The 57,671-nt window shown below is 40.4% G+C and carries 59 protein-coding genes, 1 other RNA gene and 1 riboswitch (1 of these 61 running past the window's edge); of the genes, 26 read left to right on the top strand and 34 right to left on the bottom strand.

Features of this window, described 5'->3' with window-relative positions:
* A protein-coding gene (secF, locus tag DPV97_RS05950; protein WP_070712888.1) for a protein translocase subunit SecF crosses the window boundary here: on the top strand, window positions 1-335 show its 3' end. 640 nt of this gene lie to the left of the window's left edge; only the last 335 of its 975 coding nucleotides appear in the window; its start codon lies off the left edge, out of view; it ends in the stop codon at window positions 333-335.
* Between the two features lie 81 nt (window positions 336-416).
* Here secF and DPV97_RS05945 read toward each other — a convergent pair whose 3' ends face one another.
* The 7 genes from DPV97_RS05945 to DPV97_RS05915 all read right to left on the bottom strand — a co-directional run bounded on the left by DPV97_RS05945 (window position 417) and on the right by DPV97_RS05915 (window position 6,882).
* Window positions 417-1,457, bottom strand: coding sequence for an AI-2E family transporter (locus DPV97_RS05945; RefSeq protein ID WP_070712889.1), 1,041 nt, complete (start codon window positions 1,455-1,457; stop codon window positions 417-419).
* Window positions 1,457-1,795 (bottom strand): nitrogen regulatory protein P-II, encoded by a 339-nt coding sequence (gene glnB / locus DPV97_RS05940; protein WP_070712891.1) that lies wholly within the window; start codon window positions 1,793-1,795, stop codon window positions 1,457-1,459. Before glnB ends, DPV97_RS05945 begins: the two co-directional genes overlap by 1 nt.
* A gap of 1 nt (window position 1,796) precedes the next feature.
* Window positions 1,797-2,390, bottom strand: a complete 594-nt coding sequence (gene mog, locus DPV97_RS05935) for a molybdopterin adenylyltransferase (RefSeq protein ID WP_070712892.1) — start codon at window positions 2,388-2,390, stop codon at window positions 1,797-1,799.
* Window positions 2,391-2,502: 112 nt separating this feature from the next.
* A complete protein-coding gene (clpB, locus tag DPV97_RS05930) occupies window positions 2,503-5,073 on the bottom strand; it encodes an ATP-dependent chaperone ClpB (RefSeq protein WP_070712894.1) in 2,571 nt (856 codons plus the stop codon).
* Window positions 5,074-5,203: 130 nt separating this feature from the next.
* The gene (locus tag DPV97_RS05925) at window positions 5,204-5,776 is read right to left on the bottom strand and encodes a 5-formyltetrahydrofolate cyclo-ligase (protein ID WP_070712918.1); all 573 of its coding nucleotides are present in this window, start codon (window positions 5,774-5,776) and stop codon (window positions 5,204-5,206) included.
* 26 nt (window positions 5,777-5,802) lie between these two features.
* Window positions 5,803-6,000, bottom strand: a non-coding RNA gene (gene ssrS / locus DPV97_RS05920) — 6S RNA.
* A gap of 90 nt (window positions 6,001-6,090) precedes the next feature.
* The gene (locus DPV97_RS05915) at window positions 6,091-6,882 is read right to left on the bottom strand and encodes an outer membrane protein assembly factor BamD (protein WP_111382924.1); all 792 of its coding nucleotides are present in this window, start codon (window positions 6,880-6,882) and stop codon (window positions 6,091-6,093) included.
* Between the two features lie 109 nt (window positions 6,883-6,991).
* Between DPV97_RS05915 and rluD the strand changes: the two genes are divergently transcribed.
* Both rluD and pgeF read left to right on the top strand, forming a co-directional pair.
* Window positions 6,992-7,966, top strand: a complete 975-nt coding sequence (gene rluD / locus DPV97_RS05910) for a 23S rRNA pseudouridine(1911/1915/1917) synthase RluD (protein ID WP_049384559.1) — start codon at window positions 6,992-6,994, stop codon at window positions 7,964-7,966.
* Between the two features lies 1 nt (window position 7,967).
* On the top strand, window positions 7,968-8,705 hold the full coding sequence (gene pgeF / locus DPV97_RS05905) for a peptidoglycan editing factor PgeF (protein WP_070712897.1): 738 nt from the start codon (window positions 7,968-7,970) through the stop codon (window positions 8,703-8,705).
* A 48-nt stretch (window positions 8,706-8,753) separates the two neighbouring features.
* Here the strand turns inward: pgeF and ruvX are convergent, their stop codons facing one another.
* The 4 genes from ruvX to fadR all read right to left on the bottom strand — a co-directional run bounded on the left by ruvX (window position 8,754) and on the right by fadR (window position 11,256).
* Complete coding sequence (gene ruvX / locus DPV97_RS05900) at window positions 8,754-9,173, bottom strand: Holliday junction resolvase RuvX (RefSeq protein WP_049369530.1); 420 nt, start codon at window positions 9,171-9,173, stop codon at window positions 8,754-8,756.
* Window positions 9,173-9,733: a YqgE/AlgH family protein gene (locus DPV97_RS05895; protein ID WP_070712899.1), complete on the bottom strand. Its 561-nt coding sequence runs from the start codon at window positions 9,731-9,733 to the stop codon at window positions 9,173-9,175. The genes ruvX and DPV97_RS05895 overlap by 1 nt, the downstream gene beginning before the upstream one ends.
* A complete protein-coding gene (gene rsmE, locus DPV97_RS05890) occupies window positions 9,733-10,467 on the bottom strand; it encodes a 16S rRNA (uracil(1498)-N(3))-methyltransferase (RefSeq protein ID WP_049362330.1) in 735 nt (244 codons plus the stop codon). Before rsmE ends, DPV97_RS05895 begins: the two co-directional genes overlap by 1 nt.
* A 69-nt stretch (window positions 10,468-10,536) precedes the next feature.
* Window positions 10,537-11,256 (bottom strand): fatty acid metabolism transcriptional regulator FadR, encoded by a 720-nt coding sequence (fadR, locus tag DPV97_RS05885; protein WP_070712901.1) that lies wholly within the window; start codon window positions 11,254-11,256, stop codon window positions 10,537-10,539.
* Between the two features lie 133 nt (window positions 11,257-11,389).
* Between fadR and nhaB the strand changes: the two genes are divergently transcribed.
* Window positions 11,390-12,928 (top strand): Na(+)/H(+) antiporter NhaB, encoded by a 1,539-nt coding sequence (nhaB, locus tag DPV97_RS05880; protein ID WP_070712902.1) that lies wholly within the window; start codon window positions 11,390-11,392, stop codon window positions 12,926-12,928.
* 19 nt (window positions 12,929-12,947) lie between these two features.
* Window positions 12,948-13,481, top strand: a complete 534-nt coding sequence (dsbB, locus tag DPV97_RS05875) for a disulfide bond formation protein DsbB (protein WP_070712904.1) — start codon at window positions 12,948-12,950, stop codon at window positions 13,479-13,481.
* A gap of 74 nt (window positions 13,482-13,555) precedes the next feature.
* Here dsbB and DPV97_RS05870 read toward each other — a convergent pair whose 3' ends face one another.
* From DPV97_RS05870 to DPV97_RS05835, 8 genes are all read right to left on the bottom strand, one after another.
* On the bottom strand, window positions 13,556-13,831 hold the full coding sequence (locus DPV97_RS05870) for a DUF1294 domain-containing protein (RefSeq protein ID WP_070712905.1): 276 nt from the start codon (window positions 13,829-13,831) through the stop codon (window positions 13,556-13,558).
* On the bottom strand, window positions 13,831-15,093 hold the full coding sequence (gene glyA / locus DPV97_RS05865; RefSeq protein ID WP_070712907.1) for a serine hydroxymethyltransferase: 1,263 nt from the start codon (window positions 15,091-15,093) through the stop codon (window positions 13,831-13,833). Before glyA ends, DPV97_RS05870 begins: the two co-directional genes overlap by 1 nt.
* A 115-nt stretch (window positions 15,094-15,208) precedes the next feature.
* On the bottom strand, window positions 15,209-15,778 hold the full coding sequence (locus tag DPV97_RS05860; protein ID WP_070712909.1) for a hypothetical protein: 570 nt from the start codon (window positions 15,776-15,778) through the stop codon (window positions 15,209-15,211).
* 63 nt (window positions 15,779-15,841) lie between these two features.
* On the bottom strand, window positions 15,842-17,065 hold the full coding sequence (locus tag DPV97_RS05855) for a DUF711 family protein (protein ID WP_070712910.1): 1,224 nt from the start codon (window positions 17,063-17,065) through the stop codon (window positions 15,842-15,844).
* Window positions 17,066-17,089: 24 nt separating this feature from the next.
* Window positions 17,090-18,379: a phosphoribosylamine--glycine ligase gene (gene purD, locus DPV97_RS05850; RefSeq protein WP_070712912.1), complete on the bottom strand. Its 1,290-nt coding sequence runs from the start codon at window positions 18,377-18,379 to the stop codon at window positions 17,090-17,092.
* A gap of 180 nt (window positions 18,380-18,559) precedes the next feature.
* Window positions 18,560-20,158: a bifunctional phosphoribosylaminoimidazolecarboxamide formyltransferase/IMP cyclohydrolase gene (gene purH, locus DPV97_RS05845; RefSeq protein WP_049362345.1), complete on the bottom strand. Its 1,599-nt coding sequence runs from the start codon at window positions 20,156-20,158 to the stop codon at window positions 18,560-18,562.
* 178 nt (window positions 20,159-20,336) lie between these two features.
* Entirely contained in the window at window positions 20,337-20,735 is a 399-nt protein-coding gene (locus DPV97_RS05840; RefSeq protein WP_049362347.1) for a DoxX family protein, read from the bottom strand.
* 110 nt (window positions 20,736-20,845) lie between these two features.
* Window positions 20,846-22,612: a protein-disulfide reductase DsbD gene (locus DPV97_RS05835; RefSeq protein ID WP_070712913.1), complete on the bottom strand. Its 1,767-nt coding sequence runs from the start codon at window positions 22,610-22,612 to the stop codon at window positions 20,846-20,848.
* 179 nt (window positions 22,613-22,791) lie between these two features.
* On the opposite strand from DPV97_RS05835, the gene arcA reads away from it, so the two are divergent.
* From arcA to ykgO, 4 genes are all read left to right on the top strand, one after another.
* Window positions 22,792-23,505, top strand: a complete 714-nt coding sequence (arcA, locus tag DPV97_RS05830; RefSeq protein ID WP_065243792.1) for a two-component system response regulator ArcA — start codon at window positions 22,792-22,794, stop codon at window positions 23,503-23,505.
* Between the two features lie 112 nt (window positions 23,506-23,617).
* Window positions 23,618-24,100 carry an SsrA-binding protein SmpB gene (gene smpB / locus DPV97_RS05825; protein WP_070712915.1) on the top strand — a complete coding sequence of 161 codons (483 nt, stop codon included), beginning with the start codon at window positions 23,618-23,620 and terminating at the stop codon, window positions 24,098-24,100.
* Window positions 24,101-24,260: 160 nt separating this feature from the next.
* Window positions 24,261-24,527, top strand: coding sequence for a type B 50S ribosomal protein L31 (locus DPV97_RS05820; protein WP_014064115.1), 267 nt, complete (start codon window positions 24,261-24,263; stop codon window positions 24,525-24,527).
* 9 nt (window positions 24,528-24,536) lie between these two features.
* Window positions 24,537-24,674 carry a type B 50S ribosomal protein L36 gene (ykgO, locus tag DPV97_RS05815; protein ID WP_005695435.1) on the top strand — a complete coding sequence of 46 codons (138 nt, stop codon included), beginning with the start codon at window positions 24,537-24,539 and terminating at the stop codon, window positions 24,672-24,674.
* Window positions 24,675-24,726: 52 nt separating this feature from the next.
* Here the strand turns inward: ykgO and DPV97_RS05810 are convergent, their stop codons facing one another.
* The 6 genes from DPV97_RS05810 to rplU all read right to left on the bottom strand — a co-directional run bounded on the left by DPV97_RS05810 (window position 24,727) and on the right by rplU (window position 28,871).
* The gene (locus DPV97_RS05810; RefSeq protein WP_243585070.1) at window positions 24,727-25,545 is read right to left on the bottom strand and encodes an IS3 family transposase; all 819 of its coding nucleotides are present in this window, start codon (window positions 25,543-25,545) and stop codon (window positions 24,727-24,729) included.
* Window positions 25,533-25,886, bottom strand: a complete 354-nt coding sequence (locus tag DPV97_RS05805) for a helix-turn-helix domain-containing protein (protein WP_075876080.1) — start codon at window positions 25,884-25,886, stop codon at window positions 25,533-25,535. Before DPV97_RS05805 ends, DPV97_RS05810 begins: the two co-directional genes overlap by 13 nt.
* A gap of 85 nt (window positions 25,887-25,971) precedes the next feature.
* A complete protein-coding gene (cgtA, locus tag DPV97_RS05800) occupies window positions 25,972-27,150 on the bottom strand; it encodes an Obg family GTPase CgtA (protein ID WP_070713018.1) in 1,179 nt (392 codons plus the stop codon).
* 27 nt (window positions 27,151-27,177) lie between these two features.
* Entirely contained in the window at window positions 27,178-28,095 is a 918-nt protein-coding gene (locus tag DPV97_RS05795; protein WP_070713017.1) for a DMT family transporter, read from the bottom strand.
* A gap of 186 nt (window positions 28,096-28,281) precedes the next feature.
* A complete protein-coding gene (gene rpmA, locus DPV97_RS05790) occupies window positions 28,282-28,539 on the bottom strand; it encodes a 50S ribosomal protein L27 (protein WP_005539872.1) in 258 nt (85 codons plus the stop codon).
* Between the two features lie 20 nt (window positions 28,540-28,559).
* Window positions 28,560-28,871: a 50S ribosomal protein L21 gene (gene rplU / locus DPV97_RS05785; protein ID WP_049362355.1), complete on the bottom strand. Its 312-nt coding sequence runs from the start codon at window positions 28,869-28,871 to the stop codon at window positions 28,560-28,562.
* Window positions 28,872-29,099: 228 nt separating this feature from the next.
* On the opposite strand from rplU, the gene ispB reads away from it, so the two are divergent.
* Together ispB and DPV97_RS05775 are read left to right on the top strand one after the other, a co-directional pair.
* Window positions 29,100-30,089, top strand: coding sequence for an octaprenyl diphosphate synthase (gene ispB / locus DPV97_RS05780; RefSeq protein ID WP_070713015.1), 990 nt, complete (start codon window positions 29,100-29,102; stop codon window positions 30,087-30,089).
* A 1-nt stretch (window position 30,090) separates the two neighbouring features.
* Window positions 30,091-30,831 (top strand): epoxyqueuosine reductase QueH, encoded by a 741-nt coding sequence (locus DPV97_RS05775; protein ID WP_049362358.1) that lies wholly within the window; start codon window positions 30,091-30,093, stop codon window positions 30,829-30,831.
* A 48-nt stretch (window positions 30,832-30,879) separates the two neighbouring features.
* Here DPV97_RS05775 and DPV97_RS05770 read toward each other — a convergent pair whose 3' ends face one another.
* On the bottom strand, window positions 30,880-31,185 hold the full coding sequence (locus DPV97_RS05770) for a cell division protein ZapA (protein ID WP_049362360.1): 306 nt from the start codon (window positions 31,183-31,185) through the stop codon (window positions 30,880-30,882).
* Window positions 31,186-31,345: 160 nt separating this feature from the next.
* On the opposite strand from DPV97_RS05770, the gene polA reads away from it, so the two are divergent.
* The 7 genes from polA to DPV97_RS05735 all read left to right on the top strand — a co-directional run bounded on the left by polA (window position 31,346) and on the right by DPV97_RS05735 (window position 39,739).
* Window positions 31,346-34,144, top strand: a complete 2,799-nt coding sequence (gene polA / locus DPV97_RS05765) for a DNA polymerase I (protein ID WP_070713014.1) — start codon at window positions 31,346-31,348, stop codon at window positions 34,142-34,144.
* 11 nt (window positions 34,145-34,155) lie between these two features.
* Window positions 34,156-34,470 carry a cupin domain-containing protein gene (locus tag DPV97_RS05760; RefSeq protein WP_070713012.1) on the top strand — a complete coding sequence of 105 codons (315 nt, stop codon included), beginning with the start codon at window positions 34,156-34,158 and terminating at the stop codon, window positions 34,468-34,470.
* Between the two features lie 18 nt (window positions 34,471-34,488).
* Window positions 34,489-35,793 carry an L-cysteine desulfidase family protein gene (locus DPV97_RS05755; RefSeq protein WP_070713011.1) on the top strand — a complete coding sequence of 435 codons (1,305 nt, stop codon included), beginning with the start codon at window positions 34,489-34,491 and terminating at the stop codon, window positions 35,791-35,793.
* A 127-nt stretch (window positions 35,794-35,920) separates the two neighbouring features.
* Window positions 35,921-36,907 (top strand): YeeE/YedE family protein, encoded by a 987-nt coding sequence (locus DPV97_RS05750; protein WP_070713009.1) that lies wholly within the window; start codon window positions 35,921-35,923, stop codon window positions 36,905-36,907.
* 14 nt (window positions 36,908-36,921) lie between these two features.
* Complete coding sequence (locus tag DPV97_RS05745; RefSeq protein WP_070713008.1) at window positions 36,922-38,298, top strand: rhodanese-like domain-containing protein; 1,377 nt, start codon at window positions 36,922-36,924, stop codon at window positions 38,296-38,298.
* 166 nt (window positions 38,299-38,464) lie between these two features.
* Window positions 38,465-39,508 carry a YeeE/YedE family protein gene (locus tag DPV97_RS05740; protein ID WP_070713006.1) on the top strand — a complete coding sequence of 348 codons (1,044 nt, stop codon included), beginning with the start codon at window positions 38,465-38,467 and terminating at the stop codon, window positions 39,506-39,508.
* A gap of 9 nt (window positions 39,509-39,517) precedes the next feature.
* A complete protein-coding gene (locus DPV97_RS05735) occupies window positions 39,518-39,739 on the top strand; it encodes a sulfurtransferase TusA family protein (RefSeq protein ID WP_005631077.1) in 222 nt (73 codons plus the stop codon).
* A gap of 67 nt (window positions 39,740-39,806) precedes the next feature.
* Here the strand turns inward: DPV97_RS05735 and nanQ are convergent, their stop codons facing one another.
* Complete coding sequence (nanQ, locus tag DPV97_RS05730; protein WP_014064125.1) at window positions 39,807-40,274, bottom strand: N-acetylneuraminate anomerase; 468 nt, start codon at window positions 40,272-40,274, stop codon at window positions 39,807-39,809.
* Between the two features lie 241 nt (window positions 40,275-40,515).
* On the opposite strand from nanQ, the gene pnp reads away from it, so the two are divergent.
* The 5 genes from pnp to DPV97_RS09580 all read left to right on the top strand — a co-directional run bounded on the left by pnp (window position 40,516) and on the right by DPV97_RS09580 (window position 47,276).
* Entirely contained in the window at window positions 40,516-42,654 is a 2,139-nt protein-coding gene (gene pnp, locus DPV97_RS05725) for a polyribonucleotide nucleotidyltransferase (protein WP_070713004.1), read from the top strand.
* 64 nt (window positions 42,655-42,718) lie between these two features.
* Entirely contained in the window at window positions 42,719-43,660 is a 942-nt protein-coding gene (gene nlpI / locus DPV97_RS05720; RefSeq protein ID WP_049362394.1) for a lipoprotein NlpI, read from the top strand.
* Between the two features lie 75 nt (window positions 43,661-43,735).
* Window positions 43,736-45,586: a DEAD/DEAH box helicase gene (locus DPV97_RS05715; protein WP_070713001.1), complete on the top strand. Its 1,851-nt coding sequence runs from the start codon at window positions 43,736-43,738 to the stop codon at window positions 45,584-45,586.
* A 95-nt stretch (window positions 45,587-45,681) separates the two neighbouring features.
* Window positions 45,682-47,076 carry a membrane-bound lytic murein transglycosylase MltF gene (gene mltF / locus DPV97_RS05710; protein ID WP_070712999.1) on the top strand — a complete coding sequence of 465 codons (1,395 nt, stop codon included), beginning with the start codon at window positions 45,682-45,684 and terminating at the stop codon, window positions 47,074-47,076.
* A 56-nt stretch (window positions 47,077-47,132) separates the two neighbouring features.
* On the top strand, window positions 47,133-47,276 hold the full coding sequence (locus DPV97_RS09580; protein WP_005697833.1) for a hypothetical protein: 144 nt from the start codon (window positions 47,133-47,135) through the stop codon (window positions 47,274-47,276).
* A 45-nt stretch (window positions 47,277-47,321) separates the two neighbouring features.
* Here DPV97_RS09580 and hpf read toward each other — a convergent pair whose 3' ends face one another.
* The 5 genes from hpf to DPV97_RS05685 form a co-directional block, all read right to left on the bottom strand.
* Complete coding sequence (gene hpf, locus DPV97_RS05705; protein WP_070712997.1) at window positions 47,322-47,645, bottom strand: ribosome hibernation-promoting factor, HPF/YfiA family; 324 nt, start codon at window positions 47,643-47,645, stop codon at window positions 47,322-47,324.
* Between the two features lie 241 nt (window positions 47,646-47,886).
* Window positions 47,887-49,257 (bottom strand): alanine/glycine:cation symporter family protein, encoded by a 1,371-nt coding sequence (locus DPV97_RS05700; RefSeq protein WP_070712996.1) that lies wholly within the window; start codon window positions 49,255-49,257, stop codon window positions 47,887-47,889.
* 88 nt (window positions 49,258-49,345) lie between these two features.
* Window positions 49,346-49,467, bottom strand: a riboswitch (glycine riboswitch).
* A gap of 268 nt (window positions 49,468-49,735) precedes the next feature.
* Window positions 49,736-50,218 carry a pyridoxamine 5'-phosphate oxidase family protein gene (locus DPV97_RS05695; protein ID WP_070712993.1) on the bottom strand — a complete coding sequence of 161 codons (483 nt, stop codon included), beginning with the start codon at window positions 50,216-50,218 and terminating at the stop codon, window positions 49,736-49,738.
* 63 nt (window positions 50,219-50,281) lie between these two features.
* On the bottom strand, window positions 50,282-52,279 hold the full coding sequence (gene tkt / locus DPV97_RS05690) for a transketolase (RefSeq protein ID WP_070712992.1): 1,998 nt from the start codon (window positions 52,277-52,279) through the stop codon (window positions 50,282-50,284).
* An 85-nt stretch (window positions 52,280-52,364) separates the two neighbouring features.
* Window positions 52,365-53,042, bottom strand: a complete 678-nt coding sequence (locus DPV97_RS05685) for a YtjB family periplasmic protein (protein WP_075875828.1) — start codon at window positions 53,040-53,042, stop codon at window positions 52,365-52,367.
* 67 nt (window positions 53,043-53,109) lie between these two features.
* Between DPV97_RS05685 and serB the strand changes: the two genes are divergently transcribed.
* Together serB and DPV97_RS05675 are read left to right on the top strand one after the other, a co-directional pair.
* A complete protein-coding gene (gene serB / locus DPV97_RS05680; RefSeq protein WP_070712988.1) occupies window positions 53,110-54,054 on the top strand; it encodes a phosphoserine phosphatase in 945 nt (314 codons plus the stop codon).
* Window positions 54,055-54,074: 20 nt separating this feature from the next.
* Window positions 54,075-54,566, top strand: a complete 492-nt coding sequence (locus DPV97_RS05675) for a YajQ family cyclic di-GMP-binding protein (RefSeq protein ID WP_005695407.1) — start codon at window positions 54,075-54,077, stop codon at window positions 54,564-54,566.
* 74 nt (window positions 54,567-54,640) lie between these two features.
* On the opposite strand, the gene argH is transcribed toward DPV97_RS05675, so the two are convergent.
* Window positions 54,641-56,014: an argininosuccinate lyase gene (gene argH / locus DPV97_RS05670; RefSeq protein WP_070712986.1), complete on the bottom strand. Its 1,374-nt coding sequence runs from the start codon at window positions 56,012-56,014 to the stop codon at window positions 54,641-54,643.
* A gap of 230 nt (window positions 56,015-56,244) precedes the next feature.
* Between argH and rho the strand changes: the two genes are divergently transcribed.
* Window positions 56,245-57,507 carry a transcription termination factor Rho gene (gene rho / locus DPV97_RS05665; protein WP_005695393.1) on the top strand — a complete coding sequence of 421 codons (1,263 nt, stop codon included), beginning with the start codon at window positions 56,245-56,247 and terminating at the stop codon, window positions 57,505-57,507.
* 59 nt (window positions 57,508-57,566) lie between these two features.
* Here the strand turns inward: rho and DPV97_RS05660 are convergent.
* Window positions 57,567-57,671: 50S ribosomal protein L19 (locus tag DPV97_RS05660; RefSeq protein ID WP_114989575.1), on the bottom strand; the 105-nt coding region annotated here is incomplete at its 5' end.

Below are 57,671 nucleotides of genomic sequence, written 5' to 3'. Positions count from 1 at the left end.
ATTCCATCAACGATAGTATCGTGGTATTCGACCGTGTGCGTGAAAACTTCCGCAAAATTCGCCGTGTAGAAACTATTGATATTATTGATATTTCCCTAACACAAACCTTATCGAGAACCATCATGACATCTCTCACAACGCTTCTTGTTGTGATTGCCTTGTTCTTCTTTGGTGGTCCATCAATTCATAACTTCTCATTAGCGTTATTAATTGGTATCGGTTTTGGTACTTACTCATCAATCTTTATCGCGATTGCGATTGCTTATGATATCGGCCTACGCCGTGAACATATGATTCCACCAAAAGTGGATAAAGAAATCGATGATTTACCTTAACCTATCGAACACAAGATAAAAAGAAAGCCACCATAGCGGTGGCTTTTTATTTCTAAAATAATGTCATTTTATGACCGTACTTTATTCGTTTACATCACCTAATAAAGCCGCATATTTCTTCGTTGATTCTGAGCTTTCCAATGTAATTTTAAACACCATTGTCAGTGGCACAGAAAGTAACATACCTACCGTACCAAGTAACCATCCCCAGAAAAGTAATGAAAAGAATACGACCAAGGTAGAAAGCCCTAAGGTTTTACCCATCATTTTCGGTTCAATAATATTACCGATCACAATATTTAATGCAATGATACCGACGGTTACGCCTATGCCCACACCAAATCCATTCAGCAATAATGCTTGCACCACAATAGGCACTGCAGCAATAATCGAACCAATATTCGGGATGTAATTTAATAAGAAGCTTAAGGTTGCCCATAAAATGGCATATTGGACATCCATCACATCCAACAAAATCCACGTCGAGATACCGGTAAGCAAACTAATCACTGTTTTCACGCCAAGATAACTAATCACACCGTCTAAGATACGATCAATATGATGTTCTTCCGCGACAACATCATGTTCATTATCACTTAACACTAAAGCAAGTTTATGCTTCATCGTCGGTGCTTCAAGTAGCATAAAAATCACCGCTAAGATCAACACAAAAACATTCGTCACGACACCAGAAAAGTTTAATAATAAACGGCTCACAAAGTTCATAATCACACTCGGATCAAAATGCTCCATAATGGCTTCGCGAGAAATCACAATCGGCAATTTCAGTTTTTGAGCTAACGCCATGACGTCATTTATACGCTCCGAAAGCAGCACTTTATATTGCGGAATAGAGCGTGTAAATTCTTGCACACTGCTGTTAATTAATCCCGCCAGGAAAAAGAATACAATTAAAATCAAAATAAACAACAAGGCAATCGCAATACCATGCGGCACTTTGCGTTGTGTCATTGCTTTAATCACTGGCGAACAAATAATGGCGATAAATAATGCCAATAAAAAAGGCACGACAATTTCTGCCGCCAGTTTAATTCCCGCAAACACAATCACTAAAGCTGCCATAGCGACTACAGTGCGGTTAAAATTTAAGTTTTTTTCCACTAAATAGCTTCCTCATTTTCTTCGCCTGTACGAACACGAATCACGCGTTCTACATCATAAACAAAGATCTTACCATCACCGATTTTGCCAGTTTGGCAAGTTTCAACAATGGTTTCAAGGCATTGCTCAAGCAAATCATCTGGCACGACAATTTCAATTTTCACTTTAGGCAGAAAATCCACCATATATTCTGCACCACGATAAAGCTCTGTATGCCCTTTTTGGCGACCAAAACCTCGAACTTCAGTCACCGTCATTCCGCTGATACCGACATCGGATAAATTTTCACGCACATCATCTAATTTAAATGGTTTAATAATGGCTTCAATTTTTTTCATCTTATTTCTCCAAATTTTCGCGTCGTGCGGCTTTCGGGCGGAAGCTTGTAATCACTTCAGGCTTGGTATCAATATAAATACCATCGATTAATTGCAAGCAGTAAGGCACCGCACTAAAAATCCCTTTCACTAAGACCTTGCCTTGCTCATCTTTCACGCCTTCTAAAATCTCTTTAATGGCTTTTGGTTGCCCAGGCAAGTTCAAAATTAGGCTGTTTTTACGAATCACACCAACTTGACGAGATAAAATCGCTGTCGGCACAAAATGTAAACTCACTTGGCGCATTTGCTCGCCAAATCCAGGCATTTCACGATCGGCTACCGCTAACGTTGCGTCAGGTGTCACATCACGTTTTGCTGGCCCGGTACCACCTGTTGTAAGCACTAAATGACAATGGTGCTCATCCACTAATTCTTTCAGTGTTTGTTCAATTAATGGCTGCTCATCTGGAATTAATCGAGTTTCCACTTCAAAAGGATCCACCAACGCTTGTTCTAACCATTGTTGTAATTCGGGAATCCCTTGATCTTGATACACACCACTTGATGCACGGTCTGATACTGAAACCAAACCAATTTTTAAAAGTGCGGTCATTTTTTTCCTCATTTTTATACGCTATAAACAGCGTCATTCTACCCTATTTTATCTTTTACCAAAGCATAAAAAAGCCATTTAGCTTTCACTAAATGGCTTTTCATTTTACAAATTATTGTCTGGCTTGAACTTTACCATCCACATAATCCATGGTGACCACTTTACCTGGTAATAATTGACCAGATAGAACTTGTTGAGCCAAGCTGTTTTCGATCTCTTGTTGGATTGCACGTTTTAATGGACGCGCCCCATAAATTGGATCGTAACCCACTTCACCAATGAAATCTAATAACGCTTCGGTAAACACTAATTCGTAGCCACGAGTTTCCATACGTTTTGCTAGACGTTCTAATTGAATGCTTGCAATCGCACGGATATTGTCTTTGCCAAGTGGATGGAAGACCACCGTTTCGTCAATACGGTTGATGAATTCTGGACGGAAATGTTGGCTCACCACTGACATCACTAAGGCCTTCATTTCGCCATAGCTTTCGTCTTTGCTGCCTTGGATTAAATCAGAGCCCAAGTTAGAGGTCATAATAACAACGGTGTTACGGAAGTCTACTGTACGACCTTGACCATCCGTTAAACGACCATCATCCAACACTTGTAATAAAATGTTGAATACATCCGCATGTGCTTTTTCCACTTCATCAAGCAAAATTACCGAATATGGACGACGACGTACAGCTTCAGTTAAGTAACCACCTTCTTCATAGCCAACATAGCCTGGAGGTGCCCCCACTAAACGAGATACGCTGTGTTTTTCCATAAACTCTGACATATCAATACGCACCATCGCATCTTCACTGTCAAAGAGGAATTTCGCCAAAGTTTTGCAAAGCTCGGTTTTACCTACACCAGTTGGACCTAAGAATAAGAAAGAACCAATTGGACGGTTAGGATCAGAAAGCCCTGCACGACTACGACGAATTGCGTTAGCTACGGCATTGACTGCTTCCTCTTGGCCGATCACACGTCTGTGCAATTCTTCTTCCATGCGTAAGAGTTTTTCTTTCTCACCTTCCATCATTTTAGAAACTGGAATGCCGGTTGCTTTAGAAAGTACTTCCGCAATTTCTTCATCAGTCACACGATAACGTAATAGGCTCATTTCTTTGCCTTCACCGGTTTCAGCGGCAGCAAGTTGTTTTTCCAATTCTGGAATACGACCGTATTGAAGCTCAGACATTTTACTTAAATCGCCAGCACGACGCGCTTGCTCCATTTCAGTTTTCGCTGCATCTAACTCTTGTTTGATGTGTTGAGAACCAGAGAGTGCTGCTTTTTCTGACTTCCATACTTCTTCAAGTTCGGCATATTCACGTTCTTTATCAGAAAGTTCTTTTTCTAACATCTCTAAACGTTTACGGCTGGCTTCGTCCTCTTCTTTTTGTAATGCCTGTTGTTCCAATTTTAATTGGATGATACGGCGCTCAAGACGATCGAGCGGCTCTGGTTTAGAGTCAATTTCCATACGAATGCTAGAAGCTGCTTCATCGATTAAGTCGATGGCTTTATCCGGCAATTGACGATCGGAAATATAACGATGTGAAAGTGTTGCCGCTGCTACGATTGCTGGGTCAGTAATATCTACATGGTGATGGATCTCATAACGCTCTTTCAAACCACGTAAGATCGCAATGGTATCTTCGACACTTGGCTCATCCACAAAGACTTTTTGGAAACGACGCTCAAGTGCGGCATCTTTCTCGATATATTGACGATATTCGTCTAGTGTTGTTGCACCCACACAGTGTAATTCACCACGTGCTAAACTTGGTTTTAATAAGTTACCGGCATCCATCGCACCATCAGTTTTACCTGCACCAACCATGGTATGGATTTCATCAATAAAGAGGATCACGCGACCTTCTTCTTTTGATAACTCATTTAAAACAGCTTTTAAGCGCTCTTCAAACTCACCGCGATATTTCGCACCGGCAATCAGTGCACCCATATCTAAAGAAAGTACACGTTTGTTTTTTAAGCCTTCAGGCACTTCACCATTAACAATACGTTGTGCCAAACCTTCCACGATAGCAGTTTTACCTACACCAGGCTCACCGATTAATACTGGGTTGTTTTTGGTACGACGTTGCAATACTTGAATCGCTCGACGAATCTCTTCATCACGACCAATAACGGGGTCAAGTTTGCCACTTTCAGCACGAGCTGTTAAATCAATAGTATATTTTTCAAGAGCTTGTCTGCTTTCTTCTGCATTTTGATCGTTCACGCTTTGTCCTCCACGAATATGTTGGATCGCTTGTAGAATTTGTTCTTTTTTCGCACCACATTTTTTCAAAATGTCATTTAATGCGCCTCGCTCTTCAAGCGCTGCTAATAAGAACAATTCACTAGAAATAAATTTATCTTGTTTTTGTTGAGCTAATTTGTCACATAAATTCAATAAGTTAAGTAATTGACGAGAAATTTGCACATCACCGCCATTACCCGACACTTGGGGCAATTTATTCAATTCGGCATTTAATTCATTACGCAGTAACGCCACATTCACACCACTGGTCGTTAAAATTGGTGCAATTGAACCATCTTGTTGATTTAAAAGTGCGGTCAATAAATGCACTGGTTCGATAAACTGATTATCTTTACCTAGCGCCAATGACTGTGCTTCACTGAGTGCTTGTTGGAATTTAGTGGTAAATTTTTCAATATTCATATCTTCTCCTGCATCAAATACTCGGGGTCATCCCCTTTATGAGTAATTAGATAAGACCCTTTTTTGGTATTTCAAGAGAAAAAATCGACAATTTTTAATTTTTTCTATCAAATTTTACTTCTTGATAGGTTTAAGCAACTAAGATTTGATGAAGTGGCACGTCCCATACTTCTGTTGGAAGTTGTTCGACTTGCTGACATTGATGAGCTAATCCTACGGGGATAAAAGAAGAATTTCGCCAATTTTGTAAAGTGCGGTCATAAAAACCACCGCCCATGCCTAGACGATTTCCTTGTTTATCAAACGCGACGAGTGGCGTAAAAAGAATATCTAGCTCTTTCAAAGGCAATACGTTTTGTACATTAAGTTTGGGCTCCCAAATACCAAACTTATTTTTCAGCATCGGTGTCTCAGGCAAATATCGTAAGAACAAAAGATGATTAGGATTGAAAGGGTGCAATACCGGCAAATAAACGTATTTATCTTGTGCCCAAAGGGTTTTGATAAGTTTATCCGTGGAGATTTCACCATCAAAGGAAACATACAAGGCAATATGCTGCGCATTTCGTTCTTCAATTAATGCAAGCGATTGTTGAGTGATGGAATCTTCCGCCTGTTGCTGCTGAAGTGCGGTCAAATTTGCTCGTGTTTTACGAATTTGTTGACGAAGTTGAGTGCGAAGCGCTTGCTGTGTTGATTTCATTCGATTGGAAAGAATGGATTTTAAAGGAAGGTCCCAGAGTGCCGCTACGAGTAGTAGTCCTTGAACCCGACGGTCCAAGGAAACCGGTAAGGCCATTTTTAGGTTTCTTTAGTCCAATGACAAAGTCAAAGGTCAAGCCTACACACCAATGGCGGGAAACCGATTTATAAAGTTCTAAGTATCGGCTCAGGGACATAACCCATCCACGAACACCCCAGGAAATCTTTTAGATTTATACTAGCTCAATTTGACTAGTTTGACTAGCCTTTATTTGAATAATTTGCTTATTCAAGCACGTCCCACAAGGGACGGGATTATTTTTTAACCGGTTGAATTAAATCAGACTCTTCCGGTTTTTTCACATCTGCAAACTGTTTATCTTTATTCGCATCGATGACTTGTTGAGTTTGACTTGCTAATTGTTGTAAACCCATTTTCTCGTATGCTTCTTTCATTAAGAATAAACCTTCGTAAGTCGCTTTAGCATCCGGATATTGTTGCAACATACCCACTACACGGTTTGATACCGCAACCCACGCATCACGTTTTGCATAGAATTTCGCAATTTCTAATTCATGACGTGCTAATGAGTCTTTAATATATGCCATACGTGCTACTGCATCTTGTGAATATGGGCTATTTGGGAACGCACTCACTAAGCTTTGGAAGTTAGAAAACGCCGTTTTCATTGAAGTTGTTTCATGCGTTGCACGATCAATACCAAAGAAATCTTGAATCATATTATCGGCCGTTGCTAAGTTTGTTAAACCCGCCATATACACTGCATAGTCACGGTTTGGACTTTGTGGGAATTGGTGTAAGTAGTTATCTACGGTTACCAAAGTGGCTGTGTAATCTTGCGTTTTATAGTTTGCATAAATTAAATCAAGCATTGCTTGTTCTTGGTAAGTACTACCAGGAAAACGCTCTGTCGCTGCTTTTAAATAACGAATCGAGTCAGAATAGCTTCCTTCTTGCAATGCTGCAGCCCCTTTTGCATAAAGATCATCAACAGAAGCTTGCTCTACTTCTTTATTACCACTGCTACAAGCTGCAATAGCGAATGAGGTCAATGCAATAAGCGCGAGAGATTTTATTTTACGCATTCTTTTTTCCTTAATTTTTACGAAAATCAATAAATAAGTTACAATTAGCGAATATTGTATAGAACATTACACAATAAGCCAACTTTTTAAATTTTTAGATGGATTTTTTATGCCACAAATGACCTTAACGGCTGAAATTCAGCCCGAACAAATGGGACAGCGTTTAGACCAAACCCTCGCAGAGTTGTTCCCAGAATATTCCCGTTCGCGTTTAAAAACCTGGATTGAAGCAAAACAGGTAAAAATGAACGGTGAAATTGCCGATATTCCCCGTGCAAAAGTTTATGGCGGAGAGCAAATTGAAATTTCGGTAGAAGTGGAAGATGAAAACCGTTTTGAGCCACAAAATATTCCGCTCAATATCGTTTATGAAGATGACGATATTATCGTGATTAACAAACCTAAAGATCTTGTGGTTCACCCTGGTGCAGGCAATCCAAATGGCACGGTACTTAACGCGCTACTCTATCACTATCCACCTATTGCCGAAGTACCGCGCGCAGGGATTGTGCATCGTTTAGATAAAGACACAACGGGTCTCATGGTTGTCGCTAAAACGATTCCTGCACAAACGAAACTTGTGCGTGATTTACAAAAACGTAAGATCACTCGTGAATACGAAGCCGTTGCGAGTGGCATTATGACCAAAGGTGGCACCGTAGATCAGCCAATGGCTCGTCATGCCACAAAACGCACATTGATGGCGGTTCACCCAATGGGTAAACCAGCTGTGACGCACTATCGCATTATGGAGAATTTCCGTAATTACACCCGCTTACGCTTACGTTTAGAAACGGGCCGTACTCACCAAATTCGTGTTCACATGGCACATATTGCACATCCACTATTGGGTGATCAAACTTACGGAGGCCGCCCTCGCCCACCTAAAAATGCAAGCGAAGCCTTCACTGAGGTGCTACGCAATTTTAAACGCCAAGCCTTACATGCGGTTATGTTGCGTTTAGCTCATCCTATCACAGGTGAAATGATGGAATGGTATGCCCCATTGCCAGATGACTTTGTCGAATTACTGCATGCCTTAAAAGCGGATTACCTCGAACACAAAGACGAGTTGGATTACTAAGATGAAAACCATTGTTCCAAACTGGAATGTTCCACCACATATCCAAGCTTTTACAACCACAAGAGAAGGTGGCGTAAGCCTGTCGCCTTTCGATAGTTTCAATTTGGGTGCTCATGTCGAAGATGATAAAAGTGCGGTCAAAACTAACCGCACTTTATTAGTCGAAAAATTTAATCTGCCACATTTCCCGTTGTTTTTAACTCAAACGCACAGTACTCGTGTGATTACTATACCTTATGAGGGCAATAATTTCGAAGCTGATTCGGTTTACACCAATCAACCTAACCAAGTATGTTTAGTGATGACGGCTGATTGCTTGCCGGTTTTATTCACCAATAAGCAAGGGACTGAAGTAGCTGCGGCACATGCGGGCTGGCGCGGACTCTGTGATGGTGTATTAGAAGAAACCGTGAAATGTTTCCAATCTGCCTCCGAAGAGATTATTGCGTGGTTTGGGCCTGCTATCGGCCCCAATGCATTCCAAGTTGGCAAAGAAGTGATTGAGCAATTTATGGCTTTTGATCCGATTGCAGAAACGGCTTTTCGACCAGTTCCGAATGAATCTGGAAAATACCTCGGCAATCTTTATCAAATCGCCACACAACGCCTCAACAAATTAGGTATTACCCAAATTTACGGTGGTGACCATTGTACATTCACTGAAAAAGAGAGCTTCTTTTCCTATCGTCGAGATGGCCAAACAGGTCGAATGGCGAGTCTGATTTGGATAAAAAAATAACCCTATCAATACAACAAACCGCACCTTAAAGTGCGGTTTATTTTTGGCTTATTCTGAACAGTTTTCGAACCAACTTTCTAAAATCAAGCAAGCAGAAATCCCATCTACTTTACCTTTATTAAGAGCACGATAACCACCACGCTGAAAAATTTCATCTCGAGCAGAAACCGTCGTTAAGCGCTCATCTTGCAGTTCGACTTTGATACCGAAACGACCATTTAAGCGATTAGCAAATTTTTTCGCACGAAGTGTTAAATCTTGCTCGGTGCCATCCATATTTAAAGGTAATCCCACCACAATAACATCAGGTTTCCAGTCTTTTAAGCATTTTTCAATAGCATCCCAATTTGGAATCCCATCTTGTGCTTTAAATGCAGGTAAGGCTTGCGCCGTCCCCGTGATACTTTGCCCGACGGCACAACCAATGCTTTTTGTGCCAAAATCAAACGCGATTGCCGTGATGCCCATTAACTATGCCCTACTTGTGAAAAGACAAAATTATGAGGATTAATCCCCAATAATTGATTCGCGGCGGGATAACGATCTTCATAAATGGTTTCAAATAAAATAGTGTCTGACGCTGGCGCAACTAGCCATGCATTATCTGCAATCTCTTGTTCTAGCTGTCCCGCTGTCCAACTTGCACAACCGAGCGCAACAAGATATTTTTCGGGCGCATCCTCTGAACCAAAGGTTTCCACAATATCTGCCGAAGTGGTCAGAAACATCTCATCAGTAATTTTATAACTATGCTCAAATTCTTTCACAGTTTTCTTATGCAGAATAAAACCACGCTCAGAATGCACTGGACCACCCGCAAGCACAAGTTCATTGCTAAAAGTGCGGTCATTTTTCATCATAAAATTCATTTTTGAATACAACTCAGCAATGCTTAAATCGGTGGGTTGATTAATCACTAAACCCATCGAACCTTGCTCATTATGCTCACACATATACACCACGGTATTTTGAAAATAATCCTCCAACTGTGGCATCGCAATTAAAAATTGCCCTTGTAAATCCATCATTATCCCAAATCTCCAAAACAAATTTGCAACGCACTAATCGCCGCTAAAGAGGCTGTTTCTGTACGTAACACACGCTTTCCTAATAAAATTTCAGTAAATCCTTGTTGTTCAGTTTGAGCGATTTCTTGAGGTGATAAACCACCTTCTGAACCAATAAGTAAACGAACCCCTTCTTTTGGAATGGAAGGTAAGGTTTTAATAGAATATTGGGCTCTTGGATGTAAATTCAATTTCAACGCGCCATCATTTTCTGCACACCAATCTTGTAATTTCATTAACGGACGAATTTCTGGTACTACATTACGGCCACATTGTTCACAAGCTGCAATGGCAATTTTTTGCCATTGTTGGATTTTCTTATCCATGCGTTCGCCATCCAACTTCACGCCACAGCGTTCTGACCATAATGGTGTAATCACATTCACGCCCAACTCTACGGATTTTTGAATGGTAAATTCCATTCGATCACCGCGTGAAATAACCTGCCCTAAATGAATCGATAAATTCGACTCTTTATCACTTAATTCACAACCAAGAATGTCTACTTTAACGGCTTTTTTGCTCGCTTCAATAATTTTCGCTGGATAAATATGATTACTTCCATCAAATAATTCAATTTGCTCACCTTCAGTCATACGAAGCACACGTCCTACGTGATTAGCCGCATCCTCTGAAAGTTGGCAAGTAGATTGATTTTTAAGGGATTCGGGATGATAAATTCTTGGAATACGCATAATATTGAGTCTTTGATATAAGGAAAAAGTGCGGTCATTTTCAACCGCACTTTTAATATTATTCTGCTGCTATAAATCTTTTGGCAAACTTTCTAAAATGGCTCGCCAGTAAGCGGAAGTAACGTGCTTGTGTTTACGAATACAGTCCACCACCAAATCTGACTGGCCTTTTTCGCAAATCTCACGCAATTCAACATAGAAATCATGTGTCACTTGGCGATGTTTTTCGTCACTAAAGAATAGCAAACCAATTTTATGATAAACCCCACGTAAGCTATTGAAAATTAAACGATAGAAAGGTTTATTAGCCATTACGGTAAACTGACGAAATAAGGCATAGTCAAATTCCATGTAGCTTTCAGCGGTATTCTCTAAAGAATCCATTCCTTTGAACAAGGCAGCTGAGGCTTTAGGCGAATTTTTTACTGCCTCATAAATATAAGATTCCGACATACGACTACGCAATGACAACATATTTTCAATGATTAACGGTGCACTTTGGCGATCTAAGGTAATTAAAGTTTCAATGATGCTTGGACCTGCTGTATCCCAAATATCATTGACTTTTGTCGGCTTGCCGTGTTGAATGGTAAGCCAGCCATCACGAGCCAAACGCTGTAATACTTCACGTAATGTGGTGCGTGTGACGCCGATTTTATCAGCTAAATCACGCTCAGAAGGAAGATTAGTGCCTGCGGGAAATACATTATCCCAAATACTTCTAACAATATATTCTTCGGCAAGAGCGGCTGGGCTTTGAGCCCGTAAAAGGGTATTATCTGTTTGCATGAGTATGAAATAAATATAAAAAAGCCTAAAAAGATCAAAAAAATGTGATTTATTGAATAAATCTTTAACTGGTCTATTATCCTTTAAAGCAGTATATATTACAATGATAGGACTATAAAAAACGGAGTTCAATATGACTTACACACAAGCATTTATGAAAAACTTTCTGGGCTCGAGCCCTGATTGGTATAAATTAACTATTATTGCCTTCTTGGTAATTAATCCAATTTTATTCTTTTGGGTAAGCCCATTTGTGGCGGGCTGGGTACTCGTCGCCGAGTTTATTTTCACCCTTGCTATGGCATTAAAATGCTATCCTCTTCAACCGGGTGGTTTATTAGCCGTTGAAGCTATTGCTATTGGTATGACGAATGCAGAGCATGTTAAAGCCGAGATCATGGCAAACTTTGAAGTGGTGTTACTTTTAATCTTTATGGTGGCCGGTATTTACTTTATGAAGCAACTTTTGCTTTATGTGTTCACCAAATTATTAGTCCGTATCCGTTCTAAAATCGTCCTCTCTTTAGCATTCTGTTTCAGTGCAGCATTTCTTTCAGCGTTCTTAGATGCGCTGACTGTTGTGGCTGTAATCATCAGTGTTGCCATGGGTTTCTATGGAGTTTATCACAAAGTCGCATCAGGTAAGACACTACAAGATGCAGTTGATATTTCCGATGATAACAAAATTAAAAATCACGAAACTCTCGAAAAATTCCGTTCTTTCTTACGTAGCTTAATGATGCATGCTGGTGTAGGTACCGCGCTCGGTGGTGTAATGACCATGGTGGGCGAACCACAAAACTTGATCATTGCAGAACAAGCCAAATGGAACTTCATTGAGTTCTTCTTCCGTATGGCGCCAGTAACCATCCCTGTATTTATCTGTGGATTACTCACTTGTGTTTTAGTTGAAAAATTTAAAGTATTCGGCTATGGCGAAAAATTACCAGAAGAAGTATGGAAAATCTTGGCTGATTTAGATCGCGAAAATGCACAAAAAATGTCTAAACAAGATAAGATTCGTCTTTCTGTTCAAGCGGTTATCGCGGTTTGGTTAATCTTAGGTTTAGCCTTCCACTTAGCGGCTGTCGGCTTGATTGGTTTAAGTGTGATTATTCTTGCAACGACGTTTACTGGTGTAACCGATGAGCATGCCATTGGAAAATCATTCCAAGAAAGCTTGCCTTTCACTGCATTATTAGTCGTATTTTTCTCTATCGTTGCGGTGATTATTGATCAAAAACTCTTTGGTCCAATTATTCAATTCGTATTAAGTTCTGAAGAGAAAACACAGTTAGCGCTATTCTACGGTTTCAACGGTTTACTTTCTGCGATTTCTGATAACGTATTCGTTGCAACGGTTTACATCAATGAAGCAAAAAATGCGCTTACAGCTGGAGCAATTGCACCGCACCAATTTGAATTACTTGCGGTCGCAATCAATACAGGTACAAACTTACCTTCTGTAGCAACACCAAACGGTCAAGCCGCATTCTTGTTCTTACTGACATCGTCTCTTGCACCGTTAATTAAACTTTCTTATGGTAGAATGGTCTATATGGCATTACCTTACACCATCGTATTAACCGTGGTGGGTTTCCTTGCTATCGAATTTATCTTACCAGGTATGACAATTTTGCTTGCGGACCTTGGCTTAATTCTTCCTATTTAGTGAAGCATAAGGAGAAAGAATGCTCGACTTTTTTAAGCAATTATCCCTTAAACGTTCAGCGTGGATCTTTTTGGCATTTACTGCATTTGCCTTAGAATCGACCGCACTTTATTTTCAATATGGTATGGGGTTACAACCTTGCGTACTTTGTGTTTACGAACGTTTAGCTATGGTAGGGTTATTTATTGCTGGTTTTATCGGCGTCTTAGCCCCTAGTTCACTTATTGTCCGCATTTTTGCTCTTATTGTGGGTTTATTTAGTGCAATCAAAGGATTAATGATCTCAATTCGTCACCTTGATTTACAAATGAACCCTGCGCCATGGAAACAATGTGAATTTATACCAAACTTTCCAGAAACGTTACCATTCCATAAATGGCTACCTACGGTGTTCAATCCAACTGGTAGCTGTAATGAAAGCCAATGGTCACTTTTCGGTATCACCATGGTGCAATGGTTAGTTTTTATTTTTGCGGTTTATGTCATTGTGTTAGGATTAATTACACTTTCGCAAGTGAAGAAAAGTCGAAATCGACGCCTCATTTTTAAGTAGCCTAATCGCATACTAAAAAGCCTAGAGAGATCCTCTAGGCTTTTTTATTACTGAAAGTTATTCTGTACTCAACATTATTCAAGAAAGAAATACCAATAAGGCATTAAGATCAACCAAATAAAGGCACTGAGAATAACAACAAATTTAAAACTGAAGTGTTTTGTTTTATGACGAAAGCGTTTCATCCCACAATAAACACCAATAAACCCACCAAGAAGGCTTAATAGAAAGAAAGTATTTTCAGAAATTCGCCAGCCATGACGAACCGCGCGGATTTTGTCTTTCCACATTAAAAAATAAGCGGCGATATTTACCGCCGCTAACATCACAAATAAAAGCTGAATCAGCATTATGCGTAAACAGGAAGACGTTTGCAGATTGCCAATACTTTTTCTTTGGTTGCTGCAATCACTTGTTCTTCGTTTTCTTTGCCTAATGCATCTAATACATCACACATCCAGCCGGCTAATTCACGACAGTCTTGTTCAGTAAAGCCACGACGGGTCACCGCTGGTGTACCAACACGAATACCAGAAGTCACAAATGGTTTTTGTGGATCATTTGGTACGGAGTTTTTATTCACTGTGATATTCGCTTTACCTAGTGCTGCATCTGCTGCTTTCCCTGTTAAGCCTTGTTTGATGAAGCTCACTAAGAATAAATGGTTTTCTGTACCGTTTGAAACCACGTCATAACCACGTTGTTTAAACACTTCTACCATCGCTTTCGCATTTTTAATCACGTTGGCTTGATATTCTTTATAAGCTGGCTCTAATGCTTCTTTGAAACATACTGCTTTCGCCGCAATAATGTGAACTAATGGACCACCTTGGTTTGCAGGGAAAACTGAAGATTGCAAGCGCTTATAAAGCTCTTCATCACCGCAAGAAGAAAGGATTAAACCACCACGTGGACCACCTAAGGTTTTATGAGTAGTGGTTGTGACAACATGTGCGTATGGTAATGGGTTTGGATATAAACCTGCTGCAATTAAGCCCGCAACGTGAGCCATATCAACGAATAAATACGCACCCACTTCATCCGCGATTTCGCGCATTTTTTTCCAATCCACCACTTGAGAATAAGCAGAGAAACCTGCCACGATCATTTTTGGTTTATGTTCTAATGCTTTTTGACGCACATCTTCATAGTCGATTAAACCATCAGCGGTGATACCATAAAGTACAGAATTATAGATTTTACCGGAGAAGCTCACTTTCGCCCCATGAGTTAAGTGACCACCATGTGCTAAATCCATCCCTAAAATGGTATCGCCAGCATTGATTAATGCACCATATACTGCTGCATTCGCTTGTGAACCTGAGTGCGGTTGAACATTCACGTAATCTGCACCAAATAACTCTTTCGCACGATCAATCGCCAACTGCTCCACAATGTCTGCGTACTCACAACCGCCGTAGTAACGTTTACCAGGATAGCCTTCAGCATACTTGTTAGTAAACTGTGAACCTTGCGCTTCCATTACGCGTGGACTCGCATAGTTTTCAGATGCGATAAGCTCGATATGCTCTTCTTGACGACGATTTTCGTCCTGAATGGCTTGCCATAGAACCGGATCGTAATCAGCGATGTTCATACTTTTTTTAAACATTGTGTTTTCCTCGTTGTTTGAATTATTTGTGTATAGTTTACCTGTTTCCAAGTAAAAACTTAATCAAAAATTTCGATCATATTTTTCATTATTACAATGAAAAACATTCATTTATCTAAATCGAGCCTTTTTCTTTCACTAATTTCTCAATTAGTTTAACTTCTTTTGTTTTCTCGCCTGCACCCAGTTTACGGCATTGGCTGGTCTCTTTCGTATAAGTATTAAAATTAGTCATACTGGTTGGGCTTTTTATTTTAATCTTCATATCCAAATGATTACCGCAACTATTACAAGGTGAAACAAATCCCTTATCATACTCTTTAAATTCTGGAGATTGTTCAATAATTTTCGCGACTTGTGGTGAATGCACGGTTTTAAATAGACGATCCGTAAAGTCATAACTTAACTTGTCATCATTCGCCTGCCATTTAGCTTTAGCTTGCAATAAATAACGCACCCAGCCTTCTTTTGCCTCAATCTGTGAAATGCCACGTAAAAGCACCGTTTGATCCGCACGATAAGTGATATAATCAAAATGCTCGACAAGTAAAGGGGATTTGGCTGCAGGTTTTACATGGCAAATCCAATCGCCGACTAAGGCTTGTTCTTGTTCAGTTTGCTGATGAGCTACCGTACACCCTGAGAATAATACAGCAACAAGACCACCTAATATTAATTTTCTCATGAGATATTCCTTTTATTGACCGTAGAGATAACTTCCATCACAACAAAGTAGAGAAATTGTAGTTCAATCCGGAATATGTAAAAGGCGGCAGTTACATAAATCATCACTCTCAAATTCTGATATTTCACCTGCAACCTTATTCGGAATTGGAAATAAACGTACAGTTAGTGGTTTATTTAAGCGAAATGCCATCGTTCCTGTGTCGCGCATAATAGCTGCAATGCTTTCTGCCTTGACATATCCCGCCACTGGGACTGTGTCTAAACCGATACCACATACAGCACTATAAGTCAGTAAAGCACGGATATCAAAATAGTGTTTTTGTGTACCTTCGGCTAAACCTAAATCTTCTGTCACCGCCAACATCAATCCAGAAAACCCAACCAATGGCACGTGTTGGATTGATTTAAAAACTTTTGTCAGTAAAGCAGAAACTTCTACTGAACCAGCCGCACCAAAATATGGCAATCCCATTAATTCATAAACTTTTGTCATGGATGCACAATTTTTAGATGGTGCCGCCGAACTATCAATGCCTGCAAATTCAAATGCACCCGACAATTTAACCGCACTTAACATATCTAGTATTTCATCTACATGATATTGCAGAGCCTGCGACATAGCTTGATAGCAATCTGCATAAAATTGATTATGAGGAGACTTTGGTACAGATTTTAATACTTCGACTAATAAATCTGGTGTTTCTAAACCAATGACAAAACTGTTTGGCAAATGACTTAGATGATAACCGGCAGGGAAATAAGGAATAAATGGCTTGCAGTTAAAATTGACAGTAAAGTTAAAATTACCTTCACCACGTGGTGTGATGTTTGCAATTTTTTGTACGGCATAAACAGATTGCTCAATGAGTTCATTATCTAACACACCATTTTCGTCTAATGGCACGTTGACACAAGCATTACACAAGTCTCCATAAGCCGCGATTAACTCAGGCAATAAAGCAATTTCCTCTGTATTTCTAGCTGCACCAATAGCAAATCGAATACGAATTCCACTTTCATTAAATTTATTCAATAACTCCGTTAAATACTGTAAATCTGCTTTTGCCGTCTGCAAATTGGTTAAATCCAAATATTCACCAAAAGGATTGGTAATGACTCGAATCGATTGCAAGGTATAACCAGCTTTCTGCACAGCAGGCAATAACAAATCAACATCACGTTTCACCGAATAAAGTGCGCTTTCCCATTGCGATTTATCTTTATGTAATGTTAGAAAAAAACTTATTGTGCGAATACGACATAATTCTTTATTTTTATAATCCATGCGATACCTTAACATTTAATGTCGTTATTTTTGCTGCTCACGTTCAACAGCACGATAACCAATATCTCGACGATAAAAACGTCCAGACCATTGAATTTGCTCAGCGAGTTTTAAGGCTTTTTGTTGCGCTTCAAATACACTTTCGCCTAACGCAGTAACACAAAGCACGCGACCGCCGTTCGTGACTAACTTGCCTTCTTGTTCTGCAACGCCCGCTAAGAAAACTTTCTCATTTTCGACCGCACTTTGTGGTAAACCGCTAATCACATCACCTTTACGATAATCGCCTGGATACCCTTCCGCAGCTAATACAATACCTAAGGACGCTTTTGGATGCCACTGGGATTTCACTTCATCCAATTTTCCCTCGCAAGCCTTAAGAGAAAGCTCAACGAGATCGGATTCAAGACGAAGCATAATCGGCTGCGTTTCCGGATCGCCAAAACGACAGTTAAATTCAATCACTTTTGGTTGACCGTTCGGCATAATCATTAGTCCTGCATACAAGAAACCTGTGTAAACATTGCCTTCCACTGCCATGCCATTGACCGTTGGATAGATCACTTCTCGCATAATGCGATCATGAATTTCTGGTGTCACCACTGGCGCAGGCGAATACGCGCCCATACCGCCAGTATTTAAGCCTGTATCATTTTCACCTACGCGTTTATGATCTTGGCTAGTCGCCATAGGTTCGACATTTTTACCGTCCACCATGACGATAAAACTGGCTTCTTCGCCATCTAGAAATTCTTCAATAACCACCCGACTGCCAGCTTTACCGAAGGCATTGCCAGAAAGCATATCGCGCACAGCCTCTTCCGCTTCCTGCAATGTCATTGCCACGATTACACCTTTGCCCGCTGCCAAACCATCTGCTTTTACGACAATTGGCGCACCTTTTTCACGCAAGTACGCTAATGCTGGCTCAACTTCGGTGAAGTTTTGATATTCTGCCGTTGGAATTTTGTGACGAGCGAGGAAGTCTTTGGTGAATGCTTTTGAACCTTCCAATTGCGCAGCTGCTTTAGTTGGACCAAAAATCTTCAATCCAGCTTCACGAAATGCATCAACCACACCAATCACTAGCGGTGCCTCTGGTCCTACAATGGTTAATCCAATTTGCTTATCTTGAGCAAATTTCACTAATGCGGGAACATCAGTCGCAGCAATGTTTACGTTTTCTACTTTGTGTTCCAATGCTGTACCTGCGTTGCCTGGTGCGACAAAAACTTTATCTGCTAGTGGAGATTTTGCAGCTTTCCAAGCCAAGGCGTGTTCACGACCGCCATTTCCGATGATGAGGATGTTCATAATGCTCCTTGTATCTTTTTGAATTTAATCCCCTCTTTAGCAAAGAAGGTTAGGGGAGATTTGGCAGAAGTTATTTCAACCTCATAGTATATTTAGCATCGTTTAAATCTCCCTCTAACCCCCTCTTTACGAAAGAGGGGGGAGGTATAAGTCGCTCATTAAGCGAAGTGACGACATAAATTAATGTCTAAAATGACGCATTCCAGTCAATACCATCACCATATTATGTTCATCTGCTGCATCGATGACTTCTTGATCGCGCATTGAGCCACCTGGATGGATCACACATTGAATACCTACTTTCGCCGCTGCATCAATACCGTCACGGAATGGGAAGAACGCATCAGATGCCATTACACAACCGGCTACGGTTAAGCCTTCGTCCTGCGCCTTAATACCCGCAATCTTAGCAGAATACACACGGCTCATTTGACCTGCACCAATGCCGATGGTTTGGTTATCTTTGGCGTAAACAATGGCATTGGATTTCACGAATTTCGCGACTTTCCAGCAGAACAATAAATCTTTTAATTCCTGTTCGGTTGGTTGACGTTTGCTCACCACTTTTAAATCATCCAAACCAACCATGCCTAAATCGGCATCTTGTACTAACAAGCCACCGTTCACGCGTTTGAAATCTAAACGTTCAGAACGAGAAGTCCATTCACCACATTCAAGCAAACGAACATTTTTCTTACGTTTCACGACTTCTTGCGCTTCAGCAGAAACTTTCGGTGCAATAATCACTTCAACGAATTGGCGTTCCACAATTTCATTCGCGGTTTTTTCGTCTAATTCACGGTTGAAAGCAATAATGCCGCCAAATGCAGAAGTTGGATCGGTTTGATAAGCGCGATTATAGGCTTCTAAAATATCTTTTCCTAAAGCCACGCCACATGGATTGGCATGTTTAACGATCACACAAGCCGGCTCATCAAATTCTTTCACGCATTCAAGTGCTGCATCAGTATCAGCAATATTATTGTAAGACAAGGCTTTACCTTGGAGTTGATTAGCCGTAGCCACGCTCGCCTCTTTCACATTCAAATCAACGTAGAAAGCAGCATTTTGATGTGCATTTTCGCCGTAACGCATGGTTTGTTTACGTACGAAGTTAAGATTTAAAGTCCGCGGGAATTGACCACACTTCGCATTCGCATCTTCTTCCTCTGCCACATGATACGGTTTCACCATTTGTCCAAAGTAGTTGGCAATCATGGAATCATATTGAGCGGTATGTTCAAAGGCTTTAATCGCAAGGTCAAAACGGGTTTCAAGTGTTAGGCTGTTTTGGTGTTTATCCATTTCCGCAAGAATTGCGTTGAAATCATGATTATTCACCACGATCGCCACATCTTTATGGTTTTTCGCTGCAGAACGCACCATGGTTGGTCCACCGATATCGATATTTTCTACCGCATCAGCCAAGGTACAATCTGGTTTAGCCACAGTGGCCGCAAATGGATATAAATTCACGACAACCATATCAATGCCTTCAATACCATGTTTCTGCATGATGGCATCATCTGTACCACGACGACCTAAAATCCCACCGTGCACTTTTGGGTGTAAGGTTTTCACACGACCGTCCATCATTTCTGGGAATCCCGTATAATCAGACACTTCAGTTACCGGCAAACCATGCTGCTCCAACAATTTTGCTGTACCGCCTGTGGAAAGTAGTTTTACACCACGCTGTACTAAGCCTTGAGCAAATTCTACAATACCGGTTTTATCAGAAACACTCAGTAAAGCCTGACGAATTGGACGATCTGTCATTACATTTTCCTTTCATTAAATGGTTAAAAATAAGCGGGGTGAATTATAACGCAAACGTTTGCGTTTATATAGAGAAAATTTTCTTGGTAAGCGCAATTAAAGTGCGGTGGTTTATTTAAGCGATTTTAAAAACAAAAAAGCCCGCAAAATGCGGGCAATAAATGAATAAGATGATTGATTAACGTTTTCGGTTATCTAAAGAAAATGCGCCAGCACCAGCAAACACAAAATAGAAGAACACTAAAGAATAAAATAAAGCAAGTTCACCACCGTTCGCGATTGGGAAGAATAGATTTCCTTTACCTACAGCGTGCATAAAGAAATACGCATAAGCCATCTGACCTGAAAGGATAAATGCCGCTGGGCGAACAAATAAACCTAAAATTAATAGGATTGAACCGACAATCTCGATTACTCCACCGACAATCATCATTGGATCGCCTACTGCGCCGTTACCGCCCGTCATTGAAATTGGGAATTCCCAGAATTTCGCTGTGCCGTGTAAGAGAAACATATACGCAGCGATGATACGTAATAAAGCTAAAACATACGGAGCGTATTTTTCTAAGTTTTTCATAAAGTTTTCCTAATAAAAAGTGATTTGAGAACAGGGCGTATATTAATGATTAACTTAAAGACAAACAATACCTAAAATCGAAAAGGACTTTTTACGATTAAGAAATAATTTTATGGTTTACTGATTTTCTCAATCCATTGTAGAAACTCAACGGACTGCATGAATCCGTTAACACGACTGCCTTCAATTTCTTTTCCATCTCGGTCAAAGAATAAAATCGTCGGTAAACCTAACACTTTATATTTTGTCATTAAAGCGCGGTTTTCTTCGGAGTTTTTTGTCATATCGACTTGAAGAAGCAGCATGTCACCAAAGGCTTTTTGGACACTTGGATCACTAAATGTTTCTTTTTCAAACTCTTTACACGCCACACACCAATCCGCATAAAGATCGAGCATCACAAGTGGTTTGTTATTTTCAGCAAGTGCTTGTTGCAATTCAGCTTCGCTTTTCACTTTCTTAAATTCAACATGGGAAACCACTTTATTTTCGACCGCACTTGGTGTTGAGGTTTCGCCCCACACCCAAGTTTGAAGCGGTTTAACACTAATCATGGCTGCCACTAAAAAGAGAATTCGGAATACCCAACCTGTGCCATTTTTCGGCATCTGAAAAGCAAACCAGATGAAAAATGCGGTACCGAGCATCGCCCATAATCTTGGTGTCCATTCCTCTGGCAAAATACGAGAAATTAAGAATACCGGTAATGCGAGCATCACAAAGCCAAAGAGCTTTTTGACCGTTTCCATCCACATGCCTGATTTAGGCAGGATTTTATTCCCAAATAAAGTGATTAAAATCAGCGGTACGCCCATACCCAACGCAAGCAAATAAAGCGTAATCGCACCAGTAAACAAATCCCCACTCTGCGCCACATAAAGCAAAGCACCTGAAAGCGGTGCGGATGTGCAAGGTGAAGCCACAAGTCCCGCAATCATCCCCATTAAGAACACGCCACCAAAGGCACCTGCTTTTTGCTGTTGGCTAAGTAAAGAGAGTTTTGTTTGTAAGGAGCTTGGGAGCTGTAAGGTAAATACACCGAACATCGACAAGGCTAACAAGACAAAGATGATTGATAAACCAATCATCACATAAGGATGTTGTAAAGCCACTTGGAATGGCAAACCAATTGCAGCCACAACCAAGCCTAATAAGGTGTAAGTCACCGCCATCCCCTGCACATACACAAAGCTTAATGCGAAAGCGCGCCACATATTAGGGCGTTGATTTTGACCAATCACAATCGCTGAAAGCAGTGGTAGCATTGGCAATACACAAGGGGTAAAGGCCAAACCTAATCCTAACAAGAAGAAACCAAATACAGCATATTTGCTGTTAAATAAACTTTCCGCTAAACGGTCTTGTTCTGCTTTGGGTTGTGCTGAAAGTGCGGTCGAGTTTTCCGATGTTTTTTCAGTATTAGCGACCTGTGCAATAGGCAAATCTGCCACTTTAATTTCTTTCACTTCAGGAGGATAACAAAAGCCCTCAGTACAACCTTGGTAAGCAATCTCAACCATATCTTCTGCTTTTAATGGCGACTGACTCGCTTTAAAAATAGCTTGCACAGGCTTTTTGAAAATCTTCATTAAGCCAAAATAAGGATCGTTATAATCTTCAGGTGAAATAGAAAATGTCGGCTCATCAAATGATGAGGTTTCCTCTTGGTTGAGCTTCACGGAAATTTTCTCTTGATAGAGATAATACCCTTCTGCAATCGACCAATTGACGATCACATTTTCTTGATTCTCGCTTTTCGCAGCTGAAAATTGAAAAGCTTCATCCACTGGCAAGAAAGCCGGTTTCTTATCAAAAAGACCGGCTTGAGTGGAAAGTGCGGTAAAAATAAAAAATAAAAAAAGAAGAATTCGCTTCATCATAAAGTTCCAACTATTGTTCCTGCTAAAATTCTAGCATAAATAAGCGGAATGTTAATAATTTATGACTTAGATCATAAAATTAAATGTAATTTAAACAATGACCGCACTTTTCTGTTGTTACAGCAATGTTACAATTATAGAATATGCCCATAACGAAGTATAACAAGGAGCAACGAATGGCTACCCCAAAAATTCTCATTGTGGAAGATGAAGCGGTAACCCGTAATACGTTAAGAGGAATTTTTGAAGCTGAGGGCTATGAGGTATTACAAGCACAAGATGGTGCAGAAATGTATCGTCAGTTAAACTCAGAAACGGTTAATCTCATCGTATTAGATATCAACTTACCTGGTAAAAATGGTTTATTACTAGGGCGTGAGTTACGTGAGAAAGCTGCAATTCCATTAATCTTCCTCACGGGACGAGATAACGAGGTCGATAAAATTTTAGGCTTGGAAATTGGGGCAGATGATTATCTCACTAAACCATTTAACCCAAGAGAACTCACCATTCGTGCACGAAATTTATTGCATCGCACCATGACACTAAATGGCAAAGAAACCCATTTACAACGTGAGAACTATCGTTTTAATGGGTGGACACTGGATTTAAATAGCCATAATTTAATCACACCTGAAGGCGTTGAATTTAAACTGCCTCGTAGTGAATTCCGTGCCATGTTGCATTTCTGCGAAAACCCTGGCAAATTGCAAACTCGTGAAGAATTATTGCTAAAAATGACAGGACGTGAATTAAAACCACAAGATCGTACTGTGGATGTAACAATTCGTCGTATTCGAAAACATTTTGAAGATCATCCTAATACACCAGAAATTATTGCTACCGTGCATGGTGAAGGCTATCGTTTCTGTGGTGAGTTAGAAGAATAATTGATCATTAAGTAATAAAAGGCTGAGTCAAATCAGCCTTTTGTTTTTTGCTATCCACTGCGAGATTCGGTAAAATCAACGCCAATTTACGATTAATAAACAACGGATAACAATGACCAAGAAAAAAGTCAAAGTCGGCTCCAACACCATTGCGTTAAATAAACGAGCTCGATACGAATATTTTATTGAAGATGAAATTGAAGCCGGCCTTGAATTACAAGGTTGGGAAGTAAAATCAATGCGCGCAGGTAAAGCCAATATCAGCGACAGCTATATCATTTTTAAAAATGGGGAAGCCTATTTATTTGGCGCAACCATTCAACCATTAAGCTTGGCCTCGACCCACGTAGTTTGCGATCCGACGCGTACGCGTAAGCTTTTATTGAATAAACGTGAACTGGATAATCTTTTCGGTAAATCAAGCCGTGATGGTTTTACCATTGTTGCCCTTTCTCTTTATTGGAAAGGTGCTTGGGCAAAGATCAAAATCGGTCTTGCGAAAGGTAAAAAACAACATGATAAACGTGATGATATTAAAGAGCGTGAATGGAAAGTAGCGAAAGAGCGTATTATGAAAAACGCACATCGTGGATAACTCTCCCTCCAAACTGACAAAATGCCTTTCAATCGAAAGGCATTTTTCTTTTTCTCAATATGAAAAAAATTCTCATAGCCATGAATAAAATTATATTGATAATCATTCTCTTTTGAATTAGTATCTTCGCCCAATTCTTTTCGTTATATAAGGAGCTCTAATGAAAAAAGGCATTCACCCTGAAAATTATCGTACTGTTTTATTTTATGATTCCAACGCAAAACAAGGCTTTCTGATCCGTTCTTGTGCTAAAACCAACAACACCATGAAATGGGAAGATGGTAATGAATACCCTGTATTTATGTGCGATACCTCATCTGCTTCTCACCCATTTTATACTGGTAAAACTCGTCAAATTGGTAATGAAGGTCGTGCAAGTGAATTTGCAAGCCGTTACGGTAAATTTGGCGCATTTAAATCAAAATAGGAATGTTCAATGAAAGTATTATCTTCACTCAAAAGCGCAAAAAACCGTCCTGGCTGCAAAATTGTTCGTCGCCACGGTGTCGTTTATGTCATTTCGAAAACCAACCCTCGCTTTAAAGCGCGTCAAGGTGGGAAAAAGAAAGGTTAACCCCAATAAAAAAAGAGCGGTCAAATTGATCTGACCCCAAAAAGTTAGACTGTTATTTAAAGGATTGTTTTCGATATTGTATCGGACTCAGTCCTTTTAATTTTAGTTGAATCCGTCGATGATTATAGTAATCCAAATAATCTCTGACGGCATCAACTATCTCCTCTCTACTGTTAAATTCCCGACCATAAAAGCATTCCGTTTTTAATCGCCCAAAGAAACTTTCCATTGCGGCGTTGTCCAAGCAATTCCCTTTTCTCGACATACTTTGAATGATGCCATGTTCAGCCAAGATTCGACGATAAGCTACCATTTGATATTGCCATCCCTGGTCTGAATGTAAAATGACACCACAAGCTTTATTTAATCCTTTGACGGCTTGCATTAACATGTCCTCTACTTGCGCCCAGTTTGGGGAATAGCTGAGATTATAGGAGACTATCTCATTGTTAAATAAGTCTAAAATTGGGGATAAATAGACTTTACTCCCATCTTTCGCCTTAAACTCGGTGATATCGGTCACCCATTTTTGTTTCGGGGCCGTTGCACTAAAATCGCGTTCAAGATGATTCGGTGCAATCACCCCTATCGTGCCTCGATAGGTGGTAAATTTCTTGCTTTTTCTTGACCGTACTTGAAGCCCAAGTGTCTGCATTAAACGTTGAACTTTTTTATGATTCACGCCTGGCAAGCTGGCATGAACACGTCGGTAACCATAATCAGGATGATTGGCTTTGATGCGTTGAATGGTCTTTTTCAACAACTCATCCTTATCCGGTTTAATCTGAAGTTTCGCAAAAAACGTACTACGCGCTAACTGTGCAAATCCTAAAAGCCATTTTAACGGATAGCGTGTTCTTAACCTTTGGATAATTTCCGTTGCTCGGCTTCGTCCTGAAGTCTGAGCCTTCTCAACTCCTTTAGGTAGGCCACCTCCGCTTCAAGCTGTAAAATTCTCAGGCGTAAACGGTCTTCTTCAGTTTTGGGTGACGGTGGCATTTTTGCATATTTGGGTTTCATCGGCGGTCGTCTTGATGGTTTACGGGGAATAAGTCCTTTTATGCCACTTTTTTCAAACCGTTTCAACCATATCCCGACTAGGGCGTTGGAAGGAATATTGTAAAAACGAGCTGCTTCTCGAATACTCATTTTTCCTTTTAGAATAGGTTGAAGAACCTGTAATTTAAATTCGATTGTGTAGTGTTTACCCATAAAAAAATCTGCACCTCAATTGTTGGTTTGTTGAGTCCAACTTTTGGGGTGCAGATCAAATTTCCGCTCTTTTTTCATTTAGGCATTAAGGTTTGTAAATAAACTCAACACCTTCTTCATCTTCTTCGTCCCAATCATCCCAGTCGTCATCGTCATCTTCATCATCAAATTGATGTTCAGCGAGCTGTTCTTGATGGTAATCTTCCCATTTGAATTTCACTTCTTCCGGTTTATTTTCTTCTACTTCCGCATCACGTGGATTCGCTTCAATGAAATCCATAATATCACGACAAAGTGGTGGCACATTTTTACCGGTTGCGGCGGAAATAAGGTGATACCCTTCTTCCCAACAAAGACGTTCGGTAATCTCTTGAGCACGTTCATGCGCCTCTTCTTCTGTCATCGTATCAATTTTGTTGAAGACTAACCAACGCGGTTTATCTGCCAACTTTTCACTATATTGGAATAATTCTGACTCAATGATCGCAATATTATCTGCCGGATCGGATTCATCAATTGGGTTAATATCCACTAAATGAATTAACACACGACAACGTTCTAAGTGCTTTAAGAAACGAATACCCAAACCCGCACCATCCGATGCACCTTCAATCAATCCAGGAATATCTGCCACTACAAAGCTATGGCTCTCATCCACTTTCACTACGCCTAAACTTGGTACTAAAGTGGTAAATGGATAATCAGCAACTTTTGGTTTTGCGGCTGAAACGGCTCGAATAAAGGTGGATTTACCCGCATTCGGTAAACCTAACATCCCGACATCCGCAAGAAGCATCAATTCTAATAATAAATCGCGTTTTTCCCCTGGTGTACCCATGGTTTTTTGGCGAGGTGCACGGTTCACCGAAGATTTAAAACGTGTATTACCTAAACCATGATAACCACCTTTCGCCACTAACATTCTCGCACCATGCTTTGTTAAATCGCCAAGCACTTCTTTAGTATCATTATCAATTGCACGCGTTCCCACCGGCACACGTAACGTAATATCTTTACCGCGGCGACCGGTACAATCTGAACTATGACCATTCTCACCGCGCTCAGCTGCAAAACGTTTCGTAAAACGATAATCGATCAAAGTATTTAAGTTTTCGTCTGCAACCAAATAAACATCACCGCCATCACCGCCATCACCACCATCAGGACCACCTTTGGGGATAAATTTTTCACGGCGGAAACTTACACAACCGTTTCCACCATCCCCTGCTTCCACACGAATCAGGGCTTCATCAATAAATTTCATAAAAACTCTCCAATATTTAACCGCACTTTACTTTGATTGCGGTAATAACTTATGTCCGATTGCCGACAAAATTGCTCCGCATACTACAACAAACGCCCCGATATAGCTAATCATATTTAATTCTGGCGTGGCAAAATTATCAGGGCTCGCATAATGCGCAAGATGAGCAAAGAAAATTGTAAATAGTGGTACTAAGGTAATCACAACGCTGACTTTAGAAACTTCCCAACGATTAAGGGCTTCAGCATAAGCGCCATAACCAAATAAGGTATTTAAGCAACAATAAGCCAAACAACCAAATGCTAACGGACTGAGCTCTCTCACTTGGGAAAATTCAGCAACAGGTGTAAAGACTAAAAGACAGACGAAATACATCATTAATAAAACTTGTTGTGAGCTAAAACGACGGAGCATGAGCTTTTGTGCCATACCATAAGCAACCCAAACTAATGAAGCGGTTAGACTTAGTAAGACACCCGTTAAATAACCACTCTCTCCTTTAAACATCTCAAGCTTATCATTGAAGAAAAGCACCAACCCAACCAATAACAAACCTAAACCAATTTTTTGATGTAATCCGAGCTTTTCTTTAAAGACAAAAATACCGCAAATTAACATGCCAAAAGAAGAAAAATGAATAAAAATCTGAGCTGAAGAAGGATCAATAAAATTAAGTGAGCTATTAAATAAAAAGAAATTACCCGCTAATCCTGCTACACCTATGATTACAAGCCAAATAAAACGACCACCTTTCGAAAATTGTGGTAACTTTTTCTTGTAGCCTAGCAAAATCAATAGTGCAAGAGAAGCCACCGCAAATCGATACCAAACGATCGTTTGTGGCGTCATCACGGATAAAACCTGTTTTAACGCAATAGGTAAAGATCCCCACGCCATCGCTGTAATTAAAGCGAAGAGAAAACCTAAAAAAGGTTGTTGTTTCATGATGTCTTCCTTTATTTGGCTAAAGCACAGTTAGGAATTCAGGTAAATTTCATTCTAAGAAATATTGAAGAGAATGAATGACAGTACCAAGATAACAGATTTAATTAATGATTGTAAATCACAGGTAAGAAAACAAAGAAAACGCCCCACAGATAATGCGGGGCGTTTACCAAATCAGATGTAAAATTATTCAGTTACAATACTTACGTATTTACGGCTTTTCTCGCCTTTCACTTCAAATTTTACTTTACCGTCAGCGGTAGCAAATAAGGTGTGGTCACGACCCATACCTACGTTGTTACCTGCGTGGAATTTAGTACCACGTTGACGTACAATGATACTACCTGCTAATACAGATTCGCCACCGAAACGTTTAACACCAAGGCGTTTAGCTTCAGAATCACGACCGTTACGAGTTGAACCACCAGCTTTTTTAGTTGCCATCTACTTGATCTCCTCTGAAATTATGCTTGAATCCCAGTGATTTTCACTTCTGTGAACCACTGACGATGACCTTGTTGTTTACGGCTGTGTTTACGACGACGGAACTTAACGATTTTAACTTTATCGCCACGACCTTGTGCCACAACTTCAGCCACTACTTTCGCGCCAGCTACTACTGGTGCACCAATTTTAACATCTTCACCATTAACGACCATCAACACTGAGTCGAACTCAACTGTTGCGCCAGTTGCAAATTCAAGTTTTTCTAAACGAACTACTTGACCTTCGCTCACACGGTGTTGTTTACCGCCACTTTGGAAAACTGCGTACATAAATACTCCGCTATAATTGTGCTTCTCCGTTACTATTTTCGGTCCGCACTTCAAAATTCATATAAATAGGTTGCAAATTCTACGGAAAAAACAACTCGATCGCAAGCATTTATTTGCAATAAAATAAAAAAAAGCGCTTTTCCTCGAGTTTAATTTCAGAAACCCTGAAAAATCAGGTAAAATTCACCGCACTTTCTTTTATATACACAACCATCGAACCAAATGAAGATGAACAAACAAGATTTAATGGATATGCATGCAATCCAAGCATTAACCGATGCGGATATGCAGAAAGTCAACCAAGCCATTTTAGCACAAATTAACTCCGATGTGCCGATGGTTAATCAGCTTGGTTTTTATATTGTACAAGGTGGCGGAAAACGTATTCGGCCACTTATTGCGGTTTTAGCAGCTCGTGCGTTAGGCTACGAAAGCGATAAAGTAGCAACTTGCGCTACTTTTGTGGAATTTATTCACACTGCTTCTTTATTACATGATGATGTGGTGGATGAATCTGATATGCGTCGTGGTCGAGCAACGGCAAACTCTGCCTTTGGTAATGCGGCTAGCGTATTAGTAGGCGACTTCATTTATACTCGTGCATTCCAGTTAGTGGCACAATTACAATCGCTAGATATTCTTCGAATTATGGCAGATGCCACCAACGTGTTGGCGGAAGGTGAAGTTCAACAATTGATGAATGTGAATGATCCGGATACCACAGAAGAAAGCTATATGCGCGTGATTTATAGTAAAACAGCACGCTTATTTGAAGTGGCGGCACAATCTGTTGCGATTGTTGCAGGTACTGAAAAATCAATTGAAACGGCATTTCAAGAATATGGTCGCTATCTCGGTACCGCATTCCAATTAGTAGATGATGTGCTAGATTACAGTGCTAATGCAGCCGCATTAGGTAAAAATGTGGGTGATGACCTCGCCGAAGGTAAACCGACTCTTCCTTTGTTACACGCAATGCGTCACGGCAATCCACAACAAGCTGCGCTTATTCGCGAAGCCATTGAACAAGGCGGAAAACGTGATGCGATCGATGAAGTGCTTGCGATTATGGCTGAACATAAATCCCTTGATTATGCGATGGATCGTGCTAAACACGAAGCACAAAAAGCCGTTGATGCCATTGCCTTATTACCTGAAAGTGAATACAAAAAAGCCCTAATTTCACTGGCTTATTTATCGGTAGACCGAACTTATTAATATGACTGAAGAACAAATTCAACCGCAAAGTGCGGTCGATTCTCAACCTAAATTTCAAAAAACGCGTAAACAAAAAGTGCGCAAGGATCCCAATGCGCCTTTTATTCGTGAAAAACTTGAATTACCTGAAGGACATAATAAGTTGCTTCTCCACTCCTGCTGTGCGCCTTGCTCAGGTGAAGTGATGGAAGCCATTTTGGCCTCTGGTATTGAGTTTACGATTTATTTTTACAATCCGAATATTCATCCATTAAAAGAATATTTAATTCGTAAAGAAGAAAACATCCGTTTTGCCCAAAAATTTGGGATTCCGTTTATTGATGCTGACTACGACCGCCAACAATGGTTTGATCGCGCAAAAGGCATGGAATGGGAACCGGAACGTGGCATCCGTTGCACTATGTGTTTTGATATGCGTTTTGAAAAAGCCGCTGAATATGCTCATGAACATGGTTTCCCTGTGTTTACTAGTTGCCTTGGTATTTCTCGCTGGAAAGACATGGATCAAATCAACGGTTGCGGTCACCGTGCGGCTGAAAAATATGATGATGTGATTTATTGGGATTACAACTGGCGTAAAGCTGGCGGATCGCAACGCATGATCGAAATCAGTAAGCGTGAACGTTTTTATCAGCAAGAATATTGTGGCTGCGTTTATTCTTTACGAGACAGCAATAAATGGCGTGAAGAAACAGGGCGACAAAAAATTGAAATTGGTAAACTCTATTACACGCCCGATTAAAAATACATAAAAAAAGAACCGCACTTTCAACATGCGGTTCTTTTTTATTTAATCGACGATAAGGCGCCCACCTAATGCATTCTCTAAAGAATGATCTAACTGTTGAATTCGCGTACATAACACGTTTTCAATCTGGGCATTTTTATTCTTTTCTTGAGTTAATTCAAAACTTAAATTCAAGGCAACAATAGAAAGCACACGGTCTAATTGCAATAAACCTGTACGCTCTTTCATTTCAGATACTTGAAGATCTAAATTACGCGCCGCTTGACGCAAAATCTCTTCTTGTTCGGCAGGGACATTCAAGCGCAGCACTTGCCCTAATACAACAACTTCAACCAGTTTTAATGACATGTTATTCCCTTATGTTGAATGCTCAAGTGGTCCTATTATGCCACAGCCAAATGCCTTCGTCATACTTTTTACGTTTAATTGACCGCACTTTATCCGTTCGCCCCATTTCGCAATTTACGCTATAATGCGACACTTTTCATTATTTTTGAACGGAATATTTATGCCAACTATCGCTCCTAATCCATTAGTCCTAGTGGACGGTTCATCTTATTTATATCGTGCTTTTCATGCCTTTCCACCACTCACCAATTCTGCCGGTGAACCGACTGGTGCCATGTACGGTGTATTAAATATGCTCAAAAGCCTGATTTCGCAAGTGCAACCGAGCCATCTTGCGGTAGTCTTTGATGCAAAGGGCAAAACTTTCCGTGATGAAATGTTTGAACAATATAAATCCCATCGTCCACCGATGCCAGACGATCTGCGCAAACAAATTCAGCCGTTACACGATATTATCCGCGCCCTTGGCATTCCTCTTTTAGTCATTGAAGGCGTGGAGGCTGACGATGTCATCGGTACCTTAGCGGTAGCCGCCTCCAAAGCCAATCAAAAAGTCTTGATCAGCACCGGCGATAAAGACATGGCTCAGCTAGTGGATGACAACATTATGTTGATCAACACCATGAATAATTCCTTATTAGATCGCGATGCTGTGATTGAAAAATACGGTATTCCACCTGAACTCATCATCGATTACTTAGCGCTAATGGGTGATAGCGCCGATAATATTCCAGGCGTAGCGGGTGTGGGTGAAAAAACCGCTCTTGACCTCTTGCAGGGTATCGGCAGCATGGCAGAAATTTATGCCAACTTAGACAAAGTGGCTGAATTACCAATTCGTGGGGCAAAAAAATTAGGTGATAAATTATTAGCGGAAAAAGAAATGGCCGATTTATCCTATCGCCTTGCCACCATCAAAACCGATGTCGCCCTCGATATTACTCCAGAACAACTCACTCTTGGTGCAAGTAATAATGACCAACTTACCGAATATTTCGGCCGTTATGAATTTAAGCGTTGGCTCAATGAAGTGATGAATGGAGCTGATTCCATCACCAATAACAACGAACAACCGACTAAGATTAATCACTATCAAGCTACGCCTGCGCTCGCTCAAGACAATAGAGATGAAGCATTGCCAGCAATTCAAATTGATCGTAGCCGTTATGAAACCTTGCTCACCGAAGCCGATTTAAATCGTTGGGTGGAAAAACTCAATCAAGCCAAACTTTTTGCGCTAGATACTGAAACCGATAATTTAGATTATATGGCCGCCAACTTGGTCGGTATTTCCTTTGCATTAGAAAATGGTGAAGCCGCTTATTTACCGCTACAATTAGATTATTTAGGTGCACCGAAACCCCTTGAAAAAACAACCGCACTTTCGCTGTTAAAACCGGTTTTAGAAAATCCAGCCATTCAAAAAGTCGGGCAAAACTTCAAGTACGACCTCACCATCTTTGCCCGTAATGGCATTGATGTGCAAGGTGTGGCTTTCGATACCATGTTGGAGTCCTATGTGCTCAACAGCACCGGTCGCCACAATATGGACGATCTGGCAAAACGTTATTTAGGACATCAAACCATCAGTTTTGAAGAGATTGCAGGCAAAGGAAAAAATCAGCTGACCTTTAACCAAATTCCGTTGGAGCAAGCCGCTGAGTACGCTGCGGAAGATGCTGATGTGACAATGAAACTGCAACAAGTGCTATGGGAAAAACTTTCTAAAGAACCAAGTCTTGAAAAACTCTTTAAAAAAATGGAATTGCCGTTGTTAGGTGTACTTTCCCGTATGGAACGTCGTGGTGTCTTAATTGATAGCGATGCACTATTCCTACAATCTAACGAAATCGCTAACCGTTTAAGTGAATTAGAAGAACAAGCCTATGTCTTGGCTGGGCAGCTATTTAATTTAGCTTCCACCAAACAATTACAAGAAATTTTGTTTGATAAATTAGGTTTGCCAGTCATTCAAAAAACACCAAAAGGTGCACCATCCACTAACGAGGAAGTATTGGAGGAATTGGCATTTAGTCATGAATTACCGAAAGTATTGGTAGAACATCGTGGGCTAAGCAAACTAAAATCCACCTACACTGACAAATTGCCGCAAATGGTGAATCCACAAACGGGTCGAGTACATACTTCCTACCATCAAGCGGTGACAGCCACCGGTCGTCTTTCATCAAGTGATCCGAATCTGCAAAACATTCCAATTCGTAATGAAGAAGGCCGTCGTATTCGTCAGGCATTTATTGCACGCGAAGGTTTTACTATTGTTGCGGCCGACTATTCGCAAATCGAGCTGCGCATTATGGCACACCTATCACAGGATCAGGGCTTAATTAACGCCTTTTCCCAAGGCAAAGATATTCACCGTTCTACCGCAGCAGAAATCTTTGGTGTCGCACTAGATGAAGTAACGTCCGAACAACGCCGCAATGCTAAAGCAATTAACTTCGGTTTAATTTATGGTATGTCTGCCTTTGGCTTATCGCGCCAACTCGGTATTGGCCGCGCCGATGCCCAGAGCTATATGGATTTATATTTCAAACGCTATCCAGGCGTACAAACTTTTATGCACGATATTCGTGAAAAAGCCAAAACCCAAGGCTATGTGGAAACCCTATTCGGCCGTCGTTTATATCTGCCGGATATCAACTCCTCTAACGGTATGCGCCGTAAAGCAGCCGAACGTGTAGCGATCAATGCACCAATGCAAGGCACTGCCGCAGACATTATTAAACGAGCCATGATTCAATTAGATCAAAAACTACAAAACGATCCCGATATTGCGATGATTATGCAAGTGCACGATGAATTAGTGTTTGAAGTGCGGTCAGAAAAAGTTGAGTTTTATAGCGAGCTCATCAAAACACAAATGGAAAGCGCAGCTGATTTAGTGGTGCCATTGATTGTAGAAGTAGGTCAAGGCACTAACTGGGATGAGGCGCACTAAGGAATATAGTCATGAATAAAGTTATTCAAAGTCAGCACTTTAAGGCAGAACGTGCTTGGGGAGCACTTGATATTACCAATATGAATGGTATTTCCGTACGTCTACACTGGACAGATAAACCTTACAAATGGCATATCAATGACGGTGAAGAAGTCTTTGCTGTCATGGATGGTTCAGTGGAAATGCGCTACAAAGAAAATGGTCAAGAGAAAGCAGTATTGCTCCATACGGGTGATATTTTTTATGCGGGTATCGGTACCGAACATGTTGCTCATCCACAAGGTGAAGCGCGCATATTAGTCATAGAGAAAGAAGACAGTATTTAACAAATTAAAAAGAATTTTATGAATCAAAAAAGACTCAACGAAATCGAAAAATCATTAATTCAAATTGTAGAACGCGATGTGGTTCCGGCACTTGGCTGTACTGAACCTATCTCTTTGGCGCTTGCTGCAGCAACTGCGGCTAGATATTTAGGCAAAACACCGGAACGTATTGAAGCTAAAGTATCACCAAACTTAATGAAAAATGGATTGGGCGTTGCAGTACCGGGAACGGGCATGGTGGGCTTGCCTATTGCTGCAGCAATTGGTGCTTTAGGCGGTGATCCTGAGGGGGAGTTGGAAGTGTTAAAATACATCACGCCAAAACAAGTTTCACAAGCCAAAGCGATGCTTGATAAAAAGCTCGTGAATGTCGATATTCATCAAACCGATCATATTTTATATTCGGAAGCCGTGTTGTTTGCGGATAATGAACGAGTGAAAGTAGCGATTCAAGATCAACACACAAACATCATTTTAATTGAAAAAAATGGCGAAGTTGTTTTTGAGAAAGAACACGATGAATGTGCTGATTGCGATCCTTATGATATTTTCAAACAGGTGAGCGCACGTGAAATCTTTGAATTTTCTTGTGAAGTTGAGCTCGATAAAATCCGCTTTATCGGACAAGCTGCTACGCTCAACCGCGCACTGTCTAACGAAGGATTACGTGAAAATTACGGCTTACACATTGGCAGAACATTACGCAAACAAGTCGGTAGCGGTTTAATGTCTGACGATTTGCTCAGCAAAATCATGATCGAAACCACTGCTGCTTCTGATGCACGTATGGGCGGTGCCACATTACCAGCAATGAGTAATTCTGGTTCAGGCAACCAAGGTATTGCCGCGACTATGCCCGTGGTTGTGGTCGCCGATTATTTAAACGTGAGTGAAGAAAAACGCCTCCGATCCCTCTTCTTGTCACACTTAATGGCCATTTATATCCACAGTAAATTACCCAAACTGTCTGCCCTTTGTGCGGTAACAACCGCATCAATGGGAAGCTGTGCGGGCATCGCTTATTTGCTCACAGGTAAATTTGAAACAGTGAGCATGGGGATTTGCAGCATGATTGGTGACATCAGCGGAATCATCTGCGATGGCGCATCCAATAGCTGTGCAATGAAAGTGTCCACTAGCGTGGCATCTGGCTATAAATCGGTACTCATGGCAATGGATGAAACCCATGTTACGGGCAATGAAGGTATCGTTGAACACGATCTCGACCGCACTATCGACAATCTATGCTCGATTGCCTCTAAGAGTATGCACCACATCGATCGCCAAGTGATTGAAATTATGGTGAGTAAGCCTTGCCCTTAAGCCCATTTAAAACAATAAAGTGCGATTTATATCGCACTTTATTTTATTTTTGTGATCAATTTCAATTAATTTCTTAATTAATTATGTTTTAATGTACCGCACTAACATTAGTATTAAGGGTTAATCAATGTTCACAGGTCTTCTTATAGGGATTGCTTTTGGCATCCTACTTCAACGTACCCAATTTTGTTTTGTTTCTGGCTTTCGCCGTTTATTGTTCCAAAAAAATACTCGTTTTATAACGATGCTTCTCATTGCGGTAAGCATACAATCCATAGGATTATTTTGCCTTGCTGAATTCGAAATCATTAAAATTCCTCAAACAACACTCCCCATCATGGCCACAATAGTTGGCGGATTATTATTTGGGATCGGTATGGTATTAGGGAATTGCTGCGGGAGTGGTGCATGGTTTCGCTCCGCGGAAGGTGCATTAGGTAGTCTATTGGCCTTGGTTGCTTTTGCAATCACAATGGCTTCTGCTCAAACTGGTAGTCTGCATCAATTTATTAACCATTGGACCCAACAAACCACAGAATGGGATAACATCTATTTAACGCTTTCTATTTCTCCTTGGTGGCTAGTAGGATCGCTCGTATTGATCACTTGTGGATTATCTTTTCTTGGTAATAAATCGACTGATTCGGAAAACCTTTCTTTTTTTGACCGCACTTTTAAACGCCCTTGGAATCCTTACCTAGGCGGTTTGCTAATAGGATTACTCGGTGTTCTGGCTTGGTATCTTAGTGCTCAAACTGGACGAAACTATGGATATGGCATTGCTGTACCCTCTGCAAACGTCGTTCAATATTTAGTAATAGGACAACAACGTTATATCAATTGGGGAAGCTTATTTGTACTAGGTATTCCACTTGGCTCATTTTTAATGGCTAAAATAAGCGGCGATTTTTGTTTAAAAATGCCAGATCCGCAAGAAGCACTACGTCGTATTTTGGGTGGTATCATAATGGGATTAGGTGCAGCATTAGCAGGCGGTTGCACTGTTACCAATGCTTTAGTTGCTACAGCTTATTTTTCCTGGCAAGGTTGGATCGCAACGGGATGTATTCTAATTGGTTGCTGGTTTGCCAATAAATGGATTGTTAAAAAATAAAAGGAGAAAACAATATGAAATTTAACCGCACTTTATTAGGTTTAAGTCTTTCACTTGCACTTTTTGCTTGTCATGATAATCAAGTCAAAAATATTGAAACCAAAGCGCTATTGGATAATTTAAAAAATCCAAACTATGTCATTATTGACTCTCGTCAAGACAGTTATTACAACGGATTCAAAGATAAAAATGCAACACGTGGTGGACATATTCCTGGCGCAATTCAATTTTCTTGTTCTTGGCTAAATTGGATTGCACCAGACAAATTTGAATCTTTCGCAGCAGGAAAAGGGATCACAAAGGATAAAACCTTAGTTTTCTACGATACCAATCCTGATAATCTTGCTTGTATTAGTGCTGAATTCGCAAACAAAGGTTATAAAACACAAGTCTTCAATGATTTCCTAAGTTATGCCAATGCCGATTATCCATTAGAATCTTTCCCAAACTTCCAATATAGCGTATCGCCGGAATGGATTAATGCAGTAACCAAAGGTGAGAAACCTGAGACTTATAACAATGATAAATTCGCTATCTTTGAAGTCTCTTGGGGACCATTAGATAAATCCCAAGGCTATGTTCAGCATATTGTTGGTGCCTACCATTTTGATACAGATTGGATTGAGAATGGCCCAATTTGGAATTTATCATCACCTGATATGATTGAACAAAATTTGTTAAAAAATGGCATCACAGCTGATAAAACCATCATCTTATATTCTGATAATCAATTAGCGGCTTATCGTGTATTCTGGGCATTAAAATGGGCAGGTGTAAAAGATGTTCGCGTGCTAAATGGCAATCTTTCAACCTGGATGGATGCTAACTTACCAACAGAAACAACCGTGAATACACCAAAACCAGAATCCCATTTTGGCGCCTCTATCCCAGCAAATCCAAGCTTCGATATTGAAACACCAAAAGAGATTATCGATGCACAACAACATGGATTAAAACTCATTAGTAACCGAGCATGGGATGAATACATCGGTAAAGTCAGCGGTTATGATTACATTCCAGGAAAAGGCGAACCACAAGGTGCTATTTGGGGATTTGCTGGTACGGATTCTTCTAATATGGCTGATTATTATGATCCAGACAGTACATTACGTAATCCAAATGAAATTTTTGCATTATGGAAAACACAAGGTATCGAAAAAGGCGATAAACTCGCATTTTATTGTGGTACAGGTTGGCGAGCCGGTGTACCTTGGTTCATGACAAAATTAGCGGGTTGGGACCATACGGCTATTTATGATGGTGGCTGGAATCAGTGGCAAATGGATTCAATCTACCCTGTTCAAAAAGGTGCACCTAATAATATGACAAAACCGGATGCCAAAAATGATTTTGGTAAAGTAATGAAAAAAGGAAACTCTTGTAAAAGTTAATTTCACGCTTAATCATAAATGAAAGTGCGGTCAGAAAAACACACAAATTTCTGATCGCACTTTTTTATATCAAAAAAACATATTTTCTAGCTAAAAGTTATTGGCGCTACCTTCTTATTTTTTTAGAAAATACTGCTCTACTTAGTTTTAAAAGAAAGGAATATTTATGCTTTTAACCGGATTACTTTGCGGAATTTTACTCGGATTTGTGATGCAGCGTGGGCGCTTTTGTATTACTGGCGCATTTCGCGATATGTATGTCACCAAAAATAACAAAATGTTTGTAGCCCTTCTATTGGCGATTACCGTACAATCCATCGGTTTCTTTCTCTTAAAAGAAATCGGTGTATTAAATGTCGATCCGGCTGAAAATTTTGCCTTTTTAGCGGTGATTATCGGTGCCTTTGTGTTTGGTATCGGCATTGTTCTTGCTGGCGGTTGTGCGACAGGTACGTGGTACCGTGCTGCGGAAGGCTTAGTTGGTAGTTGGGTCGCGTTATTCACTTATATGCTATTAAGTGCCATCATGCGTACTGGTCCATTAGGTGAATTCAATAAATCTTTACGCAGTATTAATATTGAGCAACGCAATATTTACGATACATTTGGTATTTCACCTTGGTGGTTAGTCGCATTATTAACTTTAGTGACAGCTTTCTATGTATACAAACATCTCAGCAAACCAAGCGCAAAAGTCGCGGCATTAAAACCAAAGAAAACGGGACTTGCCCACTTATTATTTGAGAAACGCTGGCACCCATTTTTCTCAGCCGTGTTAATCGGATTAATCGCACTTGCCGCTTGGCCACTCAGTATCGCTACTGGCCGTGAGTTTGGACTTGGGATCACTGGTCCATCAGCTAATATCATGCAATTCCTTGTTACTGGCGACGGTAAATTTATTAACTGGGGCGTATTCTTAGTCTTAGGGATTTTTATTGGGTCATTCATCGGCGCTAAAGCAAGTAATGAATTTCGTGTTCGCGTACCGGATGCCACCACGATTCTACGCAGCGGACTCGGCGGTATTCTCATGGGCATCGGTGCAACCCTTGCGGGTGGCTGCTCCATCGGTAATGGCTTAGTCGAAACCGCCTTTTTCTCTTGGCAAGGTTGGATCTCATTGCCATTGATGATTCTCGGCACTTGGGTGGCCGCCTACTTTACCATTATCCGTCCACAACGTTTAAAATTAACAAAAGCATCATAAGGAGTTTATATGATCGTTAAATTACCAACACTCGGCCTTGTTTGCCCATTTCCTCTCGTTGAAGCAAAGGAAGCAATGGCTAAGTTAAATAAAGGCGATGGCCTAGAAATTGAATTCGACTGCACACAAGCCACTGAAGCCATTCCCGCTTGGGCGGCTGAAGAAGGTTATGAAGTGACAAACTTCGAACAAATTGATGATGCGAAATGGTCAATTACCGTAATTAAATAATAAAAAAGTGCGGTCAGAAAAACACACAAATTTCTGACCGCACTTCTGCTTTAACAAATCGAAATAATTAAATTAATTCTACCGGTACTTTCACCACCAGTTTTTTCACAAAACTTGATTTACCGTTTACGGTGCAACCTGGTTTATGTGGTTCATAAGGGAAGAAAACAGCGAACATTTTTGGTAAAAGTGTTACCGTGCTTTTATCTTCAATTTGCGGGGTGAGTTGGTAATCATCGGCATCACGATATTCATCGTATAAGCTGAGGTTTGGATAAGTTGCACTTACTTCAACATTTTCTTCACCACGAATAAGTAATTGAATATCTAGATATTTGTGGTGAAGTTCAGCTTGTTTGCTATCCGCTTCAACCGTATCAAATTCCATGACATTCATATAGACTTGCTCGCTTAAATCATGACGACCATTTTCTAATGCTTCAAGATCTAACGTGTTGAGATGATCGCAAATGTCCGCGATAACTTTTGGTAAACCCACTTTGAAATTTGGGTTATTTAATGCACTGATAATCATAGTGTCTCCTTACTTATGTATTTATATGAGAATATGATAACAAGTCGCTTATATTAAATAAAGTTACCAATAAATTTAAAACTCTGTATAATAAGCGAGCTTTATTTTCTGCATTAGCGTGCGGCTATCAAAAGAAATTTTAACCGCCTAAAGTGCGGTCATTTTTTCGAGAGATTTCTTTTGCTAGTCGCAATCTGGAAAATAAAGCTTTGTTTTAAATATTATTTTGAAGGAAAACATTGTGAATCCAATTGTTAAACAATTTAAATACGGTCAACATACCGTTACTCTAGAAACCGGCGCGATTGCACGTCAAGCAACTGCTGCGGTCATGGCAAGCATGGACGATACCACAGTATTCGTGACTGTTGTTGCTAAAAAAGATGTAAAAGAAGGCCAAGACTTCTTCCCATTAACCGTAAACTACCAAGAGCGTACTTATGCAGCGGGTAAAATCCCTGGTGGTTTCTTCAAACGTGAAGGCCGTCCATCTGAAGGCGAAACATTAATTGCACGTTTAATCGACCGTCCAATTCGCCCATTATTCCCAGAAGGTTTCTTCAACGAAATCCAAGTTGTGGCAACTGTGGTTTCCGTAAACCCACAAATTAGCCCAGACTTAGTGGCAATGATTGGTGCTTCTGCAGCATTAACCTTATCTGGCGTGCCTTTCAACGGCCCTATCGGTGCGGCGCGTGTTGGTTTTATTGACAACCAATTCGTATTAAACCCAACTATGACTGAACAAAAACAAAGCCGTTTAGACTTAGTGGTTGCAGGTACTGACAAAGCCGTATTAATGGTTGAATCTGAAGCTGATATCTTAACTGAAGAACAAATGTTAGCAGCGGTCGTATTCGGTCATCAACAACAACAAGTTGTGATTGAAGCGATCAAAGAATTCGCAAAAGAAGCAGGTAAACCACGTTGGGATTGGATTGCTCCAGAGCCAAACACAGATTTAATCAACAAAGTAAAAGCGATTGCTGAAGCACGTTTAGGTGATGCATACCGCATTACTGAAAAACAAGCTCGTTACGAACAAATCGATGCGATTAAAGCGGATGTGATTGCACAAATCACAGCAGAAGATGAAGAGATCAGCGAAGGTAAAATCGTGGATATTTTCACCGCACTTGAAAGCCAAATCGTTCGCGGCCGTATCATTGCAGGTGAACCACGTATTGATGGCCGTACCGTTGATACCGTTCGTGCATTAGATATTTGCACAGGTGTATTACCACGTACTCACGGTTCTGCAATTTTCACCCGTGGTGAAACACAAGCATTAGCCGTTGCAACGTTAGGTACTGAACGTGATGCACAAATCATTGATGAATTAACAGGTGAACGTCAAGATCACTTCTTATTCCACTACAACTTCCCGCCATATTCTGTAGGTGAAACCGGTATGATTGGCTCACCAAAACGTCGTGAAATCGGTCACGGTCGTTTAGCAAAACGTGGTGTAGCTGCTGTTATGCCAAGTCTTGCGGAATTCCCGTATGTCGTGCGTGTTGTATCTGAAATCACTGAATCTAACGGTTCTTCTTCTATGGCATCTGTATGTGGTGCGTCTTTAGCATTAATGGATGCGGGTGTTCCAATCAAAGCTGCTGTTGCAGGTATCGCAATGGGCTTAGTGAAAGAAGAAGAAAAATTTGTGGTTCTTTCAGATATCTTAGGTGATGAAGACCACTTAGGTGATATGGACTTTAAAGTGGCTGGTACACGTGAAGGTGTCACCGCACTTCAAATGGACATCAAAATTGAAGGTATCACCCCTGAAATTATGCAAATTGCATTAAACCAAGCGAAAGGTGCACGTATGCACATTCTTGGCGTAATGGAACAAGCAATCCCTGCACCACGTGCAGATATTTCTGACTACGCGCCGCGTATTCACACCATGAAAATTGATCCGAAGAAAATCAAAGATGTTATCGGTAAAGGTGGTGCAACTATCCGTGCATTAACTGAAGAAACCGGCACTTCTATTGATATCGATGATGATGGTACAGTGAAAATTGCTGCAGTAGATAGCAGTGCAGCGAAAAATGTGATGGCACGTATTGAAGAAATCGTTGCTGAAGTTGAAGCGGGCGCAATTTACAAAGGTAAAGTGACTCGTCTTGCTGACTTCGGTGCATTCGTCGCTATCGTTGGAAATAAAGAAGGTTTAGTTCATATTTCTCAAATTGCAGAAGAACGCGTAGAGAAAGTGAGTGATTATCTTCAAGTTGGTCAAGAAGTAACCGTTAAAGTGGTTGAAATCGATCGCCAAGGTCGTATCCGCTTAACCATGAAAGATCTTGCACCAAAACAAGAAACTGAAGCAGAATCTGTACCAGCAGAAGACATTTCAGAAGAACAAGAATAATCTCACAGGGTGTGTGAATTCAATTTGCACACCCGTTTTGATTATCAAACTAACTTATAAAACAATGCAGTATTTTCGGTTATTCCGTTTTCTAGTTTCGTTGTCTAGCCTAAGTGTGATTTTATTTATTTCCGGTTGTGTGCAATCGGGAAACGTGTTTGTCGCACCAAATAAAGTCGGGCTAGCGGATCAGAATCCGAATGCTCACTTCGAACAAGAAGTGATGATTACCCGAATCGGGCAGGTTTTATTAGTTGGAAAAATGAGTAATGAAGAACGAGCGAAGCTTCACTTTGAACGTGGCGTATTATACGATTCCCTAGGTTTATGGGGCCTCGCACGTTATGACTTTACACAAGCCCTTGCATTACAGCCAAAGATGGCTTCTGTTTACAATTATTTAGGGCTTTACTTACTGCTTGAAGAAGATTACGACAGTGCATTAGAAACCTTTAATGCTGTGTTTGAATTGGATCCAAGTTATGACTATACCCACCTTAATCGTGGTTTAAATTTTTATTACGTCGAACGCTATAATCTTGCTGAAGACGATTTGATGAAGTTTTATGAAGCCGATACCAAGGATCCTTATCGCGTACTCTGGCTCTATTTGAACGAACAAAAATTAAAACCACAAGAAGCCCATGCCAACCTTGTTGAACGAGCTAAAGGGCTATCTAAGGACTTCTGGGGAACAAATATCGTTCAATACTATTTAGGTAATATTTCCGTGAGTGACTTGCAAGAGCGGGCAACCAAATTTGCAGAAAACTCACAACAATATGCAGAAATATTAACCGAAACCTACTTTTATCTAGCAAAACAAAAACTCAATTTGGGGCAAATTGATGAGGCTGCGGCTTTATTCAAACTTGCTATTGCGAATCAGGTGTATAACTTTGTTGAGTATCGTTTTGCCGTGTTAGAGCTGATGAAATTGAAACCGGCTCAAACTGAAGACGAAAAAGAAGAAAAAAGTGCGGTCACAAAAACAGCTGTTTTTTAGACTTACCTCCTTCTTTTATAACAAATAAACCTGAAAGCTAAATTGAGCTTTCCTTACTTACATTCGAGTATTTTAATGACTGACAAAATCACTTTTAATGATTTAGGCTTGCCTGAATTCATTCTAAAAGCCGTTTCTGACCTTGGTTTTGAAACACCTTCGCCAATCCAACAAGCTTGTATTCCTGCTCTTCTAGAAGGCAGAGATGTACTTGGTATGGCACAAACCGGTAGTGGTAAAACTGCCGCATTCTCTTTACCTATTTTGGCAAAAATTGATCCAACCGCAAAACATCCACAATTATTGGTGATGGCGCCAACGCGTGAACTAGCAATTCAAGTTGCTGATGCTTGCGAACACTTCATGAAATATGCAAAAGGTATCAATATCGTAACCCTTTATGGTGGTCAGCGTTATGACATCCAATTACGTGCATTAAAACAAGGTGCACAAGTTGTTGTGGGGACACCGGGTCGTATTTTGGATCACATCCGTCGTAACACATTAAATCTATCTGAATTAAAAGCAATCGTACTTGATGAAGCAGATGAAATGCTTCGTATGGGCTTTATTGATGATGTAGAAACCGTTATGGCTGAATTACCAGAAGAGCACCAAACTGCGCTTTTCTCAGCAACTATGCCTGAGCCAATTCGTCGCATCACAAAACGCTTCATGAATAATCCACAAGAAGTGAAAATCAAAGTAAATAACGATAACGCGCCAGATATTGAACAAAATTGTTGGTATGTTCAAGGTTTCCGTAAAAATGATGCATTATTACGCTTCTTAGAAGTGGAAGAGTTTGATGCAGCCATCATTTTTACCCGCACTAAAACAGGCACGCTTGATGTGACTGAATTATTAGAAAAACACGGTTTCCGTGCTGCAGCATTAAACGGTGATATGACCCAACAATTACGTGAGCAAACCTTAGATCGCTTACGTAATGGTAGCCTTGATATCGTCGTTGCAACTGATGTTGCTGCGCGTGGTATCGATATTGAAAGAATCAGTCTTGTGGTGAACTATGACATCCCGCTTGATGCAGAGTCTTACGTCCACCGTATCGGTCGAACCGGTCGTGCAGGTCGTTCTGGTCGTGCATTGTTATTCGTTGAACCACGTGAACGCCGTTTACTTCGTAATATCGAACACTTGATGAAAAAACCAATCAATGAAGTTGAATTGCCAAATCATGAAGTGTTACAAGCCTGTCGTCGCAAAAAATTCCAAGACAAGATTACCAAGCAATTGGAACATCACGATCTCGAAATGTATCGTAGCTTATTAGAAGATTTATTCACGGCAGATCAGGATCAAGAAGATATTGCCGCGGCGATGTTGATGTTGCTTCAAGGTAAACAAAAACTCATTCTTCCACCTGATCCACCAATGGATAAACGTCGTCGTGACCGTAATGATCGCGGTGATCGACGCGAAAACCCACGTTCAGCTGAACGTCGTGGTGAGCGTAAAGGCTATGGCAACCAACAACCTATGGATTTATATCGTATCGAAATCGGTCGTGCAGATGGTGTAGAAGTCCGTCATATTGTAGGCGCTATCGCAAATGAAGGTGATATTAACAGCCATTACATTGGTCATATCAAACTTTATGATGACTACTCTACCGTTGAATTACCACAAGGCATGCCAAAAGAATTGCTTCAACAATTCGGTAAAACTCGCGTTTTAAACAAACAAATGCAAATGAGCTTTATGGGCGCGACACAATCAGACAGCGGACGTGGTGGTAACGATTTTGGCGGAAAAGGCCGTCGCGATGGTCGTCGTAATGAGCGTGGAGAGCGTGGTCAAGATCGCTTCCGTGGAGAGCGTAATGGTGAACGTCGTCAGCGTAAATTTAACGATAAAAACGACCGCACTTTTAATGAACGTGGTCGCCGAGATCGCCAACGTTAATCCTTATTTAACAGCCCCTTGAAGTAAAAGGGGCTTTTTTATTGTCTTAATTCTCGTTACAATCGTCTCTTATCTCAATTTATAAGGTTTATCTATTGAAAGGTCTATTTTTACGTATTATTGCTGCTTTTGCATTATTACTTTGGGCAGTGGATATGGTGTTCCCTTGGCAAAAAATTATGCAATCGGAGCAAAACCCTTACACTGCGATCAAAAATCGCGGTAGCCTTATTGTCGGCACCATTAACAATCCCATTTACTATTTTATTGGGAATGAAGGTGAGTCAGGCTTGGAATACGAATTAGCAAAAAACTTTGCTGATTATTTAGGGGTTCGCTTACAAATTAAAACCTTAGAAAATAACGATCAACTTTTTAACGAATTAGAGAACAACAATATTGATATTGCTGCTGCGAATCTTTTGTTCCAGCCTCAACGTGCAGAAAAATTTCAGTTAGGGCCATCTTATACTTCTGCCTCTTGGCAGCTTGTGTATAAAAAAGGTGAAAATCGTCCGAAAGATTTGGCTCAAGTACAGCAAGAAATTATCATTTCTGCGGGAGAAGACTTAGAAAAATTATTATCCCAAGCACAGAAAAAACTCCCTGCACTCAAATGGCAGAATAACAAGCACTTGACCCAAGAAGAATTATTGATTCAAGTAGCGGAAGGAAAAATTCCTTATACCATTGCAAATAGTATTGATGTGGCTGCGGCACAACAAATTCGCCCTAACTTAGCGATTGCATTTGACCTAACGGATGAAATGACCGTGCATTGGTATCTTTCCAATAAATCCTATAATGAGCTACAAGCAGGCTTGTTGGATTTTATGAATAATGCCATTGAAACAGGATTAATTGATCGCATTGTGGAAAAATACTTCCGTCATATTACCGCCTTTGATTATGTGGATACTCAGGCTTATTTAGAGTCAGTTGAAAAAATTCTGCCTCAATATCAACCGCTCTTTGAAAAATACAAAGGGAATTTAGACTGGCGATTATTAGCTGCTGTAGCCTATCAAGAATCACATTGGGACCCTTATGCCACCTCTCCAACCGGCGTTCGTGGGATGATGATGTTAACAAAAGATACCGCTACACGTATGAATATTAATAACCGCACGGATGCAGAACAAAGCATTAAGGCTGGCTCGGAATATTTGCATTGGCTACTCAACCAAATGCCAGACAGCATTCCTGAAGAAGATCGAATTTGGTATTCTTTAGCCGCATACAATATGGGATTAGGGCATATTTTAGATGCACGTCGCTTAACCAAAAAATTAGGGGGGAACCCTGATAACTGGCTGGATGTGAAAAATAATCTGCTATTATTATCGGAAAAACGCCATTATTCGAACTTAAAATACGGCTATGCTCGCGGTTATGAAGCTTATCAATATGTCGAGAATATCCGCCGTTATATGAACAGTATTGTGAATTATCATCGCGTTCAAGAAAACCAAGCAACTGCAACAGAATAAGTGCGGTCAGAAAAAACAACATTTTTATTGAATAGAAAGAAAATAAGGAGAAAAAGATGTTAAAAAGAAAAACCTTCTTAAAGAAAAAAGCATCAAGAGATATTTCAGCTTCACGTAACCTGCGTTTAAGACGCTTAAAACACCGTAAAGCAAAACAGTTCCAACGCCATGCGTTACAATTAGTGATTCAAGACATCTAAAAAAGGGCGAACATTATGTTCGCCCTTTTATTCACTCATTATTCTTTATTTTTCAAAAGAATCTTTCAAACGTTCGTCTGCTCGATGGGATTCACCTTTATGTTGAAGTTTATTTAATTGACGTTCTAATTTTTCTTCGACTTCATTGATCGCTTTATACATATCATCAGCGGTTGCTGTCGCAAGTAGATTACCTAATGGGGTTCCAATTGAAGCCTCTACAGAAAAGCCGTTTGGTACTTTACTTAAAACAAAGTGTGGGCTAATCAGTTGAGTGTGCCATTTCTCTAATTTTGCAAGTCTTCCCTCCACATGTTCACGGATTGCAGGGGTGATTTCCATTTGTTTGCTTGTGATATTGAGTGTCATAGCATTTACCTCTTTTGCTTAAATGAACCCTTCGGTTCCGTTCATCTTTAATAACAACATATAGACCTTAAACCACTTTTTCAAGTGCTTTTAGGTAAATAAAAAAACAAATGTTCAAAAATATGATCGGGATCTAATTTCTGCAAAAATATGATTTTCTTTCTGTGTAAACTTGTTATGATGTAAAGCTGTAAACAACAAAGGGAAGCATTCAGCTTCCCTTTTCTTTTTACGAGATGAATTAGGCTAATTCATCTTGATCATGGTGCGTCGCTTTTAAACGTTCAAAGTAATCCTTAGTTTCTGAAATAATCTCTTTATGCAAACCAATTAATGCTATCAAGTTCGGGAAGGCCATTAAACCGTTCACAATATCCGCTAAAATCCAAATTAAATCTAAGGTAAGGAATGAACCCGCCCCGACCAAAACAATAAACATGAAACGATAAAATTTAATACCACGGATACCAACTAAGTAAAGGAAGCAACGCTCACCATAGTAACACCAGCCTAAAATTGTGGTGAAAGCAAAGAATAATAATCCAACCGTCACAATGGTTGCACCGATTGATGTACCTAAACCTTGAGCAAAAGCATAGTTAGTCACACTTGCACCCGAAAGCTCTGGGTTACTCCATGCTCCCGTAATCACAAGCACTAAGCCTGTCATGGTACATACGATGATTGTATCTAAAAATGTCCCTGTCATCGAAATTAAACCTTGGCGAACAGGCTCTTTCGTTTGTGCCGCTGCTGCTGCAATAGGTGCACTCCCTAAACCAGATTCATTTGAGAAAATACCGCGCGCCACACCCGATTGAATCGCTTTCATAACGGTAAAACCAACTGCACCGCCTAAAGCCGCTTGTGGGTTAAACGCACTGTGAATAATTAATGCAATTGCAGCAGGCAATTTGTCGTAATTAACGATTAAGATAATAATTGAGGTCGCTACATAGCCAATTGCCATAAAAGGCACTATAACGGAAGAAGCTGTCGCAATACGTCTTACACCACCGAGAATAATCATCGCGACCAGCACCGTCACCACTGTTGCTGTAATAATAACGGGTACATTGAATGTGTCTTGCATTGCATGCGTAATTGCATTTATTTGAGGGAAGGTACCAATACCGAAAAAGGCCACCAAGACTCCAAAGAGCGCGAATAATTTGGCTAGCCATTTAATACCAAGGCCACGTTCGATGTAATACATTGGTCCACCCGCCATAAAACCGTATTTATCTCGCACACGATATTTCACGGCAAGTAAACATTCAGCGTATTTAGTTGCCATACCTAATAATGCAACTAGCCACATCCAAAAAATCGCGCCAGGTCCACCTGCTTGTACTGCGGTCGCTACACCCACGATATTCCCTGTTCCGATGGTCGCCGCTAATGCCGTACAAAGTGCGGCAAAAGAAGATACATCCCCCTTGCCTTTATTCGCACCACGAGCAAATAAATAGCCCAATGCACGAGGCAAATAACGAATTTGTAAGAAACCTAAACGAAGGGTGAGATAAAGTCCAGTTCCGGACAATAGAATGAGTAGGGGCGGTCCCCATATAAAGCTGCTAATAGCAGATAAGGTTGTCTGTAATGACATTGATGATTCCTCGTCGTTTAAAATACAAATAAACTCGACAAGGAGACAAGAAGAATCCCGATAGAAATATTTTTGATAATACCGATTGTCTTTTGCCCCTGTCCTTTTGCCTGAGCGTTTGGAAAACAATCGAAAAATCGACCGCTCTTTTGCGCCTTCGGCGTCCATTTACATCAATAAAATGCAATGGATCTCTCCAAGGGTTCGTCCAGTAACAGTCCCTGCAACCTTGCGATTGCGCCTGAAAGATTTTACCTCGTCGGCGTAGGGGCAATTCCCTACTCTCCAGCTACCTTCTTCCGAACTCACTTTTTACGTTTTATTCTTATTGCAAAAAGCACTGCAAATTTTAACAAACTTAAAAAGCTAACTCAATGGATTGACGAAAAAAGGCTTAGATAACAGGGTGAAAGCAGATAAAAACAAAGTGCGGTCAAAAATTTTCTTATTTTTGACCGCACTTCTCTCAGCAATAAAATTAGTGCTCTTTACATGACCATTGAGTTACATTCATCTTAATAACCACTATTTTGTTTAACTCATTCTCACTAAACTGCCAATCATTTTTCTGTGTATAGTGTTCCATTAAATATTGTAAAGCATCAATCTTCTCATCTTTATCTTCAATAATGAATAAATTCCCTTTTCCAATAATGCTCTGATATAAAAAAGAATAATCACAGGCAATTTCTGCTTTTACAATTTCATGTTTACGGTCCATTTCAAAACCAGCTAATTTATTCTTTTTAATCAGTTCAATCTTTTTCCCTTTAACAAATCCATGGAAATAAAGAGTAAGTTCTTCATTATCTGCCTTAAAACCAAAATTTAATGGAACAATATAAACACTTTCATCATCTTGTAATCCTAAACGGCAAATATCACACTGATTCATAATTTCTAACATCTGATGATAATCAGTGATCGCCCTATCCTTACGTCTAATCTTAGAACATTCCATATTATACTCCCCCTACTTATTAAATAAAAAAGGCAGATAAACATCTGCCTTCAATTCTAAGGATTATAAAATCTCTTTTGCTTTTGCCACCACGTTATCCACGGTGAAACCAAAGAGTTTGAATAATTGATCTGCTGGTGCTGATTCGCCGAAGCTATTCATACCTACTACGCGACCTTCAAAGCCTACGTATTTATACCAGAAGTCCGCAATACCCGCTTCAATCGCAACACGTTTGGTTACAGCAGCAGGTAATACGCTTTCACGGTACGCCACATCTTGTTTATCGAAACGGTTAGTGCTTGGCATAGAAACGACACGTACTTTTTTACCTTCGGCAGCCAATACATCTGCGGCTTTCACTGCTAACTCCACTTCTGAACCTGTCGCAATGAAGATTAACTCAGGTGTGCCATCACAGTCTTTTAACACATAAGCACCACGTTTAACTGCATCTAATTGTGCAGAAGTGCGGTCCATTTGTGCTAAGTTTTGACGGGTAAAAATTAATGCACTCGGACCATCTTTACGCTCAACTGCTTGTTGCCATGCAATAGCTGACTCTACTTGGTCACATGGACGCCATGTTTCAAGATTTGGAATTAAGCGTAATGATGCGGTTTGCTCAACAGGTTGGTGAGTTGGACCATCTTCGCCTAAACCAATCGAGTCATGAGTATAAACGAATAAAGAACGTTGTTTCATTAATGCCGCCATACGCACCGCATTGTGAGCATATTCGTAGAACATTAAGAAGGTTGCGCCGTAAGGAATGAAACCACCGTGTAATGCAATACCATTCATGATTGCTGACATACCGAACTCACGCACACCATAGTTAAGGTAGTTACCGCCTACGTTTTCGTGTGCACGAATTGGTTTTGAACCACTCCATAACGTTAAGTTAGAGCTTGCTAAGTCTGCAGAACCACCTAAGAATTCAGGTAACACATGAGCGTAGGCTTCGATTGCATTTTGTGATGCTTTACGGCTTGCAATGCTCGCTGGGTTCGCTTGTAATTTTTCAATGAACGCTTTGGCTTCAGTCGCCCAGTTTGCTGGTAATTCACCGTTTACACGACGTGTGAATTCTGCCGCAAGTTCAGGATATGCTTTTGCATAAGCGGCAAATTTTTCTTCCCAAGATTTTTCTGCTGCAGCGCCTTTTTCTTTTGCAGACCATTCAGCATAGTACTCAGCTGGAATTTCAAATGGGCCATACTCCCAGCCAAGTGCTTTACGGGTTAATGCGATTTCTTCATCACCTAATGGTGCACCATGGCAATCATGAGAACCAGATTTATTTGGTGAACCAAAGCCGATGATGGTTTTACAAATAATTAACGTTGGTTTTTCTTTTTCTGCTTGAGCAAGAATGGTTGCGGCACGAATTTGTTCTGCATCGTGACCATCTACATTACGAATTACTTGCCAGCCATAAGCTTCAAAACGTGCTGCAGTATCATCGCTGAACCAACCATCAACATGACCATCAATCGAAATGTTGTTGTCATCGTAGAATGCGATTAATTTACCTAAGCCTAATGTGCCTGCTAAAGAGCAAGCTTCATGGGAAATCCCTTCCATTAAACAGCCATCGCCTAAGAACACATAAGTGTGGTGATCGACAATTTCATGGCCTTCACGGTTAAATTGGCCTGCTAAGGTTTTCTCAGCAATCGCCATACCCACTGCATTAGTGATACCTTGGCCTAACGGACCCGTCGTAGTTTCAACACCTGGTGCATAACCGTATTCTGGATGGCCTGGGGTTTTAGAATGTAATTGACGGAATTGTTTTAAATCATCGATAGAAAGATCGTAGCCTGTTAAATGTAATAAGCTATAAATCAACATTGAACCGTGGCCGTTAGAAAGCACAAAACGGTCGCGATCAGCCCATTTAGGATTGTTTGGATTGTGTTTTAAGAAATCGCGCCATAATACTTCAGCGATATCCGCCATTCCCATTGGTGCACCTGGGTGGCCTGATTTTGCTTTTTGTACTGCATCCATTGATAGCGCACGAATTGCGTTGGCGAGTTGTCTACGAGTTGCCATGTTTTTCTCCTATCTAAATAATTCCGAGTATTCTAACCTATTTACTGATTGACTTGAGCAATATCTGCAATTTTATTTACCTTGATCAAATTCTACGACGACGTTGATGAAAACGCTGACTACTCGATTTACCTTGTAAATTAACTACCGTTTTAGTTTCCACTGGTTTTCGATATGTTCGACGATAATGACTTAAAAAATAATGAATGGAACTGGCGAATAAAGCGCCTAATAAAAAGACCACCACAATTTCACCATATAAACGATGGAAGACTTGATTAATTTTGCTCTGCGTCGTTTGAGCATATTGCGCGTCAAATGTCACCCGCAAAAAGCCACGAACGGCATTATTGGAAGCAGAGTAAATGGGCTCAACAATTTGCTGTGTTGAAAATTCACCTTCATTTTTATGTTCTAGACCAAGTTGCTCACGAAGATTGCCAGTATTGGTACTTTGTGCTAATTCCTTGCCGTTATAATCATAAATGGTCGCATCGAGCACAAAGTTTTCTTTGACTAAATTATCTAGATTTTCGACAAGTTGATCGGATTTCGCATTATTAGTTAATAAAACCGAAAATAAATTTGCCTGCTGACGAACCAAAATATGCGACAAATTTGCCACTTGATTCACACTTGAAAGCTGAGAACCAATCTTAAATTGTTTCACACCAAACAAAATCACGGCCATGGCACCGATACAAAGCAGCACGATGAGCCCAAACATCAGTGATTTTTGAAGTTTTTCTTTAATTAATTGCACGTTGTTTTCCATTTTTTCGCCAAGATCGGCTAGAATAGATGAGTATTCACAATTTACAGGATTTTCTATGCAAATTCAAAACCTTGCAAGCATTACTCAAAAATATCCCCAATTCCCCACCGCACTTTCGTCTGATTTACCTCATTCTGATGAAACATATGCGTTTATTTTATACGGTACAACCCTGAATTTAGCCAAATTACTCGAATTCCAACAAAAGTGCGGTCAATCTTTCCAGTGTTTTGATGCATGGAACGTTGAAAAAAATACCGTTGTCCTTTTAAAAGGCAAATGGCTAGCCGATTTTATTGCCCATGCTCACGACCTGCAATTAGACATCGCCAGACTGGATTTTGATGCAAAACTATCAAAAAAAGGTTTATTGGTGATGGATATGGACTCTACTGCCATTCAAATTGAATGTATCGATGAAATTGCCAAACTGGCTGGCACAGGTGAATTAGTTTCTGCCATTACTGAAAGTGCCATGCGTGGTGAGCTAGACTTTGAACAAAGTTTGCGTCGTCGTGTGGGTACGCTTAAAGGCGCGCCAGAAAGCATTTTGCAACAAGTACGTGAAAAATTGCCTTTAATGCCCGGCTTAATTGAAACCATTAAGACATTACAACAACATGGTTGGAAAACAGCCATTGCTTCTGGTGGCTTTACCTATTTCGCCGATTATTTAAAAAGTTTATTAAACTTAGACTTTGCGGCTTCCAATCAATTTGAAATTATTAATGGCACGCTTACCGGCAATGTAAAAGGTAGCGTGGTCGATGCACAATACAAAGCGAATACCTTGCAAAAACTCGCTGAAGAATTCAATATTCCTCGCAAACACACCATCGCCATTGGTGATGGAGCCAATGATTTGGCGATGATGAATATTGCCGGATTAGGCGTGGCATTTCATGCCAAACCGAAGGTGCAACAACAATCGCAAATTGTGGTAAACTTTGCTGACTTAACCGCACTTTTATGTCTTTTAAGTGCAAATGATCGAATTTAATTGATTTTGGGAGAAAATTTATGCCATCTTTTGACATCGTATCTGAAATTACTATGCACGAAGTGCGTAATGCGGTTGAAAATGCAAACCGCGTATTAAGTACACGTTATGATTTCCGTGGCGTGGAAGCGGTTATTGAATTAAATGAAAAAAGCGAAACTGTAAAAGTGACGACCGAATCTGATTTCCAATTAGAGCAATTAATTGAAATCTTAATTGGTGCGTTTGTAAAACGTGGTATTGAGCATAGCTCGTTGGATATTCCAACAGAAAGTGAACACCACGGTAAACTTTACACCAAAGAAATCAAATTAAAACAGGGAATTGAAACGGAGATGGCGAAGAAAATCACTAAATTAGTGAAAGATTCAAAAATCAAAGTTCAAACTCAAATTCAAGGTGAACAAGTGCGCGTAACTGGTAAATCTCGTGACGATTTACAAGCCGTTATTCAATTGGTGAAAGGCGCTGAATTAGGCCAACCATTCCAATTTAATAACTTCAGAGATTAAGAAAACGAAAGTGATCTGCACCCCAAAATCTGAACACCTACTTTGAAGTGCAGATCACTTTTTATTTACGCTAATTAAGCTAATCTCGCTTTTGCTTCTGCAATCGCTTCTGCTACTCGAAGTGGTGAAACCCCACCTTTCGCACAACGTTTATCTAAACAAGATTGCAAAGAAAGAATGTCATATACATCATCCCCTACCACATCACTGAATTGACGGAATTCTGGAATGGTTAAGTCTTCCAAGGCTTTTCCTTTTTCAATAGCATAAACCACGGTTTCACCGACAATATGATGAGAATCACGGAATGGCACACCTTTTGCCACAAGGTAATCCGCTAGCTCTGTTGCATTTGAGTAACCTTTTAAAGCCGCTTCGCGTGTACGGTCGGTATTCACTTTTAATTCATCTAATACAAACGTCGCCATATCTACGCAATCTTGCCAGGTATCTAATGCATCAAAGATCCCTTCTTTGTCTTCTTGCATATCTTTGTTATACGCTAACGGTAAACCTTTTAAGGTCGTCAACATACCGGTTAATGCCCCCATGACACGGCCCGCTTTACCACGAATCAATTCACAAGCGTCTGGATTTTTCTTTTGCGGCATTAAAGACGAGCCTGAAGTCACACGATCTGACAACTCCACAAAATTCGCTTCCCCACTGTTGAAAATAATCATATCTTCTGCGAAACGAGAAAGGTGTGCCATACTTAAAGATGCCGTTGAAAGCAATTCCACAATATGATCACGATCAGAGACGCTATCCAAACTATTACGCGTCGCAAAGGCAAAACCAAGATCAGTGGCTAATTGTTCACGATCGACTGCATAGGCTGTTCCTGCAAGTGCACCACTGCCTAATGGGCAGCTATTCATGCGTTTATAAGCATCGGTAAGACGTGAATAATCACGCTCAAACATCTCTACATAAGCCATACACCAATGGGCAAAAGTGATTGGTTGTGCACGTTGTAAATGGGTATAACCTGGCATCACCGCATCTTGCGTATTTTCAGCAGTTTGTACCAAGTGACGTTGAAGATTACGAACTGACTCTTGCAACTCGACTACACGCTGTTTACACCACATTTTAATATCAAGTGCAACTTGGTCATTACGGCTACGACCCGTGTGTAATTTTTTACCTAAATTACCCACTTTATCGATAAGCTTACTTTCCACCCAGCTATGAATATCTTCTGCATCATCCTGCAAAATCGCTTGTGGATTTGACCGCACTTCGATTAATAATTCATTTAGGGCAACTTCTAGCTGTTGTTGCTCTTCAGCACTTAATACACCAACATTGACTAAAGCCTTAGACCAGCCAATGGAGCCTTCAATATCTTGCTCTGCCAAGCGATAATCAAAACGCAGGCTATCATTAAAATCTTTAAAACGTTTGTCTGCCGCTTGTGTAAAACGACCACCCCAAAGAGCCATAAGTTATCCTTATCTTGATTATAAAAATGATTAATTATTCAATTATTACGCATAATTAATCAATATGCAATAATAATCTCTATATCGTCCGCTATTTTACCCTGTTTTTTCTAACAAAAACTAGACAGTACTGCATTTTAGTGGTAATTTACGCAGCATTCTTAAGGGCATTGCCCACCATTCAAACAATTCAGTGTTATCAACTCTTATTAGTTCCAACATTATTAATTATGCATCTTACAGAACTTAAAAACACGCCTGTTTCTGATCTTGTGAAACTTGGCGAAGAACAAATGGGTTTAGAAAATCTTGCCCGTTTACGTAAACAAGATATTGTTTTTGCTATTTTGAAACAGCACGCCAAGAGCGGTGAAGACATTTTTGGCGGCGGCGTATTGGAGATTTTACCCGATGGTTTCGGTTTCTTACGCTCCGCAGACAGTTCCTACCTTGCTGGTCCTGATGACATCTACGTTTCTCCAAGTCAAATTCGTCGCTTCAATCTACAAACTGGTGATAAAATCGAAGGCAAAATCCGTCCACCAAAAGAGGGAGAACGCTATTTTGCACTTTTAAAAGTCGACCAAGTTAACGATGACAAACCAGAAGTCTCTCGTAGCAAAATCCTTTTCGAAAACTTAACCCCATTACACGCAAATTCTCGTTTAAGAATGGAACGTGGTAATGGCTCAACCGAAGATTTAACCGCACGTATTTTAGATTTAGCCTCTCCGATTGGTAAAGGTCAGCGTGGCCTTATCGTGGCTCCGCCAAAGGCGGGGAAAACCATGTTGCTACAAAATATTGCACAAAGCATCACGCACAACTACCCTGAATGTGAACTTATTGTACTTTTAATCGATGAGCGCCCAGAAGAAGTAACGGAAATGCAACGTTCAGTAAAAGGTGAAGTGATTGCCTCTACCTTTGATGAACCAGCGGCTCGTCACGTTCAAGTTGCAGAAATGGTTATCGAGAAAGCAAAACGTTCTGTTGAGCACAAAAAAGATGTGGTGATTCTACTCGACTCCATCACGCGTTTAGCTCGTGCTTACAATACCGTTACGCCTGCATCCGGTAAAATTCTTTCCGGTGGTGTGGATGCAAATGCTTTGCATCGTCCAAAACGTTTCTTTGGTGCTGCACGTAACGTAGAAGAAGGCGGTAGTTTAACCATTATTGCAACCGCACTTGTTGATACCGGTTCAAAAATGGATGAGGTTATCTTTGAAGAATTTAAAGGTACTGGTAACATGGAATTACATCTTTCTCGCAAAATTGCAGAAAAACGTGTATTCCCTGCGATTGACTTCAACCGTTCTGGTACACGTAAAGAAGACTTACTTACCACACCAGATGAATTACAAAAAATGTGGATTCTACGCAAAATTCTTAACCCAATGGGTGAAGTGGAAGCGATGGAATTCCTCATTGACAAACTTATGGTGGCAAAAACCAACGATGAGTTTTTTGAAATTATGAAGCGGTCTTAATTTTGACCGCACTTAAAAACAAAAAAGGCTTGGAAAACCAAGCCTTTTTCTTTGCGAAATTATTCGCCCAAACGCTCTTTAATACGAGCAGATTTACCTGAACGTTCACGTAAGTAGTAAAGTTTAGCTTTACGTACTGCACCTTTACGTTTAACAGCGATAGA

Origin of the sequence: Haemophilus parainfluenzae, assembly GCF_003253005.1 — a bacterium.
Taxonomy (GTDB): domain Bacteria; phylum Pseudomonadota; class Gammaproteobacteria; order Enterobacterales; family Pasteurellaceae; genus Haemophilus_D; species Haemophilus_D parainfluenzae_M.
This window is presented reverse-complemented; position numbering and strand designations above follow the sequence as displayed.

What these genes read in the sequence shown, in the direction of transcription:
- glnB (WP_070712891.1), bottom strand. Translation starts at nt 1,795, where the DNA reads ATGAAAAAAATTGAAGCCATTATTAAACCATTTAAATTAGATGATGTG.
- mog (WP_070712892.1), bottom strand. Translation starts at nt 2,390, where the DNA reads ATGACCGCACTTTTAAAAATTGGTTTGGTTTCAGTATCAGACCGTGCA.
- clpB (WP_070712894.1), bottom strand. Translation starts at nt 5,073, where the DNA reads ATGAATATTGAAAAATTTACCACTAAATTCCAACAAGCACTCAGTGAA.
- DPV97_RS05925 (WP_070712918.1), bottom strand. Translation starts at nt 5,776, where the DNA reads ATGAAATCAACACAGCAAGCGCTTCGCACTCAACTTCGTCAACAAATT.
- DPV97_RS05915 (WP_111382924.1), bottom strand. Translation starts at nt 6,882, where the DNA reads ATGCGTAAAATAAAATCTCTCGCGCTTATTGCATTGACCTCATTCGCT.
- rluD (WP_049384559.1), top strand. Translation starts at nt 6,992, where the DNA reads ATGCCACAAATGACCTTAACGGCTGAAATTCAGCCCGAACAAATGGGA.
- pgeF (WP_070712897.1), top strand. Translation starts at nt 7,968, where the DNA reads ATGAAAACCATTGTTCCAAACTGGAATGTTCCACCACATATCCAAGCT.
- ruvX (WP_049369530.1), bottom strand. Translation starts at nt 9,173, where the DNA reads ATGGGCATCACGGCAATCGCGTTTGATTTTGGCACAAAAAGCATTGGT.
- DPV97_RS05895 (WP_070712899.1), bottom strand. Translation starts at nt 9,733, where the DNA reads ATGATGGATTTACAAGGGCAATTTTTAATTGCGATGCCACAGTTGGAG.
- rsmE (WP_049362330.1), bottom strand. Translation starts at nt 10,467, where the DNA reads ATGCGTATTCCAAGAATTTATCATCCCGAATCCCTTAAAAATCAATCT.
- fadR (WP_070712901.1), bottom strand. Translation starts at nt 11,256, where the DNA reads ATGCAAACAGATAATACCCTTTTACGGGCTCAAAGCCCAGCCGCTCTT.
- nhaB (WP_070712902.1), top strand. Translation starts at nt 11,390, where the DNA reads ATGACTTACACACAAGCATTTATGAAAAACTTTCTGGGCTCGAGCCCT.
- dsbB (WP_070712904.1), top strand. Translation starts at nt 12,948, where the DNA reads ATGCTCGACTTTTTTAAGCAATTATCCCTTAAACGTTCAGCGTGGATC.
- DPV97_RS05870 (WP_070712905.1), bottom strand. Translation starts at nt 13,831, where the DNA reads ATGCTGATTCAGCTTTTATTTGTGATGTTAGCGGCGGTAAATATCGCC.
- glyA (WP_070712907.1), bottom strand. Translation starts at nt 15,093, where the DNA reads ATGTTTAAAAAAAGTATGAACATCGCTGATTACGATCCGGTTCTATGG.
- DPV97_RS05860 (WP_070712909.1), bottom strand. Translation starts at nt 15,778, where the DNA reads ATGAGAAAATTAATATTAGGTGGTCTTGTTGCTGTATTATTCTCAGGG.
- DPV97_RS05855 (WP_070712910.1), bottom strand. Translation starts at nt 17,065, where the DNA reads ATGGATTATAAAAATAAAGAATTATGTCGTATTCGCACAATAAGTTTT.
- purD (WP_070712912.1), bottom strand. Translation starts at nt 18,379, where the DNA reads ATGAACATCCTCATCATCGGAAATGGCGGTCGTGAACACGCCTTGGCT.
- purH (WP_049362345.1), bottom strand. Translation starts at nt 20,158, where the DNA reads ATGACAGATCGTCCAATTCGTCAGGCTTTACTGAGTGTTTCTGATAAA.
- DPV97_RS05840 (WP_049362347.1), bottom strand. Translation starts at nt 20,735, where the DNA reads ATGAAAAACTTAGAAAAATACGCTCCGTATGTTTTAGCTTTATTACGT.
- DPV97_RS05835 (WP_070712913.1), bottom strand. Translation starts at nt 22,612, where the DNA reads ATGAAGCGAATTCTTCTTTTTTTATTTTTTATTTTTACCGCACTTTCC.
- arcA (WP_065243792.1), top strand. Translation starts at nt 22,792, where the DNA reads ATGGCTACCCCAAAAATTCTCATTGTGGAAGATGAAGCGGTAACCCGT.
- smpB (WP_070712915.1), top strand. Translation starts at nt 23,618, where the DNA reads ATGACCAAGAAAAAAGTCAAAGTCGGCTCCAACACCATTGCGTTAAAT.
- DPV97_RS05820 (WP_014064115.1), top strand. Translation starts at nt 24,261, where the DNA reads ATGAAAAAAGGCATTCACCCTGAAAATTATCGTACTGTTTTATTTTAT.
- ykgO (WP_005695435.1), top strand. Translation starts at nt 24,537, where the DNA reads ATGAAAGTATTATCTTCACTCAAAAGCGCAAAAAACCGTCCTGGCTGC.
- DPV97_RS05805 (WP_075876080.1), bottom strand. Translation starts at nt 25,886, where the DNA reads ATGGGTAAACACTACACAATCGAATTTAAATTACAGGTTCTTCAACCT.
- cgtA (WP_070713018.1), bottom strand. Translation starts at nt 27,150, where the DNA reads ATGAAATTTATTGATGAAGCCCTGATTCGTGTGGAAGCAGGGGATGGT.
- DPV97_RS05795 (WP_070713017.1), bottom strand. Translation starts at nt 28,095, where the DNA reads ATGAAACAACAACCTTTTTTAGGTTTTCTCTTCGCTTTAATTACAGCG.
- rpmA (WP_005539872.1), bottom strand. Translation starts at nt 28,539, where the DNA reads ATGGCAACTAAAAAAGCTGGTGGTTCAACTCGTAACGGTCGTGATTCT.
- rplU (WP_049362355.1), bottom strand. Translation starts at nt 28,871, where the DNA reads ATGTACGCAGTTTTCCAAAGTGGCGGTAAACAACACCGTGTGAGCGAA.
- ispB (WP_070713015.1), top strand. Translation starts at nt 29,100, where the DNA reads ATGAACAAACAAGATTTAATGGATATGCATGCAATCCAAGCATTAACC.
- DPV97_RS05775 (WP_049362358.1), top strand. Translation starts at nt 30,091, where the DNA reads ATGACTGAAGAACAAATTCAACCGCAAAGTGCGGTCGATTCTCAACCT.
- DPV97_RS05770 (WP_049362360.1), bottom strand. Translation starts at nt 31,185, where the DNA reads ATGTCATTAAAACTGGTTGAAGTTGTTGTATTAGGGCAAGTGCTGCGC.
- polA (WP_070713014.1), top strand. Translation starts at nt 31,346, where the DNA reads ATGCCAACTATCGCTCCTAATCCATTAGTCCTAGTGGACGGTTCATCT.
- DPV97_RS05760 (WP_070713012.1), top strand. Translation starts at nt 34,156, where the DNA reads ATGAATAAAGTTATTCAAAGTCAGCACTTTAAGGCAGAACGTGCTTGG.
- DPV97_RS05755 (WP_070713011.1), top strand. Translation starts at nt 34,489, where the DNA reads ATGAATCAAAAAAGACTCAACGAAATCGAAAAATCATTAATTCAAATT.
- DPV97_RS05750 (WP_070713009.1), top strand. Translation starts at nt 35,921, where the DNA reads ATGTTCACAGGTCTTCTTATAGGGATTGCTTTTGGCATCCTACTTCAA.
- DPV97_RS05745 (WP_070713008.1), top strand. Translation starts at nt 36,922, where the DNA reads ATGAAATTTAACCGCACTTTATTAGGTTTAAGTCTTTCACTTGCACTT.
- DPV97_RS05740 (WP_070713006.1), top strand. Translation starts at nt 38,465, where the DNA reads ATGCTTTTAACCGGATTACTTTGCGGAATTTTACTCGGATTTGTGATG.
- DPV97_RS05735 (WP_005631077.1), top strand. Translation starts at nt 39,518, where the DNA reads ATGATCGTTAAATTACCAACACTCGGCCTTGTTTGCCCATTTCCTCTC.
- nanQ (WP_014064125.1), bottom strand. Translation starts at nt 40,274, where the DNA reads ATGATTATCAGTGCATTAAATAACCCAAATTTCAAAGTGGGTTTACCA.
- nlpI (WP_049362394.1), top strand. Translation starts at nt 42,719, where the DNA reads ATGCAGTATTTTCGGTTATTCCGTTTTCTAGTTTCGTTGTCTAGCCTA.
- DPV97_RS05715 (WP_070713001.1), top strand. Translation starts at nt 43,736, where the DNA reads ATGACTGACAAAATCACTTTTAATGATTTAGGCTTGCCTGAATTCATT.
- DPV97_RS09580 (WP_005697833.1), top strand. Translation starts at nt 47,133, where the DNA reads ATGTTAAAAAGAAAAACCTTCTTAAAGAAAAAAGCATCAAGAGATATT.
- hpf (WP_070712997.1), bottom strand. Translation starts at nt 47,645, where the DNA reads ATGACACTCAATATCACAAGCAAACAAATGGAAATCACCCCTGCAATC.
- DPV97_RS05700 (WP_070712996.1), bottom strand. Translation starts at nt 49,257, where the DNA reads ATGTCATTACAGACAACCTTATCTGCTATTAGCAGCTTTATATGGGGA.
- DPV97_RS05695 (WP_070712993.1), bottom strand. Translation starts at nt 50,218, where the DNA reads ATGGAATGTTCTAAGATTAGACGTAAGGATAGGGCGATCACTGATTAT.
- tkt (WP_070712992.1), bottom strand. Translation starts at nt 52,279, where the DNA reads ATGGCAACTCGTAGACAACTCGCCAACGCAATTCGTGCGCTATCAATG.
- serB (WP_070712988.1), top strand. Translation starts at nt 53,110, where the DNA reads ATGCAAATTCAAAACCTTGCAAGCATTACTCAAAAATATCCCCAATTC.
- DPV97_RS05675 (WP_005695407.1), top strand. Translation starts at nt 54,075, where the DNA reads ATGCCATCTTTTGACATCGTATCTGAAATTACTATGCACGAAGTGCGT.
- argH (WP_070712986.1), bottom strand. Translation starts at nt 56,014, where the DNA reads ATGGCTCTTTGGGGTGGTCGTTTTACACAAGCGGCAGACAAACGTTTT.
- rho (WP_005695393.1), top strand. Translation starts at nt 56,245, where the DNA reads ATGCATCTTACAGAACTTAAAAACACGCCTGTTTCTGATCTTGTGAAA.